Source organism: Domibacillus sp. A3M-37 (genome assembly GCF_024213455.1).
GTDB classification, from domain to species: domain Bacteria; phylum Bacillota; class Bacilli; order Bacillales; family Domibacillaceae; genus Domibacillus; species Domibacillus tundrae.
Window position 1 is genome coordinate 57,672 of the sequence record NZ_JANAVL010000011.1, and the last position, 57,671, is coordinate 115,342.

Here is a 57,671-nt window from a genome sequence, read left to right on the forward strand (position 1 = left end):
ATTACGGATGCTGTTCAAAATGCGTCCTATATCTCACAGCAGACAGCTGCATCCGTTGAGGAAATAACAGAAACTAGATGAGCAGCAGCATTACATCAAAGAATCACTCAATAAGCGGGATCAGTTATTGCTTGAATCGCTGAAAGCATCGCAGGAAGCCGGGAAAGCTGAAATTAAGAAGAAACGGTTTTTTCACTGGCTTGGGAGCGATAAGCCGTAAAATTTCCCGCGACACAGTTCGCGTTCAAAATATGCTTTGCACACAGGATCTAAACCTGTTTGAATATCTGTTGGAAAGAAGCCGCACAGGTCTGAGATCAGGCTTCTGACAATCCGTATCAGGGAATTCTATTAACGGATAAAATAGACGGTGCATTATTTCATCTCATGTGCCAGGTAGTAATCCCTCATTAAGATCTGCCCTTTGGAATAGGTCTTTTCACGAGGCCCGGCTTTATCAGAAAGCACACTGTAGTCGATTCCCCAGGCATGATAGTACATCTAAAGTGACCCTTTAAAAAGCAGCCAATAAAACATAGCTGCTTTTTCTTTGCCTTCGCTGATTTTCTTCAAATAAAATAAATGTAACTTTTTCTCTAGATAGCACTGATAATATTGCAGTTCCTCCAAGATTATCGACCTAACCAGCCACCGTCTATAGTTAATAAATGACCATGAACATAATTGGCTGCATCTGAAGCTAAAAATACTACAGCTCCCTTAAAATCATCCGAGCTTCCCCAGCGCCCCGCGGGAATTCGTTCGAGTATCTGCCGGTTTCTTGCATCATCGTTGATAAGAGCTTCATTCATATCCGTTGCTATATAACCTGGAACAATAGCATTTACATTCACATTGTATTGTGCCCATTCATTAGACAAGGCTTTTGTCAGCTGTGCTACCCCACCTTTGGCTGCCGCATAAGCAGGGACGGTTAATCCCCCTTGAAAAGACAGAAGAGAAGCCATATTAATGATTTTCCCTTTTCCTTGTGGAACCATATAGCGCCCTGCCTGCTGACATAAAAGCCAAACGGTCTTTAAATTTACATTGATGACATCATCCCAGTCTGACTCTTCAAAATCGACTGAAGGGGAGCGGCGCTGAATACCAGCATTGTTCACTAAAATATCAATCTTTCCAAAGTGAGCCACGACCCTGGGAACGGCTTCTTTTACTTGATTCACATTTTCTAAATCACAGGGAATAACCACACATTTCCTTCCTAATTTTTCAATTTCGTTCTTTACATCCTCTTGTTCAACCGAACGCTGAAGAAGGGCAATGTCTGCACCCGCTTCTGCTAAAGCCAAAGCCATAGAACGTCCAATTCCCCTGGTAGCCCCTGTCACTGCTGCCACTTTCCCCTCTAATCCAAATAAGTTAACGACCATACCTGCACCTCTTTCGATTAGTTAGGCTGAAATAAAATCTTTAAAGACACATCTGGGTTTTCCATTAATTCAAACCCCTTCTCAATTTCTTCAAGCGGCAATTCATGAGAAATAAATGGTGCAACATCAACCATTCCTGTTGCCATTAAGCGGACTGCTTTTTCAAAATCCCCCCGACTGTAGCATCTCGTCGTCGTTAATGATATTTCCCGGAAGTGCATGGCTGCCAGATTAACCGTCGGTGTCTGCTTGTATACGCTTACAACAACAATCTGTCCTTGTATTTTGCTTATTTCAATCATCTGATTTGCTGTTATCTGTGTTCCCGCTACTTCAAAAACAACATCAGCTCCGATTCCATTTGTCCGTTGTCTTATTTCTTCAGTCACATTCGCTTCCTTTGCATTAATCGCGATAAGCCCAAGCTCTTTTGCTTTATTCAATCGGTAAGAACTAATGTCTGACACCATAATTTGATCTGCTCCAGCTCGCTTCGCCATTAATCCAATCAATAAGCCAATAGGCCCTCCCCCTAAAATGGCTACGTTATCGCCTACTTTCAAAGTAGAACGGCGCACAGCATGAACGGCAACCGCAACCGGTTCTGCAAGTGCCGCATGGGCGTCCGACAACCCCTCTGGGATTCGGTGAAGACGGTCTATCGGCACTGTCGTATATTCTGCAAACCCGCCATGCTTATCAATCCCAATCAACTTCAAATTCTTACAAACATGGGATTGACCCGCAAGACATGCTTCACATTTCCCACAGCTCAGTGTTGGTTCTATCACAACCCGGTCCCCCGCAGAAAATTCCGATTCCCCATTAATGTCTTCAATCACCCCACTGAATTCATGGCCCATTGCCAGAGGAGCTTTTGCTCTTGGGTGCTTTCCAAAATAAATCATCATGTCTGTGCCGCATATGCCCGCAAAACTTACTTTGACGAGTGCTTCCCCGTTCTTTGTTACAGGCTTTTTCAGCTCACCTATTGCTGCATTTTTTTCTGATAGAAATAAACCTGCTTTCATCATTGTCATTTGTGTAAGCCCCCTCAATATAATGTTGTATATTCATCGCGAAGCTTGATAAATACAGATAAAAGAGACTGCCTGAACATTCCCAACAATCTGAGCTTTCTTTTAAGGAGCAGCGTACTTGTTTCCCCAATACACACCTATGAGTTTGGAACGCCACAATTTTTTCGTTTTTCCTGCTGTTGTTGCTACTGCAATCACATGTTCCGGCTCCAAGGAATGTTTTATCCCTAGTATGAACCCAAATGTGAGTATCGACATAACACTCATTTTTCTTTCCCCTCCCCGAGACACTTCCATACCTCTTCATAGACCCGTTTAAGAGGGATATTATTCTGCACGGCAATGTTCCGGCAGTCCTCAAATTCAGGTGCCTGCTGCACGTGTTCGCCGCCATGTATCCCGTTCTTTACTGTTACCTCTCCCCATGGTGTAAGCACTTTGGAAAAAGAACGTTCAAGCCGGTGCACTGTAAGCGGATAGTAACGGATACCGAGCGTCGTTGTTTCAGCAAACAAAATCTTTTTCATGTGGGGAATCCTCTGATGTGAACAGAGAAGCTGCAACAGTACACCCGGACGATTTTTTTTCATAAAGATCGGCGTGTAATATACATCATTTGCTCCTGATTCAAACAGCAGATCCATTACATAGCCAAGCCATTCACCGGAAATATCATCAAGGTTCACTTCCATTTTGACCATCTGGTCATCAAGATGCTCGTGATCCGGTGGACGATTCATTGCGTCTCTCCTATGATAATGCGAAGGACGTTCGGGTGATCTTTAAATGTTTTCGTTCCTGCACCATATCCAATTGATTCGACAGTCATAGCTGGGAGCGGACAAAATGTTTCTGCTAAAACTGTAGCGATAGCCGCACCAGTCGGCGTTGCCAGTTCCGAACGAATATCGCTTGCGGCAATTGGCACCCCTTTTAAGATTTCCAGTGTGGCAGGTGCCGGAACCGGATAAATGCCATGATCAATACGAATACGTCCGGACCCCGTTGTAATGGCTGATGACTGAATCGATTTGACACCGAGTTGATCGATTAAAATCGCTGCACCAATAATATCTATAATTGAATCTACCGCGCCAACTTCGTGAAAGTGAACTTTTTCAAGGGGAAGACCGTGAATGTGCCCTTCTGCTTCACCGATCTTTTTAAAAATAGCGAGCGACATGTTCTTAACCGATTCATTAAAGTTTGCCGCGTTGATCATCTCGACAATTTGCTTATATGCACGGTGATGATGATGATGATCATGGCTATGTTCGTGTTGATGTTCATGGCTGTGATTGTGTTCATGACTATGTTCATGTTGATGTTCATGGCTGTGGCTGTGTTCATGACTATGTTCATGTTGATGTTCATGGCTGTGATTGTATTCATGACTATGTTCATGTTGATGTTCATGACTGTGGCCGTGTTCATGAAGATGCTCTGATTTTCCGGAAAGAATGACATCAAATTTTGTTCCGGTAATGCCGTTTTTGACGACTTTCTCCCAGGAAAGAGTATATTCTTCTTCTATGTTCAGCCTTCTTAACTCTTCTTCCATCTGAACAGGATCGGCACCTGCATCAATAAGCGCACCGATTACCATGTCACCGCTTATGCCGGAAAAGCAGTCAAAATATAATGTCCTCATTAATGATCTCCTCTTTATGTACAAGTTTGTATATGAGCGCTGCGTTGTAAGCAGCACCAAATCCATTATCGATGTTAACGACGCTTACACCTGATGCACATGAATTGAGCATCGATAAAAGTGCCGATAATCCATTAAAATTTGCGCCATACCCGACACTTGTCGGCACAGCAATAATTGGATTCATGACAAGTCCCCCGAGCACACTCGGAAGTGCTCCTTCCATTCCCGCGACGCAAACCGAAACCGTTGCACTTCGTATTTCGTCTATATTATCAAGGAGGCGGTGCAGCCCAGCCACACCAACATCGTAAATACGCCGGACTGGAATCCCTAAAGTTTCAGCCGTCACAGCTGCTTCTTCAGCAACCGGCAAGTCCGATGTCCCGGCGCAGACAATCGCGATGTATGAGCCATCCGTCTTCGGCTTTTCTTTCACCCATGCGAGTGTCCGGGCGATCTCGTTATAATCAAAATCCGGACATTCTTCTTGTACAAATACCGCTTTTTCCCGAGAAATACGCGTAACGAGTACAGAATCATTCCTTGCCCGCAGCGATTGAACAATCGCTAAAATTTGGTCAGCTGTTTTCCCTTCTCCAAACACAATCTCGGGAAAGCCTTGTCTATTTTTACGGTGATGGTCAATTTTTGCGAATCCTAAATTTTCATAGGATGCAAGTTTTTCTTTTGCTTCTGCTGCTGTCAATGTACCATTTTGTACCTGCTCTAGAATATCGTCAATCATACCAATTCTTCCTTTTTAAGCGCTTTATTCATACTCCCGCTTGTATAGCCTGCGAGATCTAAAGACACATATTTATAACCAAATTGCTTCAGCCTTTTCGTAATCGCCACATGATATTCAAGAACGCGCGGCATATCAGCAGGTTCTACTTCAATGCGGGCAGTATCCTCATGTGTCCGAACACGGACCTGGCGAATATCTAATGATTTTAAATAAGCTTCTGACTTATCTACTTTCGTCAATTTTTCCTTTGTAATGATTTCGCCATATGCGATGCGTGATGACAGACAGGCAAATGAAGGTTTATCCCAGGTTGGCAAACCAGCTTCTTTAGACAAAACACGTATTTCTTCTTTAAATAAATCGGCTTCTTGAAGAGGACCCCGGATACCTTTTTCTTTTGCTGCTTTCATTCCAGGACGAAATTCATTCGCATCATCAGCAATAACCCCATAAATAATATTATTAAATTTATAATCATCAAGAATAGGAAGCAAGTGGTCGAATAAACTGCTTTTACAAAAGTAACAGCGATTTTGATCATTTTCTGTATAGCCCGGAATGGCTAACTCTGACGTTTCAATGACTCGATGGCTGGCACCGATCCATTTTGCGAGCATAAGGGCTTCTTCCAGCTCACTTGTAGGATAGGTTTCCGAATCCGCTGTAATGGCTAACACATTATCGTATCCCAATGTATCAATAGCTGCTTTAAGCAAAAATGTGCTGTCTACCCCTCCTGAAAATGCGACAACAACCGTCTCCATCTCCTGAAGAATATCCTGAAGTTTTTTATATTTTTCTTGTATCATGCTTATTCTCCTTTCTCTTTAAAGCGCTTTCTCGATTTTATCATACGGTACCAAAAACAGGAATACCTTTAAGGGCCGGTTGAAGATTTGAACAGCAGGCTGTGCCACATTTGTTTATGGTTTCAATGGGCAATACAGTGAGAAATGATATTTATTACTCCGAAATCGTTTTTGCATACAGTATTAGGTGAACGCTAAAGTGGAAATGACCTGTTTCTTCGATTCATCCATGGTAGTTGCTTTTATTTCTTTTTAAAAAAAAGCCGCGCACATTAGCGGCGGCTTTTATTAACTATTTTGCACGATGGCCGAGAATTTTTTTGCAGTTTCTGTCAACTCGGCGTAGTCTTCATCTGAAATTAATTTCGCTGGATTGATTAAAGAACCGCCGAGTCCTGCCGCAACGGCACCTGCCTTTAAAAAGGAAGCGAGGTTGCCAAGATTGACACCGCCTGTCGGCATAAGAGGGATGTGCGGCAGCGGGCCTTTAAGATTTTTAAAGTAGCCAACCCCAAGTACATCTGCCGGGAATACTTTAATAATGTCTGCTCCATGCTCGTAAGCAGTCAAAATTTCCGTTGGTGTAAGCGCACCGGGGATGCTGATAGTGCCATACCGCTTCGTCATTTTAATGGTTTCGACATTGACCGTTGGCGAAAAGATAAATTCCGCTCCAGCCATAATGGTCGCACGGGCCGTTTCCGGATCTAATACTGTACCGGCACCCGCAATGATATCATCGCCGAACTCTTCTTTTACTTTTTCAATTAAATCGCACACTTTTGGTGTTTCTACTGTAATCTCAAGTGTACGGATGCCGCCTTCTTTCAGGGCTCGAGCGATCGGTACAATTTGATCAGGGCGTGCACCGCGAATAACGGCGACCAGCTTTCCTTGTTTTAGCTCTTCTAGTTTATTCACTCTTTTTTCCACCTTTCTATCTATCTATCTATCTATCTCGTCACATCATCCGCGCCGCCGCTCATAAACAAAGCGAGGTCGGCGCGGACCGGCAAACCCTCTGCATCGCCATTCACCATCGTTACCATGGCTCCCATGGCATTTCCGCGCCTTGCTGCTTCTTCTAGCGGCAGTCCATCAAGAAGACCGGAAAGCACACCGGCTGCAAAAGCATCACCGGCACCGATTGGATCAACGACACGCTCCACAAAAAAGCCAGGTACGCGTGTTTTCGGCACAGACGGAGCGGAAATGAGTGATCCTTCTTTACCCAATTTCATTATGACCGTTTCAACACCGAGTTCATGAAAATGATCGACAAACTGCTCCGGTGTGTGTGAACCGAATAAAAATTCGGCTTCAGCCACTCCAGGCAGGACAATATCACTTTCCGATGCGTACTTTGTAATGAAGTGGCGTGCTTCAGCTTCATCGGTCCATATTTTCAAGCGAATATTTGGATCGAAAACGATTTTTGTCCCGTTTTCTTTTGCGATGCGGATCGCTTTTTCCAAAATTAAACGGCACGATTCGCCGAGTGCTGGCGTAATACCGGTAATGTGAAGGTACTTGGCGTCTTGAATTGCCGCTTCCGGCAGTAATTCAGCTGTCATTTTGCTGGCCGCCGAATCTTTCCGGTAATAATAGACACGCGTATCATTCAGCCGCCTGAATTCTTTGAAAAAGACTCCGGTCGGCGCATCAGCGTCGCGTGTCACGTATGATACATCAACACCTTCACCGCGAATAAACGATTGCATCGCATCGCCAAATTCATCCTCGCCGAGACGGCTGATCCAGCGCGACCTGTGACCGAGACGGCTTAACCCGATCGCGACATTGGATTCCGCACCGCCGAATTTCATAGAAAAAGAGTTGGCGTGGCGAAGCGGACCTTCTTCATTCGGCGTAAATAATGTCATCGTTTCTCCGATTGTTACAACATCCATGTCCATCATCTTCTTTCTCTTTTCGTCAGCTTTTAACATGATTGGAAAGCGTGCCGATCTTTTCAATCGTGACGTTCATCCGGTCACCGTTTTTCAGCCATACTTTCGGATTTCGTCCCATTCCAACGCCAGGCGGTGTACCTGTTGCAATCAAATCACCTGGCTTTAGTGTCATAGATTGTGATAAAAAAGAAATAATTTTTGGGACGGTGAAAATTAAGTTATTCGTATTGGAGTCTTGCATCATTTCTCCGTTTAATTCTAGTGAAATCGCGAGCTCATGCGGATCACCCACTTCATCATGTGTAACAACAAAAGGCCCTGTCGGCGCAAATGTGTCAGCCGTCTTGCCGCGTGACCATTGTCCATCTTTAAATTGCAAATCACGTGCACTAATGTCATTTAAAATTGTATAGCCAAACACATAGTTATTTGCCTCTTCTTCTGTCACACGTTTCGCTTCTTTTCCAATGACAATCGCAAGCTCTGCTTCAAAGTCAACTTCGTTTGAATTGGCCGGAATCTCAACAGCCTCATTATGGCCGACAATCGCATTCGCATATTTTGAAAAAATGACCGGTGAAGCCGGCGGCTCCATTCCGGTTTCTTTGCAATGGTCAATGTAATTCAGTCCAACACAAATAATTTTTTCCGGCTGGGGAATCGGCGCTTGGATCTTCACATTTGAAAGAGAAAATACAGCATTTACTTTGTCACGCTGCTCCATCAATTGCTCTGCGCGTGGCCGCAGTTCATCGCTTCGTTCGATAAATGTTTTGATACAGGCAGGAAATTCATCTGCACTTAGTGCCGTTAAGCTAATGATTTGATCGTCCTGCACAACGCCAATATGTTGGTCGTTTTGAACAGAAAATGCCGCTATTTTCATAAAGGTTTTGTTCCTTTCTTATGTCAACGCGTACGGTGTTTTTTCACCGCTTAGGACGTGAACGATATTTTTCGCTGCTTTTTGGCGAAGCTCAATCATTGCTTCCTCTGAATACCATGCGCTGTGCGGTGTAATGATCACGTTATCCATTTTAAGAAGCGGGCTATCGATGCTGACCGGCTCATCTTCTGTCACATCAAGTGCGGCACCGGCAATGATTCCTTTTTCAAGTGCATCAGCAAGTGCTTTTTCATCGATAATCGGTCCACGCGCCGTGTTAATGATGACTGCGTTTCTCTTCATTTGATTAAGGCGCTCTTCGTTAATCAAATGGAATGTGTCATCAATAAGCGGTACGTGTACTGACAAAAAGTCGGATTCGCGAATTATTTCGTCCAGTTCCATTTTCTGAACACCAACGGCAGCCATGTCTTCTGCCGATACAAATGGATCGTAGGCAGCAGTTTTAAAGCCAAGCGGTTTCACTTTTTCAATAAAACGGCGCGGAATGCGTCCAAAGCCAAGAACACCGACTGTTTGCTCGTTAAAGCGATGAATCGGTACACACGCTTTAAAGTCCCAGTTGCCTTTTTTTACTTCATTGTTTAACAGTGTTACTTTACGTGCCCATGAAAGCAAAAGAGCCAATGCATGATTCGATACTTCTTCCATGCCATAGTCTGGTACGTTTGCAACGGTGATGCCTTTTTCTTTTGCTGCATCTAAGTCAATCGTGTTAACGCCGACCCCGTAACGGGAAATGATTTTTGTGTTTTCCAGTGATTCAATTACACGGCGTGACACCGGCGCATACTGGTTTAAGATCGCATCAACATGTTTTGCCTGTTCAATCACTTCTTCTTCTGTTTTGCATTGTGCTTTAATGAATTCAATGTCCAGCCCGCTTTCTTGAAAAACCTCTTCTTCATATTGCAAATGCTCAAATTCATAATCAGTTAATAATACTTTAAAGGCCATTTGGCTCCACTCCTTAAATGTTGTAATAAATTCCTGAAACGAACAGGGGACCCCCTCGCGTTTCAGGTGGAAATCATTTATTTCTTTGCTTCTTTTTGGACTTTCGCAATACCGAGTCCTTCTGCACCGAGTTTCGATGTTTTTGCTTCTGGATAGTAGCGTTCAATCATTTGAATGCCAATCGAAGCACGGCGTACACGTTCTTGAGCGAGTGAAATGTTTGTGCTTTCCCACTGTTTCCCGGAAGGGTATACATCAGGGTGATTACGAAGCCCGAATTTGATGTAAACTGGCGCCAATACGCGGATAATTTCTGGTATTTCATAATAGCGGAGAAAGCCGCCGAATGTGTCCGGCACTTCTACGTACAAATCAATCGGAATATCGATTGCCTGACGGATCGCCGCCAGTTTAGACAGCGTTAGTGCAGGTGGCACGTTGTATGTATCCGCACCAATGTCTTCCATCAATTTAACAGATACTGGATTAGCTGAACCCATTTGAACCGATACTTTCACAACAAAGTCTTCCGGCAGCTGTCCGTGTTTTTTCATTTCTTTCGTTAGAAGAAGAAGTCCTTCATCGCCAACTAACGCACCGCGAAGACCAAGTGCTGCTCCTCTTTTTAAGTCTTCCATTGCGTACACAAGCTGGTCGGCACCTTCATGGCGAATCCCCTGTGATTTACCACCAGGTGTAAGCGGTCCTGCACTGACATCCCATGTACCGCGCGGGCCAACAAACAAGCTAAGCTCCATGCCACGTGCTGCTGTCATTTCGCACATTTCTTTAATTTCTTCATCCGTTTGAAGCATGATGCCGCTTCCTTGAGATATACGGTGAATCGTCAAGCCGAGGCGGTCAATTTCTTTCAATGTTTCTTTTAGTGCAACCGGACCTTCTACACTGGGAAGTTCAATACGGTACTGTGCGCCGTCAGGAAATGTTTTTGTTGATGTTGGCAATTCTTGAAAATCGGTAGATGGGTAGCCTAATTGTTCGAGCAAGTCGCGCGATTCTTTCATAGTTGGATACCTTCTTTCATTTCAATATTTTTTAAAAGTGCTGCTACATTGTCACGCAAATCAGCCGGATATACATCGCACGGAGCACGGTGCCCAGCTGGCACGTTAAACCAGCGCTGGTGAACGGCTTCTTTCATTGCTGTGAAAAATGTTGGTCCGAATGTGTACACATCCATTAGCTTTGAAATCACTTGATGATTTTTCTGTGCTTCAGCCAGATCCCCTTTTTGATACGATTCATATAAATTAACCGATATTTCCGGCGCGAAGACAGCGCTTCCGTTAATGCTTCCCGCTGCGCCGATCATTTGAGCTGGAAGCAGATGTTCATCAAACGCAGAGAAGACGCGGAAGTCACTGCGCACTTTTGTCACTTCCGTCAGAACTTGACGAAGATGGCCAAAATCACTGACTGTTTCTTTAATACCGGCAATGTTTGGATGCGCTTCGACTAATTTTTTGATCAGCTCGACCGGCAAATTTTGTCCTGTTAAGAGCGGAATGTTATAAATGAACACATGCAGCTTTGTTTGATTCGCGACGATCGAATAAAAACGGTATAGCTGCTCGTCTGATAGCTTCCAGTAATACGGGCTGACGACAAGAACACCGTCTGCTCCATGCTCTTCTGCATAAGACGTCAGTTCAAGTACTTCTTTTAACGCGGTATGCCCGACACCGACCATGACCGGTATACGACGGTTAATATGCTTGATCATTTCCCTCACGTACAGCTTGTGTTCTTCTATTGTGAGTGACGAGAACTCCCCTGAACTTCCCATTAATAGAATACCGTTAATATTCCGTGAAATTAATTGATCAATATAGCGTCTGTTCAGTGCTAAATCTAAATTTCCAGCTTCATCAAACAATGTGACAACCGGTGGAATAATACCATGAAAGTTCATTGTTCTCTCCCCCTCTTATTACCATTCGGCGATACCGCCATCTTCATGCCGCCAAATCGGGTTTTTCCAGTCATGTCCGATTTCTGCTGCCTGCTTCACTTTTTCTTCATCAATTTCTACCCCAAGACCCGGTTTATCCGGAATTTTCACATAACCATTTTCATAGTTAAATAGTTCTGGGTTTTTCATATAGTCGAGAATATCCATGCCTTCGTTGTAATGAATACCCAAGCTTTGCTCTTGAATAATGAAGTTTGGCGTTGTTGCGTCCAGGTGAATCGATGAAGCAAGAGTCATCGGACCGAGCGGGCAGTGCGGCGCAATGGCTACATCATATGCTTCTGCCATCGCGGCAATTTTTTTCCCTTCTAAAATACCGCCTGCATGAGACAGATCCGGCTGAATAATATCGACATAGCCGTCTTGAAGGAGCTGCTTAAAGCCCCAGCGTGTATACATTCTTTCACCCGTCGCAATCGGACAAGTCGTGTGCCAGGCAATCTCACGAAGTGCTTCATTGTTTTCCGGCAGAACCGGCTCTTCAATGAACATTGGGCGGTATGGTTCGAGTTCTTTCACAATCGCTTTCGCCATCGTTTTATGAATGCGCCCGTGAAAATCAACGCCAATGCCAAAGTCTTTGCCAACCGCTTCACGAATTGACGCGACACGTTCAATGACCGCTTCTACTTTCGAAAAGCTGTCTATGTAGTTCATTTCCTCAGATGCGTTCATTTTGACAGCAAGGAAGCCTTGGTCTTGCTTTTCTTTTGCTGCAACGGCGACATCAACCGGACGATCGCCGCCTATCCAGGAATACACTTTAATTTTTTGGCGTGCCTTGCCGCCAAGCATTTGGTATACAGGAATATTATAATATTTTCCTTTAATGTCCCATAATGCCTGCTCAATTCCTGAAATGGCACTCATTAAAATTGGACCGCCCCGGTAAAAACCACCCCGGTACAGCGTTTGCCAGATGTCTTCAATGTCGTTCGGATCACGGCCGATTAAGTAATCAGCCAATTCGTTTACTGCTGCTTTCACCGTTTCAGCACGGCCTTCAACGACAGGCTCTCCCCAGCCAGAAATGCCTTCATCTGTATCGATTTTTAAAAACAGCCAGCGCGGCGGAACTTTAAACAGCGAAACTTTTGTAATTTTCATACAGCACCCCGCAATTTTTTTAGTGGAAGGAGGTTTCCGAACCAGGAAACCTCTTCTTCATTTTGTGATTATGAACCTTTAATGAAGACCGTTTTGATGGCTGTGAAAAACTCTTTCGCTGCTTCTCCCTGCTCGCGTGAACCGGAGCTGGATGCTTTCATGCCGCCAAACGGTGCCTGCAGTTCAACGCCGGCGCTCTCTGCATTGATCCGGACAAGCCCTACTTCGATTTCATCGATAAATTCAAGAATCGAATTAATGTTGGACGTAAAAATTGATGCGCTCAATCCGTATTTTGTATTGTTCGCCACATCAATTGCTTCTTCGAGATCCGCTGCTTTAATAAGTGCGATGACCGGGCCAAAAATTTCTTCCTGTGCAATGGCCATGTCCGCCGTCACGTCTTCGAAAATCGCTGGTGTGACGAAAAAGCCTTTATCGTACACGCCGCCTGTTAACACCTCACCGCCGTGTGCGAGTTTTGCGCCTTCCTGCTTTCCTTTTTCAATGTATTCTGTTACGGTATTGAACTGGCTTTCGCTTGCACAAGGCCCCATCCAAATGCCTTCTTCCAGCCCGTTTCCTACTGTAATTTTTCCAGCTTCTTCAACAAGCTTTTGTTTAAATTCTTCATAGACCGCTGATTCAACGACAACGCGGCTTGATGCGGTACACTTTTGACCGGAAGAACGGAATCCGCCGCTGATAACGGCTTCTACCGCTTGGTCAATATTCGCATCTTTCGTGACGATAACCGGATTCTTCCCGCCCATTTCAAGCTGATATTTAATGCCGCGTGCCGAAGCCGATTTCGCTACGCCCTGACCGACATTTTCAGAGCCGGTAAAGGTAATGGCATTCAAAAGTGGATGGTCAATAAGTCCTTGGCCAATTACGGAGCCGGAACCCGTGATGAAGTTCACAACACCTGCCGGGAAACCGGCTTTTGCAAGACATTCCATTACCTTCGCCGCTGTAACAGCGCCTTCAGTAGCAGGTTTCCAAACAATTGTATTGCCGTATACGAGTGCCGGAGCCATTTTCCAAATTGGAATCGCGACCGGGAAGTTCCACGGTGTGATCACACCGACAACACCAAGGGGCGTCCGTTTCGTAAGCATTAGGGCATCTTTATCTGATGACGGAATAACATCGCCCTCTTTCCGCATGCCTTCGCCTGCATAGTAACGAAGAATGGCGATACCACGCGCCGTTTCACCTTTAGCCTCTGGAAGCGTTTTCCCCATTTCGCGCGTCATTGTTTCCGCAATTTCATTAAGGTTTTCTTCTAAAATATTTGCCGCCTTGAAAAGGATTTGACCACGTGCTGACTGACCGAGTCTGCGCCATTCTTTTTTTACATTGTGCGCCGCTTCCACTGCTTTGTTCAAATCGTCTTCGGTTGAGCTTTGCACGTAGCCAACCGGTTCTCTATCCGCCGGACTAATACTTGTAATCGTTTTATCAGATGAAGCATCTATCCATTCATTGTTAATAAAGTTTTTATATGTTTTCGTTGCAAATGTAGTTGTCATAATTAGTTGTAGCTCCTTTTTAATTAAAATGTTGGCCCAATTCTCCAGATTCCAAAATCATGCTGCTTTAAAATTTCTGCTTTTGTGAGTTTGCCGTTTGAAACGTGTTGGATTTCATTCATGATACGCCAGCCGACGTCATTAACGGTTTCTATTCCATCGACAATCGTACCTGCATCTAAATCCATGTTTTCACTCATCCGCTCAAACATTGGCGTATTCGTTGAAATTTTAATGACAGGGACAATCGGTGACCCCGTCGGCGTGCCGCGTCCACTTGTAAAGAGAACAACTTGAGCACCGCCTGCGACCATGCCCGTCAATTGCTCAATGTCGTGTCCCGGCGTATCCATCCACACGAGCCCTTTTTTCGTCGGCACCTGTGCATAATCAATGACTTCTTCCAATCGGGTTGTACCTGATTTTGTCGAGGCTCCGAGTGATTTTTCTTCGAGCGAGCTGAGCCCGCCTTCAATGTTTCCGGGACTCGGATTGCCGGTGCGGATATCGACACCCATTTGAATCGAGCGGTTTTCCATCGCTTTAATAACCGCATAAGCTTTTTTCGCAACCTGGTCGTTTGCTGCACGATTGGCGAGCAAGTGTTCCGCACCGATAAGTTCAGTCGTTTCTGCTAAAATAGCGGTTCCGCCCTGCTGGACAATCATATCGCTCGTTCGTCCGACTGCCGGGTTCGCTGATAAGCCGGAACACGCATCCGATCCACCACATTCTGTGCCGACGATCAGCTCACTAAAGTCACATAATTCGCGCTGCACCATCGAGGCATCCTGTACCATTTTGACTGCAATTTTCGCTACTTCCGCTATGGTTTGAAGCGTACCGCCATGATCTTGAATCGATACCGTTTCGACCGGTTTGCCGCATTTGGCAATCTCATCTCCAATACGGTGCGCCTGATGCGTCTCACAGCCAAGACCGAGAACAATGACACCGTATACATTTGGATTCATGCCCATTCCCGCATACGTTCGGGCCGTTTGATCATAATCATTGCCAACTTGTGCACAGCCATGCTGGTGAATAAATGTAACCGTTCCGCTGACTAGCTCTGTTACGCGCTGGGCTGTTTGCGTCGCGCATGTAATCGTCGGCAAAATCAGTACATGATTTCGGACACCAACGCGCCCATCCGGACGTCGATAACCCCAAAACTGCATTTTTTCATTTAGCAATTTTGTCACCTCTTCCTCTTTTGCCTTCTAAATTGTGTACGTGAACGTGTGCACCTGCTGGAATTGCGACGACTGCCGCACCAATTACTTCTCCGTATTTAATAATGTCAGCCCCCTGCTCGATCGCTTTGACCGCGAACTTATGGCCAAAGCGAATCGGTTCAAGGATTGTCACCGGAATGTCTTGTTTTTTTCCTTTTACGATAACAGAAACGTGTTCAGGTATGTCCGATAAAGCGACAGCTACACTATCTTTTTCGCTTAGATACAGTGTTTTGTATTCGCTCATTTTGCTACCCCTTAAATGGCTTGTGCTGCTTTTTTAATTTGGACAACTGGATTATTCAAAACGCCGATGCCAGGGATTTCAATTTCAATGCGATCATTATCGTTTAATGTGAATTCATTTGGCGGAACAACGCATGTGCCTGTCAAAAGTACGGTACCGTCAAAAATGTCATTGTCGAGCACTAAGTAGTGGACAAGTTCATCCAATGTGCGTTTTAGCTGATTGACTTGTGCTTCGCCGTCAAATACTTTTTCTTCATTTCGATATATACGGCACATAATTTTAAACTCATACGGATCTGAAACTGCTTCTTTTAATAAAATAGCTGGTCCGATAGAGCACGAGTTTTTCCATACTTTTGCCTGTGGAAGATAAAGCGGATTTTCACCTTCAATGTCCCGGCAGCTCATATCATTTCCTGCGATATAGCCGAGTACGGTGCCTTCCTTGTCGATGACAAGACCAAGCTCCGGCTCAGGAATTTGCCAGTTGGAATCTGAGCGTAAGTAAACCGGATCATTCGGGCCCACGGTTCTTGCTGCAGTCGATTTAAAGAAAATCTCGGGGCGCACTGCATCATACACTTTGTCATAGAACGTCTCGCGGTCAAGCTTTCCTTCAGTCGCTTCATAGTTGCGCGCTTCCTTGCTTTTTTTATATGTCACACCAGATGCCCATACTTCCGGTGCGTCAATTGGCGTTGTTAAATGAAGGCCGTCCAATGGCTGTTTTTCTCCATCTGTTGCTATCTGTTTTACAATGTCAAATGCTGTTTTGTTTTTCTCGCGTGCTTTTTCAATCAACGACATAAAATCTGTAAATGGCAGGTCCACTACATTATTTTCATTTGTGACGACAGCAAGTTGTTTTTCGTTTTCTTTTACATAGCGAATAATTCTCATTTTCTATTTTCCTCCTAAATGACAAGTCATCATGTTTTATATTTTTTCATATTCATATCCGAGCCCTTGCGAAATGTTACTACTGCATTCTTTTAGAATACGGACATAATACTCACGGGTTTCTTCGTTTATTTTCGACGCAGGCATCGATACACTCATAGCTGCGATTACTTTGCCTGAATAGTCTTTAATTGGGACAGCTAAACAGACAATACCCGGTTCATTTTCTTCATTATCCATTGAATATCCGGCATTACGTGCTTGTTCGATTACCGCTAAAAATTCCTCTTTAGAGCCAATTGATTTTTCAGTTGGTCTCGTAAAATTATAGCCGTCTAAAAGCAAATCGAGTTCACTGTCCGTTTTGGTTGCGACAAGTGATTTGCCAACTCCACTCGTATGAATTGGAACGCGCCGGCCGATACGGGAATAGACCACTGTTACTCCGCTGCCTTCCACTTTATCTACATATACACCTTCCTGGCCGTCTAACACAACGAGGTGAATCGTTAAGTTTGTGATCGCTGAAAGCCTTTCAAGATGTTTTCTGGCGACACGGCGCAGATCAAGATGGCTCACTACCATGCTCCCCCGCTCAAATAACTTTAAACCGAGCAAGTACTTTCCGTTCTCTTCATTTTGTGAAATATAGTGATGCACCTGTAATGTTTTTAAAAGCGAATGAACGGTACTTTTATGCAAATTCATTCGTTTGCTAATCTCTGTAATTGTTAATTCCCGCTCACGCTCGTCAAATAAATCCAATATTTTCAATGCACGCTCCACCGATTGGATAATAGGCATTGTTCTTCACTCCTCTATCTTCTGCTGGCCTTTATTTTACCGGATTTTTGACGAGCATGTCTTATTTTATAACTTGGTTTGTTTCCAAAAGCAATATATCCTGCTCATAATCAAGGACCGCATCTTCAACGACAGCGATTGGGACAACCCCATTCGCTGCATCTGTATGTCCATACATCCGGTTGCTCGCCGCCACCATTTTTTGGCGAACCTTCATTCGCTGCTTTCGCTCTGTTACTAGTGATTGTCTCTCTTCTTTCCATGCTTCTTTAAAATCGTGTACGACTTCCCCTTCTAAAAGCTGGATTGGATCAACAAAATCAATACGGCGTCCACGAAGCTGCAGGTGCAGGATATCTCCTGTTTTCAAGAAGCCGATGCCACCATCTTCATACGCTTCCGGTGTCATATGACCAATTGCTGCTCCATATGTCACGCCAGAATATCGGCCGTCACTGATGATTGTCGCCAGTTTTTTCATGACACGACTCGCATTAATATGCTGCATCGGTGTAAACATTTCCGGCATACCAAATGCTACCGGTCCCTGACCTGCGATAATGACAGCAATTTTTAAAATGCCTTCTTCTGCCATCTCATCAAACAATTCATCATATGATTTATTTTGAAGACGCAGCCATTCCTGTTCGTTATTGTATTTCAATGTTGAAAGCAAACGGTCATGCGCGAACAGCTTTTGCTCTTTTATTTTGGCAAGCAGACGTGGATCAAGCAGGTTTCTATTCGCATCATCTTCATTTTCGTAATAAAGAGCGAATGCCAGCTTATCATCGAATTGATCAAGCTGTGGTGTCGGCATGCCGCTAATTTTCACAACAGCACTTTCAAAGAAGTTTCCTTTTAAGACATCCACACCACTGAATCCACGACGTGGAGTGGATAAAATGACCTTATCTTCTTTTACATTCACCGCCTGCAGGCTGCGTGTAATCGCCAGACGTTCTTTCCACGTTTTTGCGGCCACAGTCGGCGCATCCTGGTCCATTGGCACGCCATTTTCAATGAGTTCATAAAAGAGCGTTTCCATTCCACGACTTGTACCGCTGCAGCATTGCATTGCGAGCGAATAAATGTCCCTGCCTTCTGTAAGGCTGTAGTCAAATAAATCAGGAATCGGATGCGAATGGTGAATGCGGTCAAGATCCCATAAGCTGAATTTGTATCCTGCATAGAGCATGCCCGCGACGATATGCATCATTAAGTTCGTCGATCCACCGGACGCGCTGTGAATGCGAATTGCATTTTTAATGTTCGCCGCGACAATGTTGGCCACGCCATATCGCTCATCGTTTATCATTCCCGCAAAGCTGTCAAGCACCGCGTTAATCTGGCGCTGTGATGGTGGATCTGTCAGGAGCTCGACTGCTGGATGAACGAGCCCCATTCCCGCGACTAAATGGCGTGAACTATTGCCCGTTCCATTAAAGGCACACACGCCTCCCTGTCCGTCACATGTTGCGACAGCGAGCCGCATTTCAAAATATTTGTGCTGTTCTTTCGTCAAAATGCCTCGCTCATATGCCCGTTCGAATACGCCCTGGAATGCGGTATTCGATGAACATTGCAAGATGTACGCCATCGTATCGCGTAAATCAACGGCTACATCCTCTGCGCCTTCACTTTCCGCTTTTTTCGCCAGCGCTTCCAATTCTTCAATCACGTCATCTGGAATTGAGCCGCCTTCTAATACGTGAGCCGGTGCGAATGTCGCGAAAAAGGGCGCTTCACCACGGCTGCGGCGTACACGGTCGACATGTGCGAGCGCGCTTACAACACCAAGCGGCTGCTTATCACACCCTTGAATAACGAATGCGCCATGATAACTGTGTGCTTCAAGCTGATTGACAACCATTTGTGCAACCGCGTTTCGGCTTTGTAGTGAGTAACTCATCCCTTGATTGCTTTGGGCTGTCCCGTCACACATAACCGGTGTCGAAAAGTAAAATGGCACGCCGCCGTTTTGCCAGATGCGGATTGCTGCCCGTGCCGATGTTTGGTAATCCATAATGTGCGCTGGATGATCGGATGAACCGCCGATAATCGCAATACGCGGCGCATTTCGCTCTAGCCTCATATAAATTTCTTCCAGCGTCCAGTCTGGCTTGCCGCCTTCATATGTGGAGCCAAGCGTCAGCTTTGAGCGGTCCAGCAGCCCGGCAACCGTGATCGGTTCATTTGCTTTTCCCTGTACGTTATCGCGGTAAGGGTTTACATCATTATCAATGTGGGGGTATAAATGAGTCATTTCAGCACTCCTTTTCACAATATTCCAATGAATGCTACTAAAAGAAATAACGAACGGCCACAGTCTACTAGTTTAATACCAAGTCTTCTGGCTCTGATAAAATCTCTAAACTGTTATTTTTTTCAGCCTCTTCAATCATGCTTTCAGAAATCCAAATTTCACCGATTTCAAGTGTGTTTTTTATTCTTACGACCCTTACTTTATTTAAATCAAAGGCATTGCACGTTTTGATCGCAGCTTTAACCGCCAATTCCTGTGTATCTAAACACATCGGAAGCTTTACAACCTCTGTCACTGTGCTGGTGAGTGCATTGGCATATCCTTTTTCCCATTCGATTTCATTCATAACCGCTTTCGTCGTCATATCCGCCATACCGATGCCGTTTGCATTCCCATGAGTTTTCTCAGTCAGTCCAAGGACAACGGTCCGTTTAACGTCTGGACCCCCAGTGGCATAAGGGGTCGCGAAGTTGCCTGTTATGTTTGGATCCATTCCATCTCCGGAAATGTCTTTTCCTATTTCATTTACAATGAGTACGTCCATCGTATCGAAATGTATCTTTGGCATTAATGATTTCGCTTCTATCAATAGTTCCGGTTCTACCTTCTCCAAATCCTCTACCGGTACAGCGACGATTTTCGCGGGTTTATCGTAAGCATTCTCAATAGTCGCAAGGCCAAATATGATCGGAGCTTTTGCTAAGGAAATTTTCGCCATCTCAGGTACGTGTTCAGCCATATACTTAAAGCTGTATGCATGAGCCGCTTCAGCTCCCTTTTGCTTACCTAAACCGATTGTGATCATTTTCATGAGTCCGCTTTCAACCGGTCCGCGGAATGCAGTGTGCGGCTTTATCCGATTGATGACAATAATTTTGTCTGATTCATAGGCAAGCTTATCGATATATACAGGCAGCCCATTAGGTAATTCATCCAGTTTCACTACTTCCATTGAAGACCTTATTGGTGCTCCAACAGCTTCTTCTGTTACACCCAGCTGAAGCAGCACGTCGATTTGCCCTTCTGCTGTTGCACCGCCGTGGCTGCCCATTGCAGGTACGATAAATGGATTGCCGCCTGCTTTTTTTACCGCAGCGGCTGTTTCTCTTACTAGGATAGGCAGATCGGCTACTCCTCTGCTTCCTACAGCAATAGCTACATTGTCTTTTTCAGATATTCTTGATAAGACACCTGCTTCGTTTATTGCTTTTTGCACCTCACCCGCTACATCAGCGAGTTGAGGTGCATGAAATTTCTGCCGTACTTTGATCATTTTGGGTAACTGGATGTCCCGTAAAAGCTCCGAAATAATATCCATTGTCATTTCTCCTTACTGAAGGGCTGGATTAATTGCCGCGCACTTTTTCAACTTCAGTCATCATTTCTTCTACAAGATCGACACCGAATTTTTGTGCATATTCGTCTGTCACAGGCTGAATAACTTCTTTCATTTTCGCCATTTCTTCTGGTGTTACTTCGTTGATTTTCATTCCTTCTTCTTCTAGGAATTTAAGTGCTTTCTCATTTTCTTCCTGATTAAGTTTCCGTTGGTATTCTCCAGCTTCTTTTGCAGCTTCACTCATGATTTTTTGTTCTTCTTCTGATAAGTCATCCCAGAACTTTTTGCTGACAAGGAATACAAATGGTGTATAAACATGTCTTGTAATGCTTAAGTAGTCTTGTACTTCATTGTATTTTTGCGTTTGAATGGTTGCGAGCGGATTTTCCTGCCCATCAACAGTACCTGTTTCTAACGCGGTAAATACTTCAGAAAAAGCCATCGGGGATGGATTAGCCCCTAATTTCGAAAATGCATCTAAGTGTACTTCATTTTGCATTGTACGAATTTTAAGGCCTTTGAAATCAGCAGCTGTTTCTACTGGATGTTTGCTGTTTGTTAAGTTTCGGAAGCCGTTTTCCCAGTATCCAAGACCTACTAAACCATGCTCCGGTAATTTATCCAAAAGCTTTTGGCCGACTGCACCATCAAGTACTGCGTAAGCTTCTTCTTCAGTATTAAAGACAAACGGGAAGTCATAAATTCCAAACTCCTTAATCATTCCCACGAGTGGGGAAGTTGAAGGGGTTGTTACTTCCTGCGTACCGGCTTGAAGAGCTTCTGTCATCTTCTGGTCATCTCCAAGAGTGGCATCGTAGAAGTTTTGGACTTTCATTTTTCCGTCACTTTTTTCTTCAAGGAGCTCTTTAAATTTCTCCATCCCCTGCCCTTGTGGATGTGCTTCACCGTTTCCGATCCCTGTTCTAATCGTTCTCTCTTGAATACCCTCAGTTGCAGCGCTTTCATTTTTTGTTGCACTGCTATCCTCATTGCTGCAAGCGCCCAAGAGTAAAACTCCCGGCAAAATCACTCCAGCTGCTAAACGTTTCAACAAAGTATTCATCATAATTCCTCCTAAAATGTTATAAATCTTATTATCCAAACCCAATTACTAGTTTCATTGCTTTAGGATGTAAACCATTCAAGAGGGACTAATACTAATGAAGGGAATATGATTAACAAAATCAATATAATTACTTCAACGAGCAAGAAAGGCCAGATTCCCTTCATCAGGTCTTCCATACTGATTTTACTTATCCCGCACATGACATTTAAGACGGTCCCAACCGGCGGTGTAAGCAAACCAATCGCGTTATTAAGAATAAACAGGACACCGAAATAAACAGGATCAATACCCGCTGCTTCAACAATCGGCATTAATACAGGTGTCAGGATTAGGATTGTTGGTGTCATATCCATTGCTGTTCCAACCACGATCACCAGCAGGTTAATCATAATTAATAGAAGGACCGGTTTATCCAAAAATGGTTCCAGCATGCCAATGACCTCACCAGGTAAATTAGCCACCGTAATCAGCCAGGATGAAACGAGTGCTGCAGCAACGAGGAACATAACGACACTCGTCATCTTGCCTGCATGAACAAACACATTGAATAAATCTTTCACTTTCAGTTCGCGATAGACGACCATGCCGACAAATAATGCGTATACTGCTGCTACAACCGCCGCTTCCGTCGGGGTAAAGATCCCAAATTTTAACCCGGCAATAATAATCACTGGAAGGAAAAGCGCCCAGATCCCATTGCGAAGAGCCAAAAACATTTCCTTCGCAGATGCACGGGGCAGCACGACGACTTTATCCTTGCGGGCCACAATGGCCCATGTAATCACCAGGCCGAGGGCCATGAGTATGCCGGGCACAATTCCCGCCATAAAAAGCTTGGTAATGGATACGCCACTCGCTACACCAAAAATGATAAAACCGATGCTCGGCGGAAGAACCGGGGCAATAATCCCGCCCGTGGCAATCAGTCCGCTCGCACGATTCACGTCATAACCGGCTTTGGCCATGATCGGAATTAAGACGGCACCCAGGGCCGCTGTATCAGCTACAGCAGAACCGGAAATACTGGCAAATAATAAAGCCGCGAAAATGGCTACATAGCCAAGGCCTCCCCTGATATGGCCGACCAGCGTCATTGCCATTTCAACGATCCGCCGCGACAATCCACCCTGATTCATCGCCTCCCCCGCCAGCATAAAGAACGGAATGGCCATAAGAGGAAAGTTATCCGCGCCGCTGATTAGGTTTTGCGCGATAATTTGACTATCAAAAATACCAAGGAAGTACATTAACACTACGCTGCTTACGAGTAAGGCAAAGGCAATCGGCATTCCTAATGCCATTGCTCCAAGTAAAGACCCGACAAATATACCTATCATGCCTTCTTCTCCTCCTTCCCTACCCTGTCATCTGTGATAAACTCATCACCGTGAAGAGAAATTAACTCTTCCGACTCACTAATTTTGACTAAATCTTCATCCTTGATTTTGTTGAAGATCACCTGATACAAATTGTAAATGGTCATAAGGCCCATGGAAGCACTCACCAAAATCCCCGTTCCATATACAAGTGCTAGCGGCATGCCCGTAGCGGGTGCCGTACTATCAATGTTAATCATCGTCATCTTCCAGCTGCCATCCAGGACAAGAATAAGAACAAATAATATCATTAAATCACTAATCACAATGACTAATCTTTTCATCTTATTAGGCAGCCGCTTAACCAGCATGTCCACACCTAAGTGTTCTTTGTTTTTAAAAGCGCCGATCGCACCGAGGAACGTCAGCCAGATAAAGAGATACCGCGACATTTCTTCGGACCACGTAATGCCTGAGTTAAAGGCATAACGAAGAACGACATTGCCAAAAACGAGAACGACCATGACCGCTAGTGCAACAGCCATAACAATATTTAATGTGTTTTCTAAGGATCTCGATATTTTATTCATTCTACTTCTTCACTCCCTTTATTAAAGCGCTTACTTATTCTGCTTTAATTTTTTCAACCAGCTCTTCCGCCCATTCATTTTCTTTGAAAACATCATCGTATACAGGCTGAGACGCATCTAACATTTCTTTTGCAAAACTTTCGTCAGGTGTAGTAAATTTGATTTCATTATCTTGGAGGAATTTTTTGTCATCTTCATAACTTTTTTCCAATAAATCAAACTCATATGCTGCTGCTTCCTTGGCTGCTTTTTGGATAATCTCCTGTTGTTCTTTTGTCAAACCGTTAAAGAATTTGCTATTAATAATGTAAATATTAGGACTAAACATATGTTTTGATTCTAGTACATCACTTTGAACTTCGTAATAGGCTGAAGATCTTAACGTTGCAATTGGATTATCTTGAGCGTCGACAACATTTTGTTCAAGTGCTGTAAATACTTCAGAAATAGGTAACGGACTCACATTTGCTCCAAGGGATTCACCTAACTTGATATAGTTCGGAATATTCGGCATTCTAAGTCGGAGACCGTCAAAGTCTTTCATACTTTCGATCGGACGGTTACTCGAAAACATTCTAAATCCGTTCGCACTCCATGCAAGCGGTGTTACACCATGCTTCGGATCTAAGTCAGCTGTTAGTTCTTCTCCGATCGGACCATTCAATACTTTTTTCACATGATCAAAATCTCTAAATAAAAATGGCCATTCAGGAACCCCCATTTTCGGAATATCCGACTGCATAATTAATCCTGGAATACCCATTTCAATTGTTCCGTTTCTGACACCATCATAAAATTCTTTTTCTGCCCCTAATGTGCTATTGGCATAAATTTGAACTTCCAATTCCCCATTGCTTTCTTCCTCAACCATTTTTTTGAATTTTTCATTCAAAGCAATATTTTGAGGATGCTCTTCAGCAAAATAATGTGCCACTTTAATGGTTTTCTTTTCAACTTCAGATCCGCCGCCGCTAGTTTCTTCTCCCTGACTTCCACAGCCTGCTAGAAGCAATGCCCCGGCAAGCGTTACGCTTGAAGCAACTCCAAAAAACTTTCTTTTTTTCATATAAATTCCCCCTTTTATTTGTAAGCGTTATCACAACAAATGAAAATAAAAAAGTTTTCTTCCTCCTTTATCTTTTATCAAAAACAACATCAATAGTTTTATAATATAAAACTCTGTTCTTGTTGAACAGGAAAGAAAAATAATTATTTCTAGTACTATTTTTCTCTAATTATAATATTTTATATTAATGTTGATTATCCATATTTTTGTTTTGGTACAGGAAATCTAGTTCTAAATATGTTCTATAATATAAAACCGCGTTTTATATGAAAGAACTTAAGTTGATTATAATATCCTTTTTTTATTTTTGTCAAACTATTTTTAATTATTTAATAACAATTTTGCTGATTAGACAAAGTTAGATATTTTTCACTTGCAGATGCTCAAAATATTGATGCAGGAACAAGACCACTTCTGCCTGCCCTTCCAATGGCAGTGCCCCCAAAGAAGCATTCGATGAAAGCCGGCAAGAGACAGACTTGCATAAGTGGATTGACTGGTCTGTCTTTCCTCGGCAATCATCCTGAATTATCAAATATTCTCCCCCCCCTTTCATAACCTAAAGAGATGGCAAAAGAAAAGGAGGTGACCGGATGCCAATTAAACCGAGAGTTCTGCAGCGGGGAGATACGGTAGGCATCGTTACGCTGGGCAGTCCCATTGCTGCGAGTATTATCAATGCTGGCATTGCTTTTTTACAAGGAATGGGACTTCGGGTTGCCGTAGGAAAGTATGTATACGTACAAAACGGATTTCTAGCCGGAACAGCTGAACAACGTGCTGAAGACTTGATGTCCATGTTCACTAACACCGAGGTGAAGATGATTTTGCCTGTAAGGGGCGGCGTCGGTGTGGAAAGTATATTACCGTACCTTGATTACAAACTGATCGCCCAAAACCCAAAAATCGTTAGCGGATACAGCGATATTACCGTCTTATTGAACGTTTTATATCAGTTTTCCGACATCATTACATTTCACAGCTTGCTCCTTATTGACTTTAGAGCACTGACACCGGCTTACAACTTTGAGCAGTTTTTTACTATAACATCCTCCACTGTTTCACCCCGTCCGATACTGAACCCTCCAGGAGTGCCGCTTACTGGCAGAGTGCAGGGGGATGTCAGCGGGCCAGTTGTTGGAGGGAATTTGACATCAATTGTCGGGACTCTGGGTACACCATATGAAATCAACACTGCCGGGAAAATTCTTTTCCTCGAAGACACTCATGAACCTATTAATACGGTTTACCGTTATATCGAGCATATGAGGATTGCTGGAAAATTTGAGGATTGCCTCGGCATCATTATGGGTGAATGCACGAATTGTCCAGAGGCCTACGGCAAGTCCTATGACGATTTGATCAACGAATTTATCGTGCCATTCGGCAAACCGCTAATGACAAATCTTGCTTCAGGGCATGGATTCTACAAAGCTGCCATTCCGATTGGCGCCAGAGTGAATGTAAATACCTTCAACAATACGATTACTTTGCTGGAAGCAGCTGTACGCTAATAAATACACGATTTTCTTTTTGGTTTTCCTTATGAGCGGCATCCATTTTGTTCCTCTTTTATAAATGCTCCATTGTCCTTGGTGAATCATCGTGTCACTTATTTTTAATTATAGATAATCGATACAACTTCCGTATCATATTACAATCCGAATTCCGAATTTGCAATACTTTCCGAAAACTTTTTAATTTAATCCTACAGTTTTATGGTCAAGCAAGAAGAGCAGCCGACTGGCTGCTGTAAAACTGATCATTTTTCTTTCTTCCTGATTCATGTGTTTATTCAATTCATTTATCGTACTGATTTGATCAGCCGAAACAACTGATTTGTCGTCAAGCGCAAGTTCTGATAAGTCATTTTTGAATCCATTGCTTCTTCCAAAGACATGGGTGCATTCATAATCGAGAAATAAGAAGTGATGCCAAGTTCATTTAAGGCAGCTGCCTCTTCTGCTACACCACCCGCTAAGGCAATGACGGGTATGCGGTCATGATGAGCAAGCTTTGCCACACCCAACGGTGCCTTCCCCATAGATGTCTGCCCGTCTAATTTCCCTTCGCCCGTAATGACAAAATCTGCCCCATCCATGCTGGCTTCCATTCCGGTGACTTCTAATACAAGTTCGATTCCGGACTGAAGCTTGGCATCTAAAAACCCCGTAAACGCAGCCCCTAATCCGCCGGCCGCTCCTGCGCCTGTAATATGGTGTATGTCCGTTCCCCGCTCATCCCGTACGACCTGTGCAAAGTGCTTTAACCCCTCATCCAGCTCTTTCACCATGTCTGGCGTTGCTCCTTTTTGGGGACCAAAAACATGAGTGGCTCCTTTTGGTCCATAAAGAAAGTTATTCACATCGCAAGCTACTTTGAACGTACAGTCTTTCAGTTTTGGATTTACTTGAGTTACATCGATTTTGTGTATGTTTTTCAAGGCCTGTCCACCCAGTCCTGCTTCTTCATTTTGCTGATTTAAAAAACGAAAGCCTAAAGCCTGCAGCATCCCGACACCTGCATCATTCGTAGCACTTCCGCCAAGGCCAATGACAAATTCTCGGCACCCTTTTTCAATGGCATCCGTAATAAGTTCACCAACGCCATATGTAGTTGTTACAGCTGGATTACGCTGTTCTTGAGGAACAAGCGGAAGACCACATGCCGCCGCTACTTCAATCACAGCTGTTTTTTCATCTCCTAAAATGCCATATACAGCCACTACTTTTTCTTGTAAAGGGCCTGTCACTTTTGTTTCAACCAATTGTCCAGCAGTCGCATGAACCAAGGCTTCTACTGTACCTTCACCGCCATCTGCCAAAGGAATGGTGACAATCTCTGCATCCTGATAGATGTCTTTAATTCCCAAAGCAATGGCTTCGCTTCCGTCTATTGAAGTAATACTTCCTTTAAATGAATCAATGGCAATTAACACCTTCACGATCAGCACCCCTTATTTATTCTCCATCATAGGTAAAATACGAAGATTCTGTATGACCAACACTGTTTCACCTATCGGCTCCAGGTAAAAAAGAGCCTGCTTCTCTGAAAGATATCTGCCTTTTTCGGCAATAGAAATTTTTGTTTAAAAAAACGAACGTTGACTTTGTCGACAATCTCAAGTCTTAATAAAAGACTTTTATCTTTTACTTAAGGCTTGAGAATATGAGATAGCTAGTGCATGATCTTTAACTACTTAGGTGTTTCGCATTACTTCATTATCCTTTATTTCATTAAGCAAGTTATTAGGGATTGAATTTCTTACCCCTTGAAGCAAATTAATTATCGCCAAATGAGATTTTCAAAACAAGGTTTGGATGAAAACGACCGAATGTAAGTATTAAAAAAAAGTCTTTTCTATGATTACAAGAAATACGACCGAATGGACTTTAACTCGGGCAATTCCGCAATTGGACCTTTTTCCGCATGATTACCCATAGTTTGAGGGCTGCAACCAGCGTTTCGCTTTGCGTTGCCATACTGGTTTCGACCAGGGGAGGGGCGGTTGGAAGAACGCAGCCCTGTTTAAAACCGCCGATTAATGGTGAGCCACAAGAAAAGGGATTCGTTATTCACACAAAATTGTTGACGGTCCCAAATTTCTTAGGACAACCTAATGAGGAGCATCCATTTGTTCCTCTTTTATAAATGCTCCATTGTCCTTGGTGAATCATCGTGTCATCTCTGAACCTTGTGGCTTTGACCTTATCCTCAGACAAACAAAAAAGCAACTCGGAAATTCGAAGTTGCTTTTATCATCCTTCATTTAAATACTTCATTTGCAAGTAACTCATAAGAAGTAACCCGGTCTTCATAAGAATGAGTAATGGTGACGACCATGAGTTCATCTGCTTGATACATGGTTTGTAAATCTGTTAATTGCTGCTTCACTTCTTGTGGATTACCAATCACCGTTTTAGCCCGCATATCTTCAATCATTTCTTTTTCAGCGTTAGTATATGAATATTGTTCAGCTTCTTCTATTGAAGGAACGCCATTCTTTCCTTCACCTTTTGCAAGTTTCAATTTCCAAATAAATCCACTTAAAGCTAGTTGTTCAGCTCTTTCTGTTGTTTCGGCACAAATAACCGAAACAGCAATAATGGATTCCGATTTTTTTAACTTGGCATTTGGTGTGAAATTCTCGATATACCTTTTCATGATATCAGCCCCATCTTTATCACTCATGAAATGTCCAAATGCATAGGCAGTTCCATTTTCCGCTGCAAGTTTTGCACTTTTCTCACTCGTTCCAAGAATCCAGGGTTGCGGAGAGATGGAAGGAAGAGGAGCCGCAGAAATTTTCGAGTACATATGTTCACTGGGAAAATCGTCATTTATAAAGTGAAGAAGTTCTTTAAAGGATTCTGGCATTTTCCATACTTGTTGCAAAAAGTTGTCTGAAAGAGCCATCGTAACTTCAGCAGAACCTCCGGGAGCTCTGCCAATTCCCAAATCAATACGACCTGGAAACAAAGTTGCCAGCAAATTATAAACTTCGGCAACTTTATATGGCTTATAATGCGGTAGTAAAACTGCTCCAGATCCAATGCGGATGTTTTCTGTATTTGCCCCAATGTACCCTAGCATAACTTCAGGCGCTGAACAAGAAAGCCCGGAAAAATCATGGTGCTCAGCAATCCAGTAGCGAGTGTATCCTAACTTCTCCCCACTCTGTGCAAGTTTCATTGACGCCTGTAATGCCTGTCCTGCCGTTTTTCCAGAAGACAGCGGTGATTGATCTAAAATACTTAATTTCATGCCACTATTCCCTTCATATCCTACTTAGCCTCAACTAACTCTTATTTAAAATGACTTCATTTACCATACTTTATATCCTTCTTCATAATTAAATAAACAAACCGTTTTAATACCCCTCTATTATGGATTAGGTATTAAGAAATCAGATTTTTCTTCCTATTTATTCACCGATCAAGGAAAAACGGGGGCAGATTATAATCGCTCATTTCGACTTTCCATTTTGATCAAGCCTTACCATCTGCTGTGTGAATTCCAACATGAATGTATGATGTTCTCACTTTGGGCTCCTCACCTGTTTTTGATCAAGTGGATATAACCCTGATTTTCCTGTCCAGATAAATGGAGACGATTCAAGAGCATAGAAATTTTCTATAGGTTACCATACGAATAATCCGACAACCATCGCACTCAAAAGTGAGACAGCCATTCCACTCACCAGTAACTTCCAAACATTTTGTCCGATAATATGTGATTTTTCTTCACTGAGGATAGAATTAAACGTTCCGTAAATCATCCCCACTGTACTAAAGTTGGCAAATGATGTTAAGAAGGTGACTGCAACCGCAACGGTATGCGGAGCCAGTCCGCTAATCTTATCCTTTAAATCGAGCATGGCCACGAATTCATTGGTAGCAAGCTTTATTCCCATTAATTGAGCAACATACATGGCATCCTTTCCAGACAAACCAAGCAGGTACGCGAATGGGCTAAAAACAACAGAGAATATTTTCTGAATGGTTAAACCCTCGACGACGAATCCTAAAATTCCATTTATGCTTGCTGTCAATGCAACATATCCAATAACCATGGCCGCGATTACAATGACCATTCTGATTCCAACAAGCATACTGTTTGAAATAGTGGAAAAGAAATCTTTTCGCTCATGTTCAGCAGGAACATAAACGATGTCATCTTCTTTGCTCACATCGACAGGATTGAGCATGTTTGCAATCAACAAAGCATTTAAGCAGTTTAATGGGATTGCGACAAATACGTAGGTTGCAGGCACCATGGATAAGTAGGCTCCAATAATCGAACCGCTGATGCTGCTCATGCTCATAATTCCGAATGTTAGCAGGCGCTGTTCTCTTAAAGCCACTAATTGATGGCGGATGACGGCCAATGCTTCTGTATTGCCAAGAAACATCATCTGGATCGAAAAGAAGCTCTCAAGCTTTGGCAAGCCTGATACTTTAGAAATGATCCAGCCTACTTTATCCATAAGCCATGTTAATATTCCGAAATAAGTTAAGATATCAAAGAAGGTGACGATGAAAATAATGGGCATTAATGCACTAAAAAAGAAATCAACCTGCTCGTTAGCCATGGCGGATGGGAAGACAAAAGAGATCCCTTCGTTTGCACAAGAAATTAGCCATGTAAAGAAAGAGGCTATTTGATTAATGACCCATGTCCCGATTTTAGTCGATAACATAAGCCATGTGATAAGCAGTTCAACAATCAACAAGATCAAAATAGATTTGTATTTAACGTTTCTTTTATTTGGCGAGCATAGGTAAACGAGGCCTATGACAACTAATACTCCCAGTGCATTTAACAAAAAATACATATTATCATCTCCTATCCCCTATTATCCCCCACGATACTTTTTTTATATAAAAAGCTCTCATCTTTTCCTGCTTTCAGTCGTAGGACAGGAAAAATGAAAAATAAGAGCTTTTTTATTGAAACAGCCACTATAAAAGAGGCCCTTTATGTGCTGCACATAAAGGACCTCTAGTTATCCGGATGGCAATATTTAGTCTGTTTTGTTAGCTGCTTTTTCAATAATTGTGTTGAAGAACCAGTCGATTACTTAGTATCCCTTTTGGGTGCTTGTTACTTCTTCTATTCCCATCGAAACGCCGTAAATAAATATTATGAAAAACCATTGGACGAAAGAGAAGTTCTTGAGATGCGAATTCGTACAGTGGAGGATATTATGAGTCGTGTTTTCTTCCAAAAACAAGGAATCCTTTTCAGAAATTCTGAAGGAAATTGAAGTGAAATTGGGGGATGAGATATTAACGATCTCATTAAAATATTAGTTTATCGTACAAAGGAAGCACTGCAAACAGTTAGAATTTCGAAAGCTGTTGGCAGTGCTTTTTTAGCTCAATTTACTTCCCCTTCGAAAAGGTTCTGCAACTAATTTTGTGAATCTTAACTTAAGTCAATGACAAGCCCTGGCCTGCTTATTACAATGAAAAAATAAGGAGGTTATTTTATGGCTAATGTCGTTGAAGAACAATCGTATCAACGAAAATCCGCTCTGACTGCCGGCATATCACTTATCATTATGACCCTCGCTGCATTTTTTTCCTATGGCCTTGTTCTTGGAAGACTTGTGGTTCAAGGTGATCCCAGCGCCACTTTTAACAACCTCATGTCGTCCAATACGCTTGTTCATGCTGGAATCTTGGGCTGGCTAATCGTCCTAATATGTGACATTGTGGTCGCCTGGAGTTTCTATATCTTCTTGAAACCATTTAATAAAAACCTGTCATTATTAGCTGCATGGCTTCGTCTCGCTTATGCGAGTATATTGGGAATTGCCATCCTGAATTTGATATTTGTGTTGATTCCCACGAACAGTATGGACTATTTTTCTTTAATTAAAATGAATCAACTGCAAGCGTATGTGGAGCTATTACTGGAAGCATTTAATATGATCTGGTCTATGGGATTGATCATTTTTGGTGGACATTTAATGATTGTGGGCTATTTGGCTTTCAAATCAGACATCATACCTAAAGTCGTTAGCATCTTATTGTTGATGGCTTCAATAAGTTATATTATTATTCACCTTTGTTACACATTTCTTCCCCATTACGATGGAATAACGACAATGCTTGAATCTATACTTAGTGTGCCAATGAGTCTAGGTGAATTGGGCTTTGGTATATGGCTACTGTTCAAAGGAGGTAAAGTTCCTAAAAGTGTGGGACAACTGCCTAAGCTTCTTTGTTTCGCTTCTTGATCCTGCTTAATGACTCAGGAGTGATGCCAAGATAGCTTGCCAATTGATGTTGGGGTACACGGTCAACTAGATGCGGTCGTTTCATTAATATTGATTTGTAGCGTTCTTCAGGAGAAGAATTGATAAATGCAACAAATTCATCTTGTACTTTGCCAAGGCTTATCTCCATCATTTTTCGTGTCATTGTTTCCAATTGTGAGTATTTGTTATACATTTCCTTTTCGGTATCAAGATCGCCAACAACCAATATGGAGTCTTCTACACACGTTAAAGAGTACTTAGATGCCATATCTTGTTTATGATAATTGAAACTCGAAATTGCTTGTTCTTCCGTGTAGAAATTCGATGTAATCTCCTTGCCTGATTCATCTACAGAATACTGCCTAACACATCCCTGTAATACGAAATAGCATTTAGTTGTGGGAACCTCTCCTTGTCTAAGAAGATATGTTCCTTTGTGATAATCCTCAATTAGTACACTTTCAGAGATTGCCTGTTGTTGTTCTTCACTAAGAGAGGTAAATTCAGTCATATACTTCAACAGTATTCTCTTCATCTTGCTGCTCTTCATCTCTTTATGCTTTAGTTAATTTCAGCTTGTTATTTTTAAGTTTCATGTAACCTAAAAAGTGTTAAAAAATTGCCCAAGCTCACGTGTTAGGACTTAAACCAAGCTTCCGTTCTTTCCTTGCTTTTGTGAAGTCATTTATGATAAATAAAATACTGGATACTACACATAAAACTGATGGAATAAAAAACATGAACGGCAAACCTATTAAGTGTACCCCGTAACTTCCCATTAAACTTCCCAAAACAAAGGCGGCAGACTCGGCACTAAAAAACACGGAACTTGCCAATCCAATATTATTTGGGCTTAACTGGTGAGCATATGTAACAGCTAATCCGAAGATAGTGGAAATAAAGCAGGCATTCATTATTTGACCCAGCACTACCTGCCAAAGATGAGTACTATTCGCGAATAGAAAAAAACCGATTGCCCCGAGTAAAAAACCAGTAAATAAAACTTTATGGACACCAAATTTATCAGCAAGTATTCCAGATAAAGGCATGATAAAAAGTTCTGTAAAAGGCGCAATCGACATAAGCAGACCGAATTGAAACAGGCTTATTTGCAGGTGGTCAACAGCCAATAAAGGCAAATAGGCAATGCGGGCTGCTTCTCCGCTTAATACGAGCATACAGATGACTCCAAAAAAGATTAAGGGCCGATTTGTTTTTAATTTTAATGGCTTTTTCTCTTTTTTAAAGGCCATTTCCTTCTTTTCAGGTACATGTATGTTGCGAAGCGGAATTAAAATCGCTAAAAATAAGGCAACAGCAATTAAAAATGCAATACGGTACCCTGCTATACTCGCAATTAAAGGACCAATCGCCGGTCCCAGCATCCATCCAAATGAATACGCAGTGCGAATGATACTTGTCAAAGTAGCTTCATGAGCTTCCTTCTCAACATTCATGACATCGCGAACCACGCCGAACGTCTGCGCATTAAGCGTCCCCATCAAACTAAAGAACACAACGCCAACAATAAAAACTGTAATGGAATTTTGGGATAGGCTGATGAACGCCCAGCCGATCGACAGCCAAATAGCACTTCCTTTTATTAAAGGTATTCGGGATGACAAGCGATCGGACAGCTGTCCTGTATATAAATTGATGAAAAGTCCAGCTATAGATGTTAAATAAAAAAGCCCGACGACCGAGGTATCCGCTCCCAGTTCCTTTGTTAAAAACAAAGTAATTAAAGGCCCTGATGATGAAACCGCCATTCCTGCAAGGAACATGATAAACATTAAATTTCGATATTCTTTTTTTGTCCAAACGACTGAAAAAGCATCTGTCTTTTTTATCTGAAACACCTCCTAAATTAGCAACACTACTATTGATATCGCTTTCATTTTTTTCAGCAAGCAGATTCAGGTCCGTTTGTTGAATAGCTCTATTCTGTTCTATTGTACATTATTTGGTAATAAAAACAGATTGAATTTATCACATAATTGGCAAGCTGTTTTTTATCAAACTTTGATATAAATGATCCGTATTTTTTATAAATCACCCAGCCTGGACTGGTTGAGCTGACCCTTAACGGCAACCCCTTCTACTTTTGCTAAATCAATACCGGTTATCCTTATAATACGAACGAAACTGTTAAACCAGCTGATTTCTAGCTCAAGAACGGTTTATTTGTTTTATTGCTGGTAAAGCTATTTATAGCTGAACTTTATCTTCCACTTTTGATTTTTTCATTTTGGTAACTTTTTTCCATATTATTTTTTGAATTTTGCACATAATGTATTAAAAAATATCGGTTGGTAATAAAGCTATTTTTGGTTCGACAAACAAATGTACTCCCCTTCTTTTTTGAGCCTGCGCTGCAACCTGGACAATCAATTTGGACGCTTCTTTTAGTACCCGCAGCCAGGATTGAATATAGCTGGCGCTGTTTTCGATCGTCGCACTTTTAACACTGGTTTGTTTACTATTTGTAAACTAAATCCCTCTATTTTTTTAATTTAGATAACCTGCTTCGTTCAATTAAGAAAAGTGGAGATTGTGCCCGATTTTTGTGAGGGAAATAGCTTTTTTCATGTTCTTCGCGAGCACAAGGTTTTGATGGTTTTATTATATAAAAAAAAGCCTGCAGACATCCTCTTCAAACTGAAGAATTTGTCTACAAGCTGAAACCGTACGCGGCAGCATATGATTTTCTGTTTACATACCCGAAATATTTTTATGCTCTTCCACTTTTTCTTGATTCTCAGTGTTGTACGCAGGTTCTTCGTGAAAGCTTAAATCAAGGCCCATCATTTCTTCTTCTTCGCTTACCCGCAGCTGCATGAACATGCCCATTACTTTTAAAATAATAAATGTGCCGACACCGGATAAAAGAACGGCTGTGCCAACGCCTGCAAATTGATGAAGAAGCTGTTCCGGATTTCCGTAAAACAAGCCATCGTTGCCAGCTGGGTTAACCGATTTGGTTGCAAAAAGCCCGGTTGCAAGCGCTCCCCAAATGCCGGCCATGCCGTGCACACCAAACGCATCAAGTGTATCGTCATATTTTAAGCGGGCTTTTAAAAAGTGAATGCTAAAATAACAAACCGGTGCTGCAAGCAGTCCTATGATTAAAGCAGACGGCACTGTCACAAATCCAGCTCCCGGCGTGATTGCAACCAGCCCGGCAATCGCTCCTGTTGCCGTTCCAATTAACGTCGGCCGTTTGCGCAGCGTCCATTCCATAATCAGCCATCCGATTCCAGCTGCTGCTCCAGCTGTGTGCGTATTGATAACCGCAAGTGACGTAATGCTTCCTGAAGCAAGCGCACTGCCACCGTTAAAACCAAACCAGCCAAACCAAAGAGTGGCTGCTCCAAATAAAAACAGCACGATATTATGCGGACGATGCTTTTCTTCCAAGTAGCCTCGTCTCGGTCCAATCATTAGTGCAGCGACAAGGGCAGCAACACCCGATAAAATGTGAACAACTGTACCGCCGGCAAAGTCAAGTTCGCCCATTTGGAACAGCCAGCCGCCGCCCCATACCCAGTGAGCCATCGGCGCATAAATAAGAGTTGGCCAGACCGCCGCAAAAACAACCCAGGCTTTAAAGGAAATTCTGCCGGCAATGCCACCGGAGATAATGGCGACTGTAATCGCCGCATACACAATTTGCAGCATCGCAAACAAATAATGCGGGATCGTCAAGCTTCCAAGCGCTGCTTCTCCCCCTACTCCCCTTAACCCTAAATAATCCAATCCGCCAATTAAACCGCCGCCAAGATCTGTACCATAGCTTAACGTATAGCCCCACAGTACCCAAACGATGCTGACAATCAGCAGGCTGACAAAGCTATGCATCATGGTCGAAACAACGTTTCGTTCACTAACAAGCCCGCCATAAAAAAGAGCAAGTCCTGGTACGTGCATAAACAGGACAAGAGCCGTTGCAATTAAAATCCAAGTGGTGTCTCCGGTATCAATGGCGGGAGGCTCGGTTGCCGCAAGTGCATTACCCGGAATTAGCAGCAGCAAGAGAAAAAATAAATAAGTACATTTTGATCGTTTTCCAATAACTTTCATAAATAAAACCCCTTTCTATTTAACTGAATTTTCAGATATTAAAGCCGCTGTGACTTCTAATCTTTCAGCAGCTTGTTACTTTTATCATGGCATAGTTACCATTAAAAGCGTTGTCTGTTTTCTCAATATTCGAGAGAACCTGATTTTGTTTGTCATATTTTCTAGCAAACTTTTAAGTGACCCCCATCCAGCCAAGTTCTTCTGAAACTTTTAAGGCTGCTTTTTTGATTGATTCAATCAAGTCATCCAATTGCTCATCTGTAAAATGTTCCTGCAGGCAAACGATTGTAATCGACCCGACAACTTTTTCTTCCCAGGAGAAAATAGGTGCGGCGATTCCGATCGTACCTTCTGTAATTTCGCCAAAGGAAAGAGCGATGCCGCATTGCTGAATCACTTGAAGATGTTCACGGAACTTTTTGCTGTTGTTAATTTCACCTGCTTCAACAAAATGCTCAATGATCTGTTTTTTGCAGCCGGGCTCATATAAGCCAGAATCGCTTTTTGAGAAGCACCGGCATAAAGAGGCACCCTCTTGCCGATTGGTTCATTTCGCTTTAACAGGGGCACCGGGCTTGCATGCAAGCAGTCCACAAAAATGCCTTCATGTCCTTCCGGAACCGTTAAATAAACACTTTTTTTCGTTTTCTTTGTTAGCTCTTCCATAATTGGAATGGCGCTTTTCCGAATTGATAAACTATCCCGGACCGCTAAGCCCATTTTCAGCAGCGCTAAACTAAGCCGGAATTTTTTCGTTTCATTGCTTTTGTAAACAAATCTATACTCTTCAAGAGACGAAAGCAGACGGTGAACCGTTTGCACAGGAATATCGAGTTTCCTGCTGATTTCAGTTGCACTCCACTCTTCTTTTTCTTCTTTCGGCCGAATGGCTTCAAACAAAAGCATCGACTTGCGGATCACTTCAGACAATCCCATCTCTCCTCTCTTGTTATATTTCCTCCATAATAATTCTTTTTCTGCTTTATCAATTGTAAAAAACGAAACTAAACGCCCCTTTTTAAATAAAAGTGGGAAGTTATCTAACAACTTTTTTTCTTCTTTTCTTTCAAATGATGGTTTTTCTCACATGAAAGTTTCTTTCTTCTCAATAATTAAGAAAAGTGCCTGTCTTTCTTTCTACGAATCGTGACATGATAAACGTGCAGGTGAATTTATAAATGAGGTGAAGAAATGAGCAGTGTAAATGTGGTCGATTCATTTTCTTATTTAAGCAAAAAACCGGGTGTCCAGCTGATTAAAGCTGGCAGCTATCAGAAAAAGGCACTGAATGATTTATTAAGCCTTCCTTCTTTGCGAAGCCAAATTATTGATGTGCCAGTCACGGCAAATGAAAATCCGCTTCAAATCGGCTTTTTTTCTTTCTTCGTAAAACAAAGGCTCTTTTAAATTCAAACCAGGCAATTATTAAAAAACCACTTCCATGATTGCCTCATTCGCAAGAGGAATATAAAATCCCGTCACAAAAAATCTCTCTTCTATCCTTAACACAAAACCAAAAACTTTCTTTTCCATTTTTACCATTTATTCTTTACAAATTATCAGAATATTAATACTATTATTATAACTCGGCTGAACATTTATTCTCAAGATGAGGTGATAATATGTTGTACCTGTATGAAATTAAAAATTTGTATGAAGCCATTGATGACTTTGAGGTTAGTCCGTTCGAAACCGTTGAGATTTTTCATATCAGGAGTGAAATGAATGAGGTGTATTACCTTCTAACTCAAGAAGAAAAGAAAGAGCTTGAAAAATGCGACTGTAAAATAGTTGAAAACGCTGCTTCTCTGGTCCATCATCTTCAAGAAGTATCTGACTTTAAAAATACCAATCGTTCTCTTGAAGAATGGTGGTGGCATTTGAGTAAAGTAATAAGCGGTGAATTACCCGTTGCCATGGAGATTAAATCAATTTAGTAGATTCTTTCTTGAAGATGAAGAAAAGAATCCAAACAGTATAAAACTGAAAACTCTTGTTATTCAATATCGCAGAAGGAAGAAATGGGCAATAAGGAACTTCTTTCTTTTATTGACTGCCTTATAAATGAAGTAAAATAGGACTTCCAACAGGGAGTCCTATTCTTTAAATAAAATAGCAACATTAACCTTTACCAACAACTTATCTTATTCTTTGCTGCCCTTCCTGTTAATCCATGGAATGGTTATCATGATTATGGGTCTGCACGGTTTTTTCTGCTTTATTGCTGGCTGCTTTAACATTGTCAAATAAAGCAGCGCCGCCAATAATGCAGATTGATAAAGTCGTCAGTAAAGCAAAAGGCAGCCGGCGTGTACTGAACAGCCCTTCTTTCTGCGCAGGAACTTCCCGACGAATCATCGTGATAATGACGGCTGCTATAAAAAAATAAAAAAGGTCCATAGCGGCTATCATGATCGTCATTTGATTGATCGGAATCATTTCACCAAGCATTGCCCCCATCATGCCGCCCATAAACCCTGCCATCAGCGCTTCCACGATCCCCATCAAACCGAATGGACGCCCAATCACATGTCCGAAAATGCCGCTGATTACAATCGATAAGATGGTAGAAACGGCCAGCTGCCCCTGCATGGAAAAGGCAAGAAGCAGCCCAATAAGGGTAGCGGTCGCCATGCTAAATGCCATGACAATACATTTCCCGGACACTGCACTTACTTGCTGCTTTACCGGATAAAGACTGAGGGCAAAAAAAATGGTATATATAAGGACAATAAAGCCGCTGATTAGGATCATTATGTTGCACCTCCAGTTTTTGTTATCAAAAAAACGGGCTCAAAGGCCCGCCTTTGTAAAACAATTCACATCCCTTTTTAATGCTCGCAAGAGGACGAAGCACTTGTGCTTGATTGGCACTTGTTTTTCGATTTCGGACGCGGCGAGTCAAGCGCCGGATTATGATCAAAGAATCCAATCGGCTTCAGCTGGAAGTTTGTATAAGCCGTTGGCATAACCGGCCAGTCTTCCGGACGAGTAATATGGTGGTGACCCATTGTGTACCACACCACAATATCTTCATTTTCAATGTTGCGGTCCGCTTCAAGATATTTTGTCAGGCCGTCTCCGCCGCGATGCTGGTTCGGATAAGCCCCAGATGCAAACTGCTCGCTGCGGTCAAATTTCGTAACATGAAGATGATTTTTCAAGAAGCCGGCCCGTTTAATCAGGCTTGAATCATCGTTTGCAAATGGCAGGCAGTTTTCACCCGTTACAATTTTGTAGCCTACTGGCTGACCGACAACGTTTTTTGATTCTGGGTTTACCACTTTCCATGTACGCACGGTTTCCAGCTTCATTTTGCGCACCGCTTCTTTTTCTGTTTTAAATGTTTTGGATACAGGATACCAGCCGTTGTTGTACGGATTGTTTTCTCCTCTTTCTTCCGGTACTGTTTCAATTTCCACCATTGAATTTTTCGGTCCATCAAGTTCCATATCCAAGCGGAAGTTAAAGAAATGCTGATGGAAAGTAGCATTTAGCTGCGGAGCCACTAAATTACCGTATTTTGGTTTTTCATCAGCGTCAACGGCTCCCGTATTCAACATACCTGTCAGCTTAACTTCTTGCTCGATCGTGCCGTCCTGGTAGAATGACCAGAAGAAACCGTAATCGTAGTTGGCCACTGTAGAGAAGAACGAGACAACCAAACGGCGTGATCGGCGTACTTCTACTTCGTTTGTTCTCCAGTCCGTATGCTTCCAGGCAATGCCGTAATCCTCTTCGTGCAGACAAATCGCATTTGGAATCGTGCGAACGTCTCCTTTATGATCCGCCATAACGGCATCAAAATAATGAATATGTCCGACGCAGTCGCAGCCTAATTCTAGTGAATTCGCCAGCTGGCCCATTCCGTATTCTCCGGCATCAAAAGCATTTTGACGGCCGTGCATTTCCGATGTATCCGCATACGGAACAACCATTTCGGACAAGGATGCTCTATATAGAATCGGTCTTCTTTTCCCTTTGTCTTCAAATCCGACAGAATGAATAACAAGCCCTTCACGCGGTGTAAAGCTAATGCGGAAATCCCATTTCTGCCACTTAATGTGATGGCCATTAATTTCAAAGCTTGGCCCTTCCGGCTGAATGATGTCAAGCGGCTTTACGTCCGTGCGAACCTGAATATCCCCATTTAATTCCGGGACATAATTACCAGCAGTTGGCGGCAGCGGCTTTACGCCATAATCTTCAATGCGAATAATTTCTTTTTTATTTAAATCAACGACTGCATAAAGGCCGGTTAACGGATAAGCATAGCCATTATCTTTTTCTGACTTTCTCACCCAGGCAAGTGCTCGTGCCACCCGTGTGTCCGGATTGTCAAGTTCACTAAAATGACCGGCTGACCAAGGATCGATCATAACAAGACTCGGATCGGTTACGCCTCTTTTTAAAAGGGCTTTCTGGTATTCAGGATCGTTTTTAATCATTTCTTCGATTTCAAAATCATCCAGCAAGAAATTCGGCTGTACATCAGGAATATGTACATAAGAGAGAACCTGCTCGTTTGTGATAGATATAATCGCTTCATACGTTTTGTTTTCAGCACTGTCGAGCAGTATAATAAACGCTTTACGGTCGATCGGATCGCCTTCTTTAAAGCTGGCTACTTCTTCTTTTAACGGTTCATATAAAACGACCTGAACAAATTTATAAGTATAGGACAAGCCTTTGTCTTTTTTAATAAGCGCTACAGCTTCTGTTATTTCAGCCGCTGTGAGAGGCTCTAGTGGATGTAAAATTGTTTGGGTTTTCAATTCAGGTGTTTGCATAAAGAAATCCTCCTTTAATTCGTTCCGAATAATTTTCTTCCAAAATGACTAATTGTTCGTTTGTCACTTTGCTTATCCATAGAATACGCTGGTTTTCATTTGGTTCATTGTAAAAAACGAAACAAAACGACCCTTACAAGTAAAATTGTCAGATTTTCTAACAAAGAAAACGGTTTAAATAAACGTTTTATTGAGAAATTATTAATTTCCCTAACAAGAAAATAGACCCGAAAATCGAATTGAACATCCAAATTAAAAGTAAAGATAAAAAGTGTCTGAAAAATATGAAAAATGATAATAGAAGAGAAATGAAAAAAATGGAGAGGAAGGGTTATTAAACCATTCACACAAAAAAGCCGCTTACAGCTTTTGTTTGCAAATGATTTTCACTTAATGAATGCTGAATTGCTTTTCTGGACTCATGCTTGTATATGCTTTTTAGAAGGTAATCCGCCACTTATTATTTTCACAATCGGTCATACTATAAACGGCAAGTAAAATTATGTTATATTTCCTTACACAAAAATGGTTTTTTCTAAAAATATCATCATAATGTGGTTATTCCTATAAATTTAAATTAAGGGGCAAACACGATGAAAGAAACCTTTTACTTTCCTTTTCAGCCTGAAATTCAAATGACAACAACCAGTTACAAAGAATTAAAACCCGCTGAGTATGCTAAGAGTAAAGACATTGCTCTTTTTTATCAATTTGAAACAAAAAAAGGACAAAAAACGGCTCTTTCGCTTATCCCTGATGGATGCTTTGATATTATTTTTTGCTGTGATTTAAAAACGCCATCGGCTTTTCTTTGGACAAGCCCTGTATCCAGGCTGAAACAACCGGACTTTTTAGATGGCTGCGACTATTTCGGTGTTCGTTTTTTTCCGGAGCAAAGCCTGCTGAAGCTGCATTATCCAATGAAAGAGCTTTTAAATCAGCAAATTCCGTTAGCGGATGTTTTGTTTTTTGATCCCTCTCTTATTGAACAAATCAGTTTAGCGGCGTCGTTTGGTGAACGAATCACGCTGTTTAAACAGTTTCTTCAAGAAAGTACAGAGATCTCAGGAAGCGGGCTTGATCTCGTCGATTATTCAATTAAGAAAATTTACCTGGCCGGGGGAATGCTGAATATCAAGCAATTATCAAAGGAAATCGGTTATTCGGAGCAGTATATCCGCCGGAAATTCGAAGAGTATATCGGTTTTTCACCGAAGCAGTTTTGCAAAGTGGTTCAGTTTCAAAATTCATTGAACTGCATTTTAAAAATGGATCATGTAGATGTGCTTGATGTAATACATGAAAACGGCTACTATGACCAGCCGCATTTTATTAAAGATTTCAAAAAATTAATGAATGTGACGCCTAAGCAATATAAAGAAACACTGGCGCTTCAATCTTATCTTGCTTAAGAAGAATCCTAAGAGCCTTTAAACGAAACAGCAAAAAAAGATCTCACCTTTCTTAATAGCCTAATGATGCTTGTTATTCATACAAATTACTTATTTAACGGGGATTCCCGCAAAAAGCATTTCCACCACTTTCCTTTTTATATCAGCTGGATAACTCACTCTTGTGCCCATAGAAAAACACCGCCAAGTTGTTTTAGGTAATCCATACCCATTTTTCAACTTAAAGGTGTTTTTATTTGTCTCAATTAATGGGGTCAGTCCCCTTAGTTTTTCTGTCCAGATAGGTGTAGACGCTCCAGATTATTTAGGAATTTAGGGCAACAACTACCATTGAATGTAGCGATCAATCCATGTAATATATAAATACAAGCTGCATTGCACGTCACGATATAAAGTTTTAACCTTTAAGCTGTAACAGGGAGTTTTAAATTGAATCCGGAATGACACGCCTCGTTCGTTTTTGACCAATGAGGACAGGCAGGATGGTTTCTGCGAACACCCACTTTGAGGAGTGGTGGTTTAAAACTTTCTTCTATTCAACGGCAAAAGCGGCTTATACTATTAACTTTAATCTAGACCAGTTTCCTTCGGGGAGCTGGTCTTTTTGCTTTTTCAATCTGCTGTCTAAACAATCGACAGCATCAGAGTTTCTAGGAGAATCTCTTTATGCTCTTCTTCAAGGTTTCCTTCCTTTAGTCTTTTTTCTGGATCCGTACCAACTGTGTACTCTTTATGAACAAGTATGCCCCTGCGTCAAAAATAAGGCTCGATAAAATTATGATGCAGAAATAGCGTTTGTAACATGAGGATAATGTCCGCTTCTTGCAACAAAGTGCCGTTCCAGCTTTATTACACCCTGTCACGTTGAAGCGTCATAACCCGATGGAAGATTTTCTGACTGCCGGTTACTGACGAACATTTACAGAGAGTACAAGAACAAAAATAATAAGAGCAGTGCAAAAGGTCAATGCTTGCTAAAAAGCGGTCAACAATGGACTTTTCTTTTTTGAAAATGTTTTTTCCTGTCTGCCTACGAGGCAGATGGTCTATTCATCCATATTGGGACAAAACGCGGTTTCCATGGAGCAGTAGAAGTTTCTGTCAATCAGCCTGAAAGGAGAAAGGAGACCGATGCATGGATTTCGTCAACTTCTACGATTTTTTATTTTTTGCTATCCCTTTTTATTCGGTTCTGTTCTATGTACTGTACAATCATTCTGAAAAAAAATAACTTAAATATTAAAAGCCGGGCAAGAACCGGAGGACATTTTCAGAGTAAGCAGTTCTTACCTGCCTGTTCTTACTCAAAATAAATGGTCTGTAAAGCGCTATGAAAGAATTACAGGCAGTGGTCATGAATGAATGATGCTTTTATGATAAATTATGAAAGGACAAAAGAGAAAAAGGGGTAGTTTAATTGCGGCAAATGGATTTTACAGATGGACCTATTCTTAAACAGCTGTTTTTCTTCTCCACCCCTATTATGTTAGCTAACTTATTGCAGGTATCATTTCAATTTGTAGATAGCATGTGGGTCGGGAATTTGTTAGGGGCCGATTCATTAGGTGCGGTCACAATTTCGAGTACAGTCATCCTTACTGTCCTTTCTTTTATTATCGGGGTCAACAATGCTGCATTAACCATTTTGTCCCAGCAAAGAAATAGGGATAACGATTCAGGGCTGAAAAGTTATTTAAATGCCTTCGCTGTTCTTTTAACATGTTTGTCGTTGGCATTAGGCATTGCCGGATACGTATATTCGGAAGCCATTTTAAAAATGCTCGATACACCCGCAGAGATGATATCAGAAGCTGTTGTGTATTTGCGCATTAATTTTATCGGCATTCTTTTTTTATTTGGCTACAATTTTATCAGTACTATCTTAAGGGCACTGGGTGACAGCAAAACACCTTTAAAATTTGTATTTGCGGCCGTTATCTTGAACGTTATATTGGACCCTTTGTTTATTTCCGTCCTGGATTTGGGAATAGCGGGTGCTGCTTATGCCACGGTTGCTTCACAAGGAATTGCTTTTATTCTGGGAATGCTTTATACACTGCGCGCGAGAGCGGTTCCCTTTTCTATTCCTGCAATACCTAAAAAAGAAGAGGTTCTTCTTATTCTAAAATTAGGTATTCCAGCCGGGCTGCAAATGGCTGTCATCTATGCTGGGGTAACGGCAATTTTGACGGTGGTAAATTCTTTCGGCGGACATGCTGTTGCAGGATTTGGGGCAGCACAGCGCCTGGACAGCCTTATTATTCTTCCTGCCATGGCACTTGGAACGGCTGTCAATAGTATGGCTGGACAAAATATTGCCGGAAACCATTGGAGACGTGTTCATCAAATTGCTTTATACGGGGTTCTTTATAATTTAGCCGTTATGCTGCTGATTGCCGTCATTGTTTTCATGCTGGCGGAATTCGCTGTGAAGCTGTTTGTTCAACAAGATGATGCCGTCAGCTTTGGGGCGGCATACTTAAAAATTGTCGCTTTTTTCTACCCATTTATTGGGTTGAATTTTATTTTAAATGGGATTGTCAGAGCATCGGGAGCGATGTATCAGGTATTACTTTTAAACATCATCTCCTTTTGGATTTTGCGTTACCCGCTGACTTATTTTGTTTCCTCGTTTGTAGGGGAAAATGGAATTGCATGGGGAATGGGGATAGGTTTTATTATTAGCAGCGCCTTTTCTTTCTTGTATTACCGATTCGGCAACTGGAGAAAAATAGCGCTATTTTCATCCAAAAATACAAGTTAATAAAATAATGTTCCCTTTTAAAAAGCAAGAACATATTGACAGTAAGGATTTGCAGAACCTAAAAAAAGTAGTATTTATTTAACTTTGCCGCATGAAAAGAAAAGACAGCCATTTTTATAAAATCGCTGTCTTTTCTTTTATTTAGCTTCCGGAAAGATACCTCCTTTTTCCACAAAACAGGAATTGCTGCGTTTGTCAGCATCTTTCCTTTTTTCTTTTCCAAAAACTCATTAAGTTTGAATGTTTGATGTTCATTATTTTCTTATGTACTCCAGCAATAGATGCTACTCCTTACCATCATACTTCAATCGTTAATAACTGAACGAATACCGCTGTTCCGCTAATGGCAATTTGTAAATCCAGTTCATTTTGGATTTGTACTAACACGCGGCCATCTTTTCCCATTTCCTGACCCTGCTCGACTATTACTGAATAGTTTTCTTTTTTGCCTGGCTCGACGTAGGTGGCATAGTATGCGCCCATGACACCAGAGCCTGTACCTGTGACTGCATCTTCAAGTGTCCCGGAATAGGGTGAAGAAAAATGGCGGGCATGCATGTCAGCATCCGGTGCTACTGCAGTTAAACTGAACGGATGAACAGACGCTTTCGGCATTTCCTGCAAAATCCCCGGGAACTGGCTATTGTCCGGCTTCATTTTATGAAAAGCAGCCACATTTGAGATGGGAATACACAGCGTCCACGTTCCCGTGCTCCCGTAAGCAATTGGATACGCAGGGTCGATGTCGCCCGTCTCGATCCCAATGGAAGCCGCTAACTTTTCCTTTGAGCCATGAAATAAAACAAATTCAGGCTTCGCATGCTCCATCCGAATTTGGTAATGCTGTTTCTCTTTCGTTACATGGACAGATAAAATACCTGCTGCTGTTTCAATCGTGTACATTTCTTTTTCAGGCAGCTTCTTCTGTTTCAGCAACGCAGCCATGCTGGCCATTGTGGCATGACCACACAAAGGCATTTCATGGCCCGGTGTGAAATAACGAATTCGAATATCCGCAGCATCAGACGGAATAGGAAATGCACACTCATTGAAGCCGACTTCAGCAGCGATTTTCTGCATGTTTTCTTCGGTCAAATCCTGTCCGCCTAACACAATCCCCGCCGGATTGCCTTTGCCTGGAGATGTTGTGAATGCATCATAATGAAAGACGTCAATTTTCCCCATTAATATTCCCCCTTTTTTATAAAAAAAAGAAGACATTCAACTGCCTCCTTTCATTACTATTAATTCCACTCTTCATCCGGTTCATGTATAATTTCGATGATTCGTTTTGACGCATTGATTTTTTGTTTGAACTCAAACGTAGTGCTATGTGTTTCATATACGTCTTCATCAACTGAGAATGTGACAACTGAATTGTTTTCCTGATCCAAAACAACAAATTTATGCGAATCATCTTGATTTGTATATAGCGAGTACGATTCGTGTACAATCAGTGTCCAGTCAAAAGGCAATACCACTTGTTTCGTTTCCATTTCTTCTTCTCCTCCCTTTAAACGCGTCCCAATGATCAAAGCAGCGAGCACAGGCAAAACAATAAAGAATCCAATGCTTGAAAGCAGATCTGAGCCATTAAACGCATAGCGGAACAAGCCATAATACAATGGACCAATCGTCATAATCAGTGTAAGGAGAATAAAGGTGTTTCTAAGCGGTCTTGGCAACTCTTTAAACATTGTTTCCCCATTGTAATGCCTGCTATTCAAACTGAACACTACATCCCAAAGCAGTGCTCCGACAAAGATTACTTTCCAAACAATCGGTGTGAAAATGTGGGTATCTGTTACATATCCAAATAACCCGATCCATGTGATGAGGGAAATCACAAAATCTACTTTTGCAGCAGGCGTTCGATAGCCGCCTTTTAACAAAAAACCAATAGATGTGATTCCCAAAATGAACAAATAAATAATCCATAAAATATGTGTCATTCTTTCATTCCTTTTTAGTAAGCTTAAAACTATTATATAGAAAAAGAATATAAAAGACGACAGCTGGTCCTACAGGCCTTTTAAAAAGATATCTTTCCTTAACCAGCTATCAACTAAAAGAATAAATCAGTTTAATTAAATTTCCCTTTCTTTCCTCAGTATTCTTTCGCTTTGTTCACCGGAGATTCGTGTGTGCTTTCGGACTTTAGTTTAATCGCCAGCCAGTCCACCCTGTAAAAACGGATCATAACAGCAATGCCGATCGCGGTGATGAACGCATACAGGGACAGCCAGGCCCCGATGCTTTCCAAATGGAAAACATTCACAGATACATACGCCAGCGGCACAAAAAACAGCCATGATAAGATAAGTGAAATTTTCAGCAAAAATGACGTGTCGCCAATACCCCGAAGACCGCCTGCGTAAAAATTAAACAGCGCATCAAACAGCTGGAGGAAAGCAGAAATTTGAATTAACTGAACAGCCAGCTCGTACACCTCTGGGTCATTTGTATACAGCCCAATAATGGATTCGGCAAACACAAATTCAAGCAGGCCGAGAATAAGAATAAAAATACTGCCGAGAATCGCCGTTTCTGTCCCCATCCTTCTCGCGGACAGCGGGTCTCCGCGGCCAATATCCTGTCCGACTAAAATAGTCGCCGTGGTGCCGAAAGCAAAAGCGGGCATAAAACCAAAGCTCATGACACTGAGGGCTACTTCATTGGATGCTAAAGCATTTGTGCCCAACTGTGTTACAAAAACGGTAAACACAAACATCGCCATGCTTTTTGAAAATTCTTCTGCACCCAATTTCGCGCTTTCTGATGCAATTAAGGTTGAATCGGCGCGTTCGATTTTCGCTTTGGTCCGTGTGCCGTACCGCTTATGCAGCGCAATAAAATAAACGTATGCAGAAAGAAGAAAAATGGTGAATTCACCGATAAAAACAGCCCAAGCAGCACCGACTAAACCCATTTCAGGAAATCCGGCATTTCCGTATGTTAATGCATACGTAAAAAAAATCATTGCCAGGTTTCCGATAATAGACGTGACCATCGGTGTTTTTGTATCACCGATTCCCCGGAAAAATCCGTGTAGCACAAATGTAAAAACCGTGCCCGTCATTGCCAGGAAACGGATCATTAAATAGCTGGTCCCTTCTCTGATCAAATCCGCTGAAGAACCCATAACAGATAAAATGGCTTCCGATGCAAACAGCCCGACCAGAATAACGAATGCATTAGCGATCACACATAAATAAAGAGCAATCCCCGTTTGCTTGATGCCTCGTTTCATATTATTTGAACCATAATGCTGGGCAACAAGGTAATTCACTGTATGGCCAATCCCTGAAAACAGCGCCCACACATTGTACATGATAATGTTAGTGACCCCGACAATCGCAATAGCTAAAGCACCCAGGCTTCCAACCATTATCAAATTAATCGTTCCTGTCGCAGTCATCGCCGCAAAAGAAGCAATCGACGGAATGGCAAGTGCTAATATTTTTTTGTAGTTCATTAAATAAGGTCTCCTATCCAGACGTATGCTGATTCTAAGGTAATTTTAGCCATGTTGCTGCCGTCTATTTTCATATACCCGATTTATTGTATTCTTTCATAAAAACAAGTCATTTTCTACAAAATAGAATAAGTTAAAAAGAATGAGACAGGATTCCGGTGATAGGACATCGAGCTTTCCTTCTGCCTGTTTAATTATATCATCGGGCAATAGAGCCGGCTGCCCGTTATCTATGCCTTCACGCTAAAAACAGCTCATTTTTTCACCTCCATCATTTGCGTATTTCAGTATTCTTTTCTTTCCTGTTACTCTTTTTGGCTCTTTTCTTGAAATAGAGCCAGCTAAAGAATGAGATCACTGCAACCGCTGTCAAAATAAAGAACACTTTGCCTTGCCCTATGCTTCTTAAGTTAATCTGCTCTGCAGGTATCTGCCCTTCGCCAAGTATGGCCAAATCTTCTTGTGCAGCACTGATTTCAGTTGTTCTGCTACAAACACTTCAACACATTAACATAATAGCATATAAATTGAATAAATTTACATTTTAAATAAAGCTAAAAAACCTCTCTTTCTCCATTGACTGCTCTTTGATAGAGAGTGGGCAATACTCAATTTCCGAGATTACAGACATTTCTCGCTTGAAAGGTCTGTAAGGACGCCAGCTTAATGCGTGGTGGAACATCCCTGGACCGTGCAGGACATGTTGGTGGCCATAAAGGAGCATCGGACTAAATTTACCAAGCATACGAGTCTGAGGCCTTTACTGGAATGAAAATTATTCCGACGATTGCAGAAGAAACGTACGTTTGTTTAGTTAGAGAATCTGAATAAGATGAGGCAGTCCTTTGGGATTGCTTTGCCTTTTCTCTCTTTCTATTAAATTAAATTTTATAAAACCCTTGAATTCTTTCATGAAAGCGCTTAACATGTATATGCATCTTAGTACACAACAAGAATTCAAAAAGGGTGATTAAAAATGAATGCGATTACACTAGTCATTGGAGCAATTTGTATCCTAATGATTGCGTACCGTTTATATGGTACGTTTATGGCTGTTAAGGTCTTGAAATTAAAACAAATGCAGGAAGCAAAGCAAACACCAGCCCATGCTTTGGATGACGGGAAAGATTATGTCCCGACTAATAAATGGGTAGCGTTTGGTCATCACTTTGCCGCAATTGCTGCAGCAGGTCCACTTGTTGGGCCGATCCTTGCTGCTCAATTCGGTTATTTGCCCTCTATGCTTTGGTTATTAATCGGTGCCGTTATTGGTGGAGCCGTTCATGATGCAGTGGTTTTATTTGCTTCTATGCGTCAAAAAGGAGAATCCTTAGCAGAAATTGCTAAGAAGGAATTGGGTCCAGTTGCTGGATTCTGTACGGGCCTTGCTATGTTGTTCATCATTACGATTACAATGGCTGGCTTATCCATGGTGGTTCTTCATGCATTGGAGCATAATCCTTGGGGAACATTCGCTGTCGGTATTACGATTCCAATTGCGATGGGCGTAGGATTGTATCATAGAAAAACAGGCAACTTAAAAGCAGCAACGATTGTTGGTTTCGCTTTGATCATGCTTGCCGTATTCTTTGGTCCACAGATTCAAGGAACATATTTAGGAGATTTATTGACTCTTGATGTTACGCAATTATCTATTATTCTTCCTATTTATGCATTCTTTGCAGCGGCATTGCCTGTATGGTTATTGCTCGCACCACGTGATTATCTAAGCAGCTTTATGAAGATCGGTGTTTTCGTAGCATTGATTGCCGGAGTATTTGTGGTTAACCCAACAATTCAATTCCCGGCAGTAACAGAATTCATTCATGGTGGAGGCCCAATCCTGGCTGGTCCAGTTTGGCCTTTTATCTCCATTACAATTGCTTGTGGAGCAATCTCTGGATTCCATGCTTTCGTAGGTTCTGGAACTACTCCGAAAATGTTAAATCGTTGGGAAGATATTAAAGTTGTTGGTTTCGGTGCAATGCTCGTGGAATGTGTTGTTGCGATTATGGCATTAGTTGCCGCTACATCACTTCAACCTGCTGATTATTTCGCAATCAACTCTACACCGGAAGTATTTAGAACACTAGGAATGGAAACGGTTCATCTTGATGATTTAAGTGAAGAAATCGGATTGGACTTAGAAGGACGTACTGGCGGAGCGGTTACGCTTGCTGTAGGTATGACCTATATTTTCACCTCGATTCCTTGGTTTGATAAACTGGCTTCTTTCTTCTTCCAATTTGTCATTATGTTTGAAGCATTATTTATCTTGACCGCCATAGATTCCGGAACTCGTGTCGCACGCTATTTGATTCAAGATTTTGGTGGTGCATTCTACAAGCCGCTAAAACGGATGGATTGGCTGCCTGGCAATATTTTTGCCAGTGCTTTAGCTTGCTTCCTCTGGGGATACTTACTCTTCTCAGGAGACATTGGCTCTGTCTGGGCCCTATTTGGAGTTTCTAATCAGTTGATGGCTTCCATTGGCTTAATTGTTGGAGCTACAGTTATTTTAAGGGTTGCTGACAAGCGCCGTTATATGCTAACTTGCTTAATCCCACTTGCTTACCTTTATGTAACAGTGAATTATGCAGGTTACTGGATGGTCAAAAACGTTTATTTAAACGGAGCAGCTGCGGGCTATAGTGTTTTAAATGCAACGCTATCTATTATCATGCTGGTATTAGGATTTATCATTATTGTAACAGCGATTAAAAACTGGATTGAAACATGGAATAATCCAGTAGCGGAATTGAAAAAAGAATCAGCTTAACAAGCCGGGCCCCCTGAATATGAGGGGGCTTTTTTGGGTACAAAAAAGCCCTTTGAGCCGTAACTAAGGACCCCATGTCAAAAAAGAAAATATTTCCTCTCGTAAAAGGATATAATCATTTGTGCTTTCTATTCTGAAGAATCCGATTTAGAGGATATTAAGGTGAAAGAGGAGTGTCATGATCATCGCACCCGTTGGAGAAAGAAATACCACAATTTATAACAAGCTTACAGAAATGAAGAAAAATGGCGTGTCAAAGGAAAAAGACTTGTGATTTTTGTATAATCAGCAAGCCGTTTTATCAATCTTTTTTAGAAATTATCGAACTTTATTATGAGTTTATGGACAACGATAAAGATTACTGATAAAAACTAACTGTTCATATAGCTTAAAAACTGTAGGAGAATTTTTAAATACTCTTTTTATTTAAAAGTGATTTGATTTAAGATTTTTGCTTTTTGATAATGAAATATTGATTTAGATAATTCAAAGATGATTCCGTTCGTTAAGCATACGGTATTTTCAATAATCAAGGCTGGATCTAGCTCATTAACATGCAGCAGTCTTGCACTTGCTTCATCGATTTTTTCGCAGTTAATTACTTTGTCAGCAAAACCAATGTTTAATTTTAAGTCCTCTATAAGGTAACTGTAAATAGAACTCGATGCAATATCTTCATTTAAGTATGGCACAATATCTTTTTTAAAATAACTTATTTCAATTGAGAAGGGTTCTTTATCTACAATTCTTAGCCGTTTAATATAATAAAGGTTTGTTCCCACTTCACAGCGTAATTTTTTTGCTATTTCTTCATCAGCTTCTATCACGTGTAAGGATAGAATTTTCGTCTCAATTGCTTTTGAAGTCAAATCTTTTGTTAATCCTCTAAGACTGCCTAAATTAATATAATCTGTTACAGATTCTTCCCGTAAAAACATTCCGCTGCCTTGCACCTGATAGATATAGCCGCGATTGACCAGCTGACTAATTGCTTTTCGGATCGTATTTCGGCTTACTTCAAAATGTTTTATCAGTTCTTCTTCTGTCGGCAATTTTTTTGTTTCATCAAATTTCCCTTCCCGAATTTCCCGTTCTAAACAATCAGCTATTTCTTTGTATTTTACAGCCATAAAATCTCCCTATTATTCGTTCAATTATTTACTGCCTCTATTATACAGAAAACCTCTTGATTTTAATCAAGAGGTTTTCTTTTTATTTACAGCTCTTCTCCTCTCGTCTCAATAATATGCTTATACCAATGAAACGACAGCTTTTTCTTTCGATTTAAATGATCCCGATGATCTACGTAAATAAATCCGTATTGCTTTTTATATCCGTTTAACCAGCTTAATAAATCGATGGCAGACCATGCGTAATACCCTTTTAGATGAATGCCTTCTTTAATTGCACGCTTAATCACTTTTAAATGTTCCTCAATATATTTAATACGAGGAACATCGACAATCTCACCATCAATAATCGGATCTTCATCGCCAAGACCGTTTTCTGTTACATACATCTTAATATCACCATAACGCTCTTTTAACATATGCAGCCCATCTAAAAAGCCTTGAGGCGAGATTTCCCATCCCCATTTCGTATATGTTTTATCTTCCATTTTTACGGTCCGATAAAAGCCATCAAAAGATGGGTTGCCGGGAGCTAGAGTTGATGTTTCTCTTGAATGTTCCATGGATGAAACAGCTTCATGATTTTTTTCTACTCGAATGGGCTGGTAATAATTAAGGCCAATAAAATCATTTTTTCCTGCATTTCTTTTTAACGTATCTAGTTCTTCTTCCGTCCAACTTGGCGTCCAGCCTTTCTCTTTTAATTGCTCAACCACATAAGACGGATATTCACCTTTTAAAATGGGGTCATAATACCAAAAAGTTTCATATTCATTGGCATGTCGAGCAGCTAATACATTCTCTTGTTTATCATCTACACTGTAAGCTGGTAAGAATACATGTGTAATACCAATCTCGCCGTAATGATTCAGTTCCTTATAAATTTCTACCGCTTTTGCATGTGCATAAAACACGTAATGTGTCGCTTGAAAGTATTTATTCTCATCGTTTTGGATACCAGGCGGATGCGCTCCTTTTAAATAGCCTAATCCGCAAAACATAACCGTTTCATTAAACGTAATCCAATGTTTGACGCGATCTCCGAAGGCCCGAAAACAAATTTCTGCATACTTGACGAATGCCTCAGCTGTTCGCTTATTCGTCCATCCTCCATCTTTTTCAAGCGTTAGAGGCAAATCCCAATGATACAGTGTAACAAATGGAACAATACCATATTTTAAACATTCATTAATAACATTATTATAAAATTCTAAGCCTTTTTCATTGACTTCTCCGTCTCCTGTTGGCAAAATACGTGCCCATGAAATGGAGAACCGGTACGATTCAAGTCCCATCTCTGCCATTAATTTAATATCTTCTTTGTATCGATGATAATGGTCTATGGCTACCTCTCCGTTTGTACTCTTATACGTTTTCCCCGGAATCTTTGAAAAGACATCCCAATTTGTTATACCTTTCCCATCTTCATTCCATGCTCCTTCTATTTGATAAGAAGCAGAAGCTGCTCCGAATAAAAAGTCATGTGGAAACTTCATTTTAAACCCTCCAATTTCATACCAACTTATCAAATTTATTACCATATATAATATTTATAGGTACAAATATTAAAGAGATTATATAGTTTTTTTCGACTGATGTCAATTTGAGAACCGGACGGCCATGTTAAGCCAAGTGTTACCCTATTATTAGATAGGATACCTAAAGCATACTTAAACAGGACAAGCTTAATAAATGCTGATAGTCGTGGATAACTGAATATGAACATTTTGCTTCTCACACGAAATGAGCGATAGGCGAAAAAATCATACCCATGGCCTGACGGATGCAGTAAATGTGGGGGGGGCATCACTGACCTATAATTTAGTATATACATTAGAGTGGCTGTTCGTAAAAGTGGTGGTAAATTGGCGGACGTTCGTAAAATGATTTTGGACTTAAGCGAACGCTAAAATAGCTGTTGTTTACATAAAAAAGAACTGTGCATAAAAGTGTACTTTTACGAACGGAACTTAACCTTATTGTTTAACTGTTTATCTTTGCTTCTCCATTATTCAAGTGATTGGATTGTCTCACTTTATTGGGTCAGTCCCTTTAAACGATCCAGGGCGTTTTTATACAAAGCAATAGTCATTAGCTTGTATGAAATCTATTAAATAACGGTGGTTTCATCCTTGGAAATTAACAGAATTTTGCCGTCGTCAAGCCGCTGTTCATATGCGACTGCTTCGGCTGAACTTAACCCGATTTCCTCCATTTTAGCCCGGAGTTGATCGCCTTTGTCCCGGAACATATTTTTCACAGCGGTTCCCAGGCCGGTTTCGTCCATGCCGATTTTTTCTGCATCCGACCGGTCGGCTACTTCATCTGTGACTCCTTCATCAGGAGCTAAAACATATACTTCCTCTTCTGCTACACCTCGTGTATACAGTGTATTGGCTGCCTGAATGGCTTCTTCCATCGTCTCGTATTCTCGTACTTTTGCCATTGTTACCACTCCTTCCGAAAATTCTTCCTTACTATTCTATTGACCGGATAGAAAGGATTAAAACATCAAATGCTACAGCAAAGCATTTGATGTTTTCGCCTTTTTACTGTTGCGTTTCTTCTTCCGTAGGGTCATTTTCTGGATCGATCTCATCATCTACTTCCCCGTCATCAAGGCCGTTATCTTGATCAACCCCGTCATTGATTCCACTGTCTTCATCTAATTGATCATCTTGCTCTCCATCATCGATACCGTTGTCCTGGTCTACTCCATCATTGATTCCACTGTCTTCATCGACAGGATTGTTTTCTGGATCTATCTGATCATCCACTTCTCCATCATCAATTCCATTATCCTGATCTTCTCCATCTCCACATCCAGCAAGTCCTCCAAGTGTTAAGACGGCAGCCAGGCTGCCTGTCATCCATTTCTTTTTCCAATTAGAAGCCATGTTGTTTCCTCCTTTGATACGGTTTCATTTATTAAGTACCCTGCACTTTACACTTTAAACACAAAGCATTTTAGCTCTAGCCGAGAAGCTTCCAATAGCGGGCAAGTCCTATCAATTCTTTAAATATTAGATCCTCCAAAAAGAAATGAAGATAAGAAAATTTTTGCAAAAATTAAAAAAACACCCTATTCATGAAAGAGGGTGCTCACTAACACAACATATTTGCATTTATGTTGCATTTGGAATGTATTTTACTTTTCAATACGAACAAGAAAATAACTGCTGCTAGTATTTTTGGAACACTCGCTCAATAAATAGTCAATTTCGCCTTTTATATTTTCTTCTTCAATGATTTTTGTACAGATATCAGTCTCTACACTTGTATTCTCCCCACCAAATTTATCGTTTGAGTTATCGTAGCTATAATGATTGAAATACTTCCATCCGTTTCTAGTACTACGGCTTTTATTTGAGATATAGAATAGATTCCATTTGACCGGGCTGCCTGCAGAATCTCCACTTCTAATACACGTTCTTTCTTCATGGTATGTGTAAAATATTCTCCATTGTAGTAAAGAAGCTCCGGGTTTGATTTGATTATTTCACTCACAAATCTTGACCTGACAGAAAGCCAGGCGATCAGATATTGCATTCCAATCAACAGAAAAAAGGCCGTGAACCCCTCCGCCAGCGCTACCTTTTTACTTAAAAGAATGGTGGCCAAGGTTGAACCAAGCGCAACTGTGACTACTAAATCAAAAGCATTCATCTTTGAAAGGGTACGTTTGCCAGAAATTCTTAAAAAGAAAATCAAACCAATGTAAGCTAAAACCCCTACAATAATGGTTCGTCCAATTGTCTCTCAGTTATTAAAGAACATGTAAACACCTCTTATTTTTAATTGTTATTAGTTAATTCCGAATCATTGATTAAGTACTATAAAGTTTCTAAGCGATATGCTTACTGTGGGTTTCCTGCTTATATCAATGGTTTCCTCATAGTTCGACAGATAAACGTGTTATTCATTAACTACGAAACTAATATTTTTTTAGTTTGTACAATAAGCAGTGAGGAAATAGGAGAGAGAGGGTGATGCAGATTAATAACGAGACGGAAGGAGAGGAAAACGTGCTTTTGTTTTTTACAGCAATCATCTTATTAGTTATAAGTGTGCGAATTTATCTTGGGGTGTACTCTAAGGCGTCAAGTAGTGACGGGCTATCGTGATGGCATCCGGCATTATGATTAATGGGACGATGCAGAAAGTTCCTTTTTTGGCTGTTTCCGTAGGGCCATATGCAGCCCTTGCGCTGTTGCCTATGCTTGCATGGCTTGCCGTTGAATATGTATGGGACGTTTTCGAGGGATCTTTCTATAAGCGGCACCTTTCTAATCCCGTTCAAAGTTTTTCCATAGGAACGTGGATATCGGCACTTTCTATTACCTCTGTGACACTCACTGCGGTACTGCCGTCCTTACGCAATGTAGCCATCTTTTTATTTATCCTAGCGATTCTTCTCATTTTGGCTTTTATCATCCTGCTTGTGATTTGGAACTATGTCCGTTTTTGGTCTTATCCTTCGCGAGTAGATGAGGTGAAAGGCGTTTTGCTGCTAGAGTGTGTAGCGGTTCAATCCATTGTTGTAGCAGGAAATAAATTGTATAGTCACTCTCTTTCCACACAAGCT

General features: G+C 41.6%; 52 protein-coding genes and 1 other RNA gene (2 of these 53 cut by a window edge). 10 read left to right on the top strand and 43 right to left on the bottom strand.

What is annotated here, in order from left to right; all coding sequences use genetic code 11:
- A protein-coding gene (locus tag NLX67_RS15625; RefSeq protein WP_254312447.1) for a hypothetical protein crosses the window boundary here: on the top strand, positions 1–81 show its final stretch. The gene continues 90 nt to the left of window position 1, outside the view; only the last 81 of its 171 coding nucleotides appear in the window; its start codon lies off the left edge, out of view; the stop codon is at positions 79–81.
- 551 nt (positions 82–632) lie between these two features.
- On the opposite strand, the gene NLX67_RS15630 is transcribed toward NLX67_RS15625, so the two are convergent.
- The 25 genes from NLX67_RS15630 to NLX67_RS15750 all read right to left on the bottom strand — a co-directional run bounded on the left by NLX67_RS15630 (position 633) and on the right by NLX67_RS15750 (position 25,426).
- Positions 633–1,394, bottom strand: a complete 762-nt coding sequence (locus NLX67_RS15630; protein ID WP_254312448.1) for an SDR family oxidoreductase — start codon at positions 1,392–1,394, stop codon at positions 633–635.
- Between the two features lie 17 nt (positions 1,395–1,411).
- Positions 1,412–2,434 (bottom strand): zinc-dependent alcohol dehydrogenase, encoded by a 1,023-nt coding sequence (locus tag NLX67_RS15635; protein WP_254312449.1) that lies wholly within the window; start codon positions 2,432–2,434, stop codon positions 1,412–1,414.
- Positions 2,435–2,697: 263 nt separating this feature from the next.
- Positions 2,698–3,174: a nickel pincer cofactor biosynthesis protein LarC2 gene (gene larC2, locus NLX67_RS15640; RefSeq protein ID WP_254312450.1), complete on the bottom strand. Its 477-nt coding sequence runs from the start codon at positions 3,172–3,174 to the stop codon at positions 2,698–2,700.
- Complete coding sequence (gene larC / locus NLX67_RS15645) at positions 3,171–4,085, bottom strand: nickel pincer cofactor biosynthesis protein LarC (protein ID WP_254312451.1); 915 nt, start codon at positions 4,083–4,085, stop codon at positions 3,171–3,173. The genes larC2 and larC overlap by 4 nt, the downstream gene beginning before the upstream one ends.
- Positions 4,066–4,833, bottom strand: a complete 768-nt coding sequence (gene larB / locus NLX67_RS15650) for a nickel pincer cofactor biosynthesis protein LarB (RefSeq protein WP_254312452.1) — start codon at positions 4,831–4,833, stop codon at positions 4,066–4,068. Before larB ends, larC begins: the two co-directional genes overlap by 20 nt.
- A complete protein-coding gene (gene larE / locus NLX67_RS15655; RefSeq protein ID WP_254312453.1) occupies positions 4,830–5,645 on the bottom strand; it encodes an ATP-dependent sacrificial sulfur transferase LarE in 816 nt (271 codons plus the stop codon). Before larE ends, larB begins: the two co-directional genes overlap by 4 nt.
- Before the next feature lie 288 nt (positions 5,646–5,933).
- Positions 5,934–6,566: a bifunctional 4-hydroxy-2-oxoglutarate aldolase/2-dehydro-3-deoxy-phosphogluconate aldolase gene (locus NLX67_RS15660; RefSeq protein WP_254312454.1), complete on the bottom strand. Its 633-nt coding sequence runs from the start codon at positions 6,564–6,566 to the stop codon at positions 5,934–5,936.
- A gap of 32 nt (positions 6,567–6,598) precedes the next feature.
- Positions 6,599–7,555: a sugar kinase gene (locus tag NLX67_RS15665; protein ID WP_254312502.1), complete on the bottom strand. Its 957-nt coding sequence runs from the start codon at positions 7,553–7,555 to the stop codon at positions 6,599–6,601.
- Between the two features lie 25 nt (positions 7,556–7,580).
- Entirely contained in the window at positions 7,581–8,444 is an 864-nt protein-coding gene (locus NLX67_RS15670; protein WP_254312455.1) for a fumarylacetoacetate hydrolase family protein, read from the bottom strand.
- A gap of 18 nt (positions 8,445–8,462) precedes the next feature.
- Complete coding sequence (locus NLX67_RS15675) at positions 8,463–9,422, bottom strand: C-terminal binding protein (protein WP_254312456.1); 960 nt, start codon at positions 9,420–9,422, stop codon at positions 8,463–8,465.
- 77 nt (positions 9,423–9,499) lie between these two features.
- Positions 9,500–10,447, bottom strand: a complete 948-nt coding sequence (locus NLX67_RS15680; RefSeq protein WP_254312457.1) for a U32 family peptidase — start codon at positions 10,445–10,447, stop codon at positions 9,500–9,502.
- Positions 10,444–11,355 (bottom strand): dihydrodipicolinate synthase family protein, encoded by a 912-nt coding sequence (locus NLX67_RS15685; RefSeq protein WP_254312458.1) that lies wholly within the window; start codon positions 11,353–11,355, stop codon positions 10,444–10,446. The genes NLX67_RS15680 and NLX67_RS15685 overlap by 4 nt, the downstream gene beginning before the upstream one ends.
- A gap of 18 nt (positions 11,356–11,373) precedes the next feature.
- A complete protein-coding gene (gene dgoD, locus NLX67_RS15690) occupies positions 11,374–12,522 on the bottom strand; it encodes a galactonate dehydratase (protein WP_254312459.1) in 1,149 nt (382 codons plus the stop codon).
- Positions 12,523–12,590: 68 nt separating this feature from the next.
- Complete coding sequence (gene gucD, locus NLX67_RS15695) at positions 12,591–14,057, bottom strand: alpha-ketoglutaric semialdehyde dehydrogenase GucD (RefSeq protein ID WP_254312460.1); 1,467 nt, start codon at positions 14,055–14,057, stop codon at positions 12,591–12,593.
- A gap of 23 nt (positions 14,058–14,080) precedes the next feature.
- Positions 14,081–15,238 (bottom strand): UxaA family hydrolase, encoded by a 1,158-nt coding sequence (locus tag NLX67_RS15700; RefSeq protein ID WP_254312503.1) that lies wholly within the window; start codon positions 15,236–15,238, stop codon positions 14,081–14,083.
- Positions 15,239–15,242: 4 nt separating this feature from the next.
- Positions 15,243–15,542: a UxaA family hydrolase gene (locus tag NLX67_RS15705; RefSeq protein WP_254312461.1), complete on the bottom strand. Its 300-nt coding sequence runs from the start codon at positions 15,540–15,542 to the stop codon at positions 15,243–15,245.
- Between the two features lie 11 nt (positions 15,543–15,553).
- Positions 15,554–16,444: a fumarylacetoacetate hydrolase family protein gene (locus NLX67_RS15710; RefSeq protein ID WP_254312462.1), complete on the bottom strand. Its 891-nt coding sequence runs from the start codon at positions 16,442–16,444 to the stop codon at positions 15,554–15,556.
- 36 nt (positions 16,445–16,480) lie between these two features.
- Positions 16,481–17,248: an IclR family transcriptional regulator gene (locus tag NLX67_RS15715; RefSeq protein ID WP_254312463.1), complete on the bottom strand. Its 768-nt coding sequence runs from the start codon at positions 17,246–17,248 to the stop codon at positions 16,481–16,483.
- A gap of 61 nt (positions 17,249–17,309) precedes the next feature.
- Positions 17,310–19,514: a dihydroxy-acid dehydratase domain-containing protein gene (locus NLX67_RS15720; RefSeq protein WP_254312464.1), complete on the bottom strand. Its 2,205-nt coding sequence runs from the start codon at positions 19,512–19,514 to the stop codon at positions 17,310–17,312.
- Between the two features lie 67 nt (positions 19,515–19,581).
- Positions 19,582–20,832: a nickel pincer cofactor-dependent isomerase, group 22 gene (locus NLX67_RS15725; protein WP_254312465.1), complete on the bottom strand. Its 1,251-nt coding sequence runs from the start codon at positions 20,830–20,832 to the stop codon at positions 19,582–19,584.
- A gap of 28 nt (positions 20,833–20,860) precedes the next feature.
- Positions 20,861–21,919, bottom strand: a complete 1,059-nt coding sequence (locus NLX67_RS15730; protein ID WP_254312466.1) for a TRAP transporter substrate-binding protein — start codon at positions 21,917–21,919, stop codon at positions 20,861–20,863.
- A 59-nt stretch (positions 21,920–21,978) separates the two neighbouring features.
- Positions 21,979–23,256, bottom strand: coding sequence for a TRAP transporter large permease (locus NLX67_RS15735; RefSeq protein WP_254312467.1), 1,278 nt, complete (start codon positions 23,254–23,256; stop codon positions 21,979–21,981).
- Positions 23,253–23,825 (bottom strand): TRAP transporter small permease, encoded by a 573-nt coding sequence (locus tag NLX67_RS15740; RefSeq protein ID WP_254312468.1) that lies wholly within the window; start codon positions 23,823–23,825, stop codon positions 23,253–23,255. Before NLX67_RS15740 ends, NLX67_RS15735 begins: the two co-directional genes overlap by 4 nt.
- A gap of 34 nt (positions 23,826–23,859) precedes the next feature.
- Complete coding sequence (locus NLX67_RS15745) at positions 23,860–24,891, bottom strand: TRAP transporter substrate-binding protein (RefSeq protein WP_254312469.1); 1,032 nt, start codon at positions 24,889–24,891, stop codon at positions 23,860–23,862.
- 358 nt (positions 24,892–25,249) lie between these two features.
- Complete coding sequence (locus NLX67_RS15750) at positions 25,250–25,426, bottom strand: hypothetical protein (protein ID WP_254312470.1); 177 nt, start codon at positions 25,424–25,426, stop codon at positions 25,250–25,252.
- A gap of 58 nt (positions 25,427–25,484) precedes the next feature.
- On the opposite strand from NLX67_RS15750, the gene NLX67_RS15755 reads away from it, so the two are divergent.
- Complete coding sequence (locus NLX67_RS15755; RefSeq protein WP_254312471.1) at positions 25,485–26,405, top strand: S66 peptidase family protein; 921 nt, start codon at positions 25,485–25,487, stop codon at positions 26,403–26,405.
- Positions 26,406–26,695: 290 nt separating this feature from the next.
- Here NLX67_RS15755 and NLX67_RS15760 read toward each other — a convergent pair whose 3' ends face one another.
- From NLX67_RS15760 to NLX67_RS15770, 3 genes are all read right to left on the bottom strand, one after another.
- Complete coding sequence (locus NLX67_RS15760; RefSeq protein WP_254312472.1) at positions 26,696–27,835, bottom strand: glycerate kinase; 1,140 nt, start codon at positions 27,833–27,835, stop codon at positions 26,696–26,698.
- An 821-nt stretch (positions 27,836–28,656) separates the two neighbouring features.
- Positions 28,657–29,655 (bottom strand): LLM class flavin-dependent oxidoreductase, encoded by a 999-nt coding sequence (locus tag NLX67_RS15765; RefSeq protein WP_254312473.1) that lies wholly within the window; start codon positions 29,653–29,655, stop codon positions 28,657–28,659.
- Positions 29,656–30,031: 376 nt separating this feature from the next.
- A complete protein-coding gene (locus NLX67_RS15770; RefSeq protein ID WP_254312474.1) occupies positions 30,032–31,225 on the bottom strand; it encodes a nucleoside transporter C-terminal domain-containing protein in 1,194 nt (397 codons plus the stop codon).
- Between the two features lie 657 nt (positions 31,226–31,882).
- Here NLX67_RS15770 and NLX67_RS15775 point away from each other — a divergent pair.
- A complete protein-coding gene (locus tag NLX67_RS15775) occupies positions 31,883–32,635 on the top strand; it encodes a DUF4386 domain-containing protein (RefSeq protein ID WP_254312475.1) in 753 nt (250 codons plus the stop codon).
- Here the strand turns inward: NLX67_RS15775 and NLX67_RS15780 are convergent.
- The 5 genes from NLX67_RS15780 to NLX67_RS15800 all read right to left on the bottom strand — a co-directional run bounded on the left by NLX67_RS15780 (position 32,610) and on the right by NLX67_RS15800 (position 37,657).
- Positions 32,610–33,191 (bottom strand): Crp/Fnr family transcriptional regulator, encoded by a 582-nt coding sequence (locus NLX67_RS15780; protein WP_254312476.1) that lies wholly within the window; start codon positions 33,189–33,191, stop codon positions 32,610–32,612. The two genes, NLX67_RS15775 and NLX67_RS15780, sit on opposite strands and share 26 nt — an antisense overlap.
- 94 nt (positions 33,192–33,285) lie before the next feature.
- Complete coding sequence (locus tag NLX67_RS15785) at positions 33,286–34,449, bottom strand: MFS transporter (RefSeq protein ID WP_254312477.1); 1,164 nt, start codon at positions 34,447–34,449, stop codon at positions 33,286–33,288.
- A 919-nt stretch (positions 34,450–35,368) separates the two neighbouring features.
- A complete protein-coding gene (locus NLX67_RS15790; protein WP_254312504.1) occupies positions 35,369–36,637 on the bottom strand; it encodes an ammonium transporter in 1,269 nt (422 codons plus the stop codon).
- Between the two features lie 271 nt (positions 36,638–36,908).
- A complete protein-coding gene (locus NLX67_RS15795) occupies positions 36,909–37,133 on the bottom strand; it encodes an IclR family transcriptional regulator domain-containing protein (protein ID WP_254312478.1) in 225 nt (74 codons plus the stop codon).
- On the bottom strand, positions 37,130–37,657 hold the full coding sequence (locus NLX67_RS15800; protein ID WP_375143395.1) for an IclR family transcriptional regulator: 528 nt from the start codon (positions 37,655–37,657) through the stop codon (positions 37,130–37,132). Before NLX67_RS15800 ends, NLX67_RS15795 begins: the two co-directional genes overlap by 4 nt.
- Positions 37,658–37,927: 270 nt before the next feature.
- Here NLX67_RS15800 and NLX67_RS15805 point away from each other — a divergent pair, with 270 nt between their 5' ends.
- Positions 37,928–38,143, top strand: a complete 216-nt coding sequence (locus tag NLX67_RS15805; RefSeq protein ID WP_254312480.1) for a hypothetical protein — start codon at positions 37,928–37,930, stop codon at positions 38,141–38,143.
- A 215-nt stretch (positions 38,144–38,358) separates the two neighbouring features.
- The gene (locus NLX67_RS15810) at positions 38,359–38,673 is read left to right on the top strand and encodes a hypothetical protein (RefSeq protein WP_254312481.1); all 315 of its coding nucleotides are present in this window, start codon (positions 38,359–38,361) and stop codon (positions 38,671–38,673) included.
- A 229-nt stretch (positions 38,674–38,902) separates the two neighbouring features.
- Here the strand turns inward: NLX67_RS15810 and NLX67_RS15815 are convergent, their stop codons facing one another.
- On the bottom strand, positions 38,903–39,490 hold the full coding sequence (locus NLX67_RS15815; protein ID WP_254312482.1) for a hypothetical protein: 588 nt from the start codon (positions 39,488–39,490) through the stop codon (positions 38,903–38,905).
- A gap of 77 nt (positions 39,491–39,567) precedes the next feature.
- The gene (locus tag NLX67_RS15820) at positions 39,568–41,526 is read right to left on the bottom strand and encodes a primary-amine oxidase (protein WP_254312483.1); all 1,959 of its coding nucleotides are present in this window, start codon (positions 41,524–41,526) and stop codon (positions 39,568–39,570) included.
- A 593-nt stretch (positions 41,527–42,119) separates the two neighbouring features.
- On the opposite strand from NLX67_RS15820, the gene NLX67_RS15825 reads away from it, so the two are divergent.
- From NLX67_RS15825 to NLX67_RS15835, 3 genes are all read left to right on the top strand, one after another.
- A complete protein-coding gene (locus NLX67_RS15825; protein WP_254312484.1) occupies positions 42,120–42,938 on the top strand; it encodes a helix-turn-helix transcriptional regulator in 819 nt (272 codons plus the stop codon).
- Between the two features lie 364 nt (positions 42,939–43,302).
- A non-coding RNA gene (gene ssrS / locus NLX67_RS15830) (6S RNA) lies at positions 43,303–43,497 on the top strand.
- An 858-nt stretch (positions 43,498–44,355) separates the two neighbouring features.
- Positions 44,356–45,702 (top strand): MATE family efflux transporter, encoded by a 1,347-nt coding sequence (locus NLX67_RS15835; RefSeq protein ID WP_254312485.1) that lies wholly within the window; start codon positions 44,356–44,358, stop codon positions 45,700–45,702.
- A gap of 297 nt (positions 45,703–45,999) precedes the next feature.
- Here NLX67_RS15835 and NLX67_RS15840 read toward each other — a convergent pair whose 3' ends face one another.
- The 3 genes from NLX67_RS15840 to NLX67_RS15850 form a co-directional block, all read right to left on the bottom strand.
- Entirely contained in the window at positions 46,000–46,887 is an 888-nt protein-coding gene (locus tag NLX67_RS15840; RefSeq protein ID WP_254312486.1) for a PhzF family phenazine biosynthesis protein, read from the bottom strand.
- 59 nt (positions 46,888–46,946) lie between these two features.
- Positions 46,947–47,654 (bottom strand): hypothetical protein, encoded by a 708-nt coding sequence (locus tag NLX67_RS15845; protein WP_254312487.1) that lies wholly within the window; start codon positions 47,652–47,654, stop codon positions 46,947–46,949.
- Between the two features lie 155 nt (positions 47,655–47,809).
- Positions 47,810–49,177, bottom strand: a complete 1,368-nt coding sequence (locus tag NLX67_RS15850) for an MATE family efflux transporter (RefSeq protein WP_254312488.1) — start codon at positions 49,175–49,177, stop codon at positions 47,810–47,812.
- A gap of 976 nt (positions 49,178–50,153) precedes the next feature.
- Here NLX67_RS15850 and cstA point away from each other — a divergent pair.
- Positions 50,154–51,956: a carbon starvation protein CstA gene (cstA, locus tag NLX67_RS15855; protein ID WP_254312489.1), complete on the top strand. Its 1,803-nt coding sequence runs from the start codon at positions 50,154–50,156 to the stop codon at positions 51,954–51,956.
- 422 nt (positions 51,957–52,378) lie between these two features.
- Here cstA and NLX67_RS15860 read toward each other — a convergent pair whose 3' ends face one another.
- From NLX67_RS15860 to NLX67_RS15880, 5 genes are all read right to left on the bottom strand, one after another.
- Complete coding sequence (locus NLX67_RS15860; protein WP_254312490.1) at positions 52,379–53,086, bottom strand: GntR family transcriptional regulator; 708 nt, start codon at positions 53,084–53,086, stop codon at positions 52,379–52,381.
- A gap of 86 nt (positions 53,087–53,172) precedes the next feature.
- A complete protein-coding gene (locus NLX67_RS15865) occupies positions 53,173–54,582 on the bottom strand; it encodes a glycoside hydrolase family 1 protein (protein ID WP_254312491.1) in 1,410 nt (469 codons plus the stop codon).
- A 614-nt stretch (positions 54,583–55,196) separates the two neighbouring features.
- A complete protein-coding gene (locus tag NLX67_RS15870; RefSeq protein ID WP_254312492.1) occupies positions 55,197–55,532 on the bottom strand; it encodes a YflT domain-containing protein in 336 nt (111 codons plus the stop codon).
- A 103-nt stretch (positions 55,533–55,635) separates the two neighbouring features.
- Positions 55,636–55,983, bottom strand: coding sequence for a hypothetical protein (locus tag NLX67_RS15875; protein ID WP_254312493.1), 348 nt, complete (start codon positions 55,981–55,983; stop codon positions 55,636–55,638).
- A gap of 373 nt (positions 55,984–56,356) precedes the next feature.
- Positions 56,357–56,839 (bottom strand): DUF421 domain-containing protein, encoded by a 483-nt coding sequence (locus tag NLX67_RS15880; protein ID WP_375143396.1) that lies wholly within the window; start codon positions 56,837–56,839, stop codon positions 56,357–56,359.
- 370 nt (positions 56,840–57,209) lie between these two features.
- Between NLX67_RS15880 and NLX67_RS15885 the strand changes: the two genes are divergently transcribed.
- Positions 57,210–57,671: the 5' portion of an SLAC1 family transporter gene (locus NLX67_RS15885; RefSeq protein ID WP_254312495.1), read on the top strand. It continues 267 nt past the right edge of the window; only the first 462 of its 729 coding nucleotides appear in the window; its start codon is at positions 57,210–57,212; its stop codon lies beyond the right edge, outside the window.

Excerpts from the sequence above, each read along its gene's own strand:
- NLX67_RS15630 (WP_254312448.1), bottom strand. The coding sequence starts at position 1,394 with ATGGTCGTTAACTTATTTGGATTAGAGGGGAAAGTGGCAGCAGTGACA.
- NLX67_RS15635 (WP_254312449.1), bottom strand. The coding sequence starts at position 2,434 with ATGACAATGATGAAAGCAGGTTTATTTCTATCAGAAAAAAATGCAGCA.
- larC2 (WP_254312450.1), bottom strand. The coding sequence starts at position 3,174 with ATGAATCGTCCACCGGATCACGAGCATCTTGATGACCAGATGGTCAAA.
- larC (WP_254312451.1), bottom strand. The coding sequence starts at position 4,085 with ATGAGGACATTATATTTTGACTGCTTTTCCGGCATAAGCGGTGACATG.
- larB (WP_254312452.1), bottom strand. The coding sequence starts at position 4,833 with ATGATTGACGATATTCTAGAGCAGGTACAAAATGGTACATTGACAGCA.
- larE (WP_254312453.1), bottom strand. The coding sequence starts at position 5,645 with ATGATACAAGAAAAATATAAAAAACTTCAGGATATTCTTCAGGAGATG.
- NLX67_RS15665 (WP_254312502.1), bottom strand. The coding sequence starts at position 7,555 with ATGGATGTTGTAACAATCGGAGAAACGATGACATTATTTACGCCGAAT.
- NLX67_RS15670 (WP_254312455.1), bottom strand. The coding sequence starts at position 8,444 with ATGAAAATAGCGGCATTTTCTGTTCAAAACGACCAACATATTGGCGTT.
- NLX67_RS15675 (WP_254312456.1), bottom strand. The coding sequence starts at position 9,422 with ATGGCCTTTAAAGTATTATTAACTGATTATGAATTTGAGCATTTGCAA.
- NLX67_RS15680 (WP_254312457.1), bottom strand. The coding sequence starts at position 10,447 with ATGAAAGAATCGCGCGACTTGCTCGAACAATTAGGCTACCCATCTACC.
- NLX67_RS15685 (WP_254312458.1), bottom strand. The coding sequence starts at position 11,355 with ATGAACTTTCATGGTATTATTCCACCGGTTGTCACATTGTTTGATGAA.
- dgoD (WP_254312459.1), bottom strand. The coding sequence starts at position 12,522 with ATGAAAATTACAAAAGTTTCGCTGTTTAAAGTTCCGCCGCGCTGGCTG.
- gucD (WP_254312460.1), bottom strand. The coding sequence starts at position 14,057 with ATGACAACTACATTTGCAACGAAAACATATAAAAACTTTATTAACAAT.
- NLX67_RS15700 (WP_254312503.1), bottom strand. The coding sequence starts at position 15,238 with ATGCAGTTTTGGGGTTATCGACGTCCGGATGGGCGCGTTGGTGTCCGA.
- NLX67_RS15705 (WP_254312461.1), bottom strand. The coding sequence starts at position 15,542 with ATGAGCGAATACAAAACACTGTATCTAAGCGAAAAAGATAGTGTAGCT.
- NLX67_RS15710 (WP_254312462.1), bottom strand. The coding sequence starts at position 16,444 with ATGAGAATTATTCGCTATGTAAAAGAAAACGAAAAACAACTTGCTGTC.
- NLX67_RS15715 (WP_254312463.1), bottom strand. The coding sequence starts at position 17,248 with ATGCCTATTATCCAATCGGTGGAGCGTGCATTGAAAATATTGGATTTA.
- NLX67_RS15720 (WP_254312464.1), bottom strand. The coding sequence starts at position 19,514 with ATGACTCATTTATACCCCCACATTGATAATGATGTAAACCCTTACCGC.
- NLX67_RS15725 (WP_254312465.1), bottom strand. The coding sequence starts at position 20,832 with ATGGATATTATTTCGGAGCTTTTACGGGACATCCAGTTACCCAAAATG.
- NLX67_RS15730 (WP_254312466.1), bottom strand. The coding sequence starts at position 21,919 with ATGATGAATACTTTGTTGAAACGTTTAGCAGCTGGAGTGATTTTGCCG.
- NLX67_RS15735 (WP_254312467.1), bottom strand. The coding sequence starts at position 23,256 with ATGATAGGTATATTTGTCGGGTCTTTACTTGGAGCAATGGCATTAGGA.
- NLX67_RS15740 (WP_254312468.1), bottom strand. The coding sequence starts at position 23,825 with ATGAATAAAATATCGAGATCCTTAGAAAACACATTAAATATTGTTATG.
- NLX67_RS15745 (WP_254312469.1), bottom strand. The coding sequence starts at position 24,891 with ATGAAAAAAAGAAAGTTTTTTGGAGTTGCTTCAAGCGTAACGCTTGCC.
- NLX67_RS15755 (WP_254312471.1), top strand. The coding sequence starts at position 25,485 with ATGCCAATTAAACCGAGAGTTCTGCAGCGGGGAGATACGGTAGGCATC.
- NLX67_RS15765 (WP_254312473.1), bottom strand. The coding sequence starts at position 29,655 with ATGAAATTAAGTATTTTAGATCAATCACCGCTGTCTTCTGGAAAAACG.
- NLX67_RS15770 (WP_254312474.1), bottom strand. The coding sequence starts at position 31,225 with ATGTATTTTTTGTTAAATGCACTGGGAGTATTAGTTGTCATAGGCCTC.
- NLX67_RS15775 (WP_254312475.1), top strand. The coding sequence starts at position 31,883 with ATGGCTAATGTCGTTGAAGAACAATCGTATCAACGAAAATCCGCTCTG.
- NLX67_RS15780 (WP_254312476.1), bottom strand. The coding sequence starts at position 33,191 with ATGAAGAGAATACTGTTGAAGTATATGACTGAATTTACCTCTCTTAGT.
- NLX67_RS15785 (WP_254312477.1), bottom strand. The coding sequence starts at position 34,449 with ATGTTTATCATGTTCCTTGCAGGAATGGCGGTTTCATCATCAGGGCCT.
- NLX67_RS15805 (WP_254312480.1), top strand. The coding sequence starts at position 37,928 with ATGAGCAGTGTAAATGTGGTCGATTCATTTTCTTATTTAAGCAAAAAA.
- NLX67_RS15810 (WP_254312481.1), top strand. The coding sequence starts at position 38,359 with ATGTTGTACCTGTATGAAATTAAAAATTTGTATGAAGCCATTGATGAC.
- NLX67_RS15815 (WP_254312482.1), bottom strand. The coding sequence starts at position 39,490 with ATGATCCTAATCAGCGGCTTTATTGTCCTTATATATACCATTTTTTTT.
- NLX67_RS15820 (WP_254312483.1), bottom strand. The coding sequence starts at position 41,526 with ATGCAAACACCTGAATTGAAAACCCAAACAATTTTACATCCACTAGAG.
- NLX67_RS15825 (WP_254312484.1), top strand. The coding sequence starts at position 42,120 with ATGAAAGAAACCTTTTACTTTCCTTTTCAGCCTGAAATTCAAATGACA.
- NLX67_RS15840 (WP_254312486.1), bottom strand. The coding sequence starts at position 46,887 with ATGGGGAAAATTGACGTCTTTCATTATGATGCATTCACAACATCTCCA.
- NLX67_RS15845 (WP_254312487.1), bottom strand. The coding sequence starts at position 47,654 with ATGACACATATTTTATGGATTATTTATTTGTTCATTTTGGGAATCACA.
- NLX67_RS15850 (WP_254312488.1), bottom strand. The coding sequence starts at position 49,177 with ATGAACTACAAAAAAATATTAGCACTTGCCATTCCGTCGATTGCTTCT.
- cstA (WP_254312489.1), top strand. The coding sequence starts at position 50,154 with ATGAATGCGATTACACTAGTCATTGGAGCAATTTGTATCCTAATGATT.
- NLX67_RS15860 (WP_254312490.1), bottom strand. The coding sequence starts at position 53,086 with ATGGCTGTAAAATACAAAGAAATAGCTGATTGTTTAGAACGGGAAATT.
- NLX67_RS15865 (WP_254312491.1), bottom strand. The coding sequence starts at position 54,582 with ATGAAGTTTCCACATGACTTTTTATTCGGAGCAGCTTCTGCTTCTTAT.
- NLX67_RS15870 (WP_254312492.1), bottom strand. The coding sequence starts at position 55,532 with ATGGCAAAAGTACGAGAATACGAGACGATGGAAGAAGCCATTCAGGCA.
- NLX67_RS15875 (WP_254312493.1), bottom strand. The coding sequence starts at position 55,983 with ATGGCTTCTAATTGGAAAAAGAAATGGATGACAGGCAGCCTGGCTGCC.